Here is a 55873-nt window from a genome sequence, read left to right as displayed (position 1 = left end):
CCAGATCGGCCGCCCGGGACGGGGAGACCGGCAGGAGCGGGAGGCCCGCCGTGAGCGGGAGCAGGTCGGGGGCGTCGGCCACCAGCGCCTCCCCCGCGTCGACCACCACCAGCTCCCCGTCGACCACCGCGCGCAGCTCCTCCGGCAGCGTGACCTGGTCCGGGTCGAGATCCGCCAGGGCCGTGTACAGGGCGTGCAGCTGGGCGCCCGTCACCGGCCGGTCCGGGTCCGCGAGACGGGCCAGGAGCTCCGCCGCGCCGCCCGGCTCGTCGAGGAGCGCCGCCACCGACGTACGGACGCCGAGGGCGCGCAGCACCTGCTCGTCCTCGAAGCCGGTCGCGTCGGCGGGGTCGTACAGACCGACGAGCAGCGGGTCCCCGCCGGCCGCCCGCAGGCCGGCCGGGCGGCGCCCGCCGATCACCGGGTGGTCCCGCAGCCACCAGGCCGTGTAGGAGCGGACCGTCTCCGTCGTGCCGTCCGGCAGGAGGACCCGTACGGGCTGGGTCAGGGCGTCCCGGAGCGGCGGCCGCGCCAGCAGGGCCAGCGCCCGCGGCCAGGCGTCGTCGTCGACCAGGTCCAGGTCGCGTACCGCCACGATCTCCGTCGCCACCGGCGGCACCACGGCCTCCGGCAGCCGGTCCAGGACGTCCTCGCACCACACGTCGACCGCGTCCAGGAGCCCCGCGTCGTCCGGCTCCGGATAGTCGCCCTCACGGGGCTCCAGGTCGTCCGGGTCGAGGACCAGGTCGGCGGCGCGGACCAGCGCGAAGTTCGCCAGGACACCGCAGGCGGCGAGCGGGCCCTCGCCCCAGCGGGCCGCCAGTTCGGCGTCCACGCGGGCGAGTTCGCCCTCCCGCATCACCGCGTCGAACGCCGAGCCGGGCACCACGAGCTCACCCGCCGGGGCGAGCTCGCCCTCCTCGTCGGGAAGGGCCAGCGCGGCCAGCCACGGCTCGTCGCCGGGCTCCAGGTCCGCGTCCCGCACGAGACCCAGCACCGTCTCGACGAGCTCGTCCGGCTCCAGCGCAGGCTCGTCCAGGTTCCAGAACTCGTCGGCCTCCAGCGAGGCCGCGACCGCCTCCCGGATCTGCGGGGTCGTCAGAACGGCCCGGGGCGTCGCCGGGAGCGCCCCCAGCTTCTCCAGGAGCGGGTGCGCCGCCTCCGGATGCGCCACCTTCAGACCCAGCCGGGACAGCTCCGCCGGGGTGCCCGCCTGCGGCAGGAGGACCTGCCGGGGGCCGATCACCGTACGCCCCGAGTCCAGCGGCACCGGCAGCCCGGTGAGCCGGTCCGGGTCCACGCCGGCGAGGGAGTCGTACAGCCGCCGCCACCAGCCCGGCGCCCGCTCCACACCCGCCAGCCGGTCCACCGCCTCCGTCAGCGGCACCCGGCCGACCCCGAGCGTCCGCAGCTCGGGGCGGCGCTCCAGGCCCGCCGGGAGCAGCCCCGGGAACACCTCGGCGAGGACCGCGACCGTCTCCGCGCCCGCGCCCTCGACGACCTCCGCCTCGATCGGGCGGAGCGCCGGGACGTCCTCGGAGGCGACGGCGGGGGCGAGGAACGCGACCCGCGGCAGCCGGTCGAGGATCGCCTCCCGCAGCGCCCCGTCGAGCGGACCCTTGCCGAGCGGGCCCGGTACGAGGTCGAGCGCACCGCTCGTCACCGGCCGCCAGTCGGCGAGGAGTTCGGCGTACGCCTCGGCCGCGCGCTGCACCAGGAAGTCCGTCAGCGGCCCCGGCGCCGGGTGCCGGCGGGTCGGGTCCAGCGGCAGGGAGGCGATCAGCAGCGCGGGGATGCCGAGCGGCTCGTCGGTCGGCGTCGGCGCGTGCACGACGGGCGCGGTGCGCGGGTAGCGCGGGGCGCCGGCGCCGTCCACCGGCACGGCCCAGGTGACCGACCAGTGCGGGCGCAGCCGCTCCTCGACCGGGCGGTCCGCGAGCAGCTCCGCTCCGAGAGGACCCGTACGGGTGACGGTCCGCCAGCGGTTCGGCGCCTCCGCGGCCGAATCCTCGACGTGGACGTACCCGTCCGCCTCGGAACGGGTCAGCGTGCGGACCCCCTCCGGCGTCTCCACCACGATCTCGGAGAGACCCGGAAGAGTGAGCAGCAAAGCGTCGTCGACGGAGGCGAGGAGCCGCTCGGCGAGGCCGTGCGCGGCGGCGTCGCGCAGCGGGAGGACGACGACCGTGTCGTACCCGTCCGGCGCGGTGCCCTCGGCGGGCAGCGGCAGCCTCAGGAGGGGTACGTGGCCGTCCCTGCGGCGCAGTTCGTCGCCGAGGCCCGGGCTGTGGCGGGCCACGTCCGCGGCGAGCTCGCGGGCCTCCGCGAGGGACCAGCGGACGCCGCCGTGCCGGCCGAGGACGGCGGGCTCGTCGGAGACGGCGAGGACGGCGGCGAAACCGACGCCGAACCGGCCCACGGCGGACGTGGTGTCCTGCTCGGACCGCTTGGCGGAGGCCCGCAGCGTCGAGAGCGACTCGACGCCCGTCGCGTCCAGCGGGGCGCCGGTGTTGGCGGCGGCGAGCACGGCGGGGCTGTCCGCGTCGGCGGGGTGCAGGGTGAGACGCAGCCGGCCGGTGGTGCGGGCGCGGGCGGCGGCGTCGGCGGCGTTCTGCGCCAGCTCGACGACGAGGCGGTCGCGGTAGCCGCCGAGGGCCAGGTCCTCCTCGGCGTTCGCGTCCTCCCGGAAACGGGAGGGGGAGGCGGCCCACGAATCCAGGACGCCTCTGCGGAGCCGGGCGGTGCCGAAGGGGTCGCTGCCGTCGGTCGTCGTCCGGACGGTGACGCTCACGTGAGACTCCACTCTGCTGGGCCGTTCCTTCGGTACCGCGCCGAAGTTACCGCGCCGGCCCGGGTTCCCTCCGACCAGCACCCCGCCGCCGGGCCCTCGTCCGCGCTTCCGCCTGCGGCGACCTGGGGTTTCGGGGTCGGCGGGGGTACGGCGTGCGCCGGTACGCCACCGTGTGGGCAGGCGTTCCGCGGGGGCGATGGGGGTCCCCCCTGCTCGAGCGAAGCCGAGAGCTTGGGGGAGGGTGGGCACACCCACGGTGCGGCCGCACATGTGCGGGGCGTTCAGGCGCGGGGACCTAGGCGCGGTGCGGGGCGCCGTTCCGTTGTGCCCACCCGTTCCTCCCCCAAGGACTTCGTCCAGGGGGGACCCCCAAGCGGAACGTATGCCCACAACGGGGGCGGCGGGGCGCAGCCCGGCGGGTGGGCGCCCGCCCGACGAAACGGCGGGGCGCCGCAGGCTAGGAGTGGCCCAGGTCTTCCGAGGCCGCGTCGGGTTCCGTGACCGAGCCGGAGTCCGTCGGCGGGCGCAGCGGGAAGGGGTCGACGGCGGTCGAGTCGAGGACCGGCTCCGCCGGACGCGGCGGGGTCGGCATGACGGCCGCCTCCGAGTGCCCGCCGCAGCCGTACGCGAGGGAGACCACGCGCCCGTCCGCCGGGGCCAGTTCGTTGGCGCACAGGCCGAAGGACTGGCCGAGGGAGCCGGCCAGCGGCACCAGGAAGGCGCAGGACTGGCAGGTGGCGGGGGCCGCCTGGGCCATGGGGGTGCGGGGGCCGAAGGACTCGTCCCAGCGGTCGGCGGCGAGCCGGAGGCCGTACCGGGAGAGGACCCGGGCCCGGCCCATGCCGAGCTCGTCCGCGACCGCCGCGATCGCGCCGCGCGTCGGCGCGCGCTCGGTGATCTCGGCGTCCTCCGCGTCGAGGTGGTCCGCGAGGTCGGAGGAGACCGCGGAGTTCGGCGGCGGCGCGTCCTCGCCCGTGTAGCCGGGCTCCAGGCGCGGGTCGTCCTGCTCGGTGGGCAGGAGGTCGCCGGGACCGAGGTCGCCGGGGCGCAGCCGCTCGCTCCACGGCACCCATTCGGGCGCGAGGAGGGCGTCGGAGCCGGGCAGCAGGACGGTTTCGTCAAGCGTGACGTTCTTGGCCCGGGAGGCGCGCGTGACGGTGACCGCCCAGCGCCAGCCGCGGTAGCCGGGCTCCTTGCACTCGAAGAAGTGCGTGACGACCCGGTCGCCCTCCGCGACGACGCCGGAGTGCTCGCCGACGACGCCGGGGGCGGCGGCCTCCTCGGCGGCCTCCCGCGCGAGGTCCACGGCCTCGGCGCAGAGGCGGTCGGGGGCCGGGGTACGCGTGGCTCGCGGGGTACGCGGGGCACGGTCTCGCGTCGTCGCAGCACTCACTGGTATCGCTTCTCTCCTACGCCGTCTCACGGGTGCGCCGGCCGAGGTTCGGGAGCGAGGCTCCGGGAGCGGGGCGGGCGGAGCGGACCTGAGGGCCGCATCGACGTCCGCACCCGACCGGTCTCACGCGTCTCGGGCACACCTATCGTCATCCATTCTGCGGGATGCCGAAGGGGCGCGCGGCCGAGAGGAACCGCCGGTGGCGCGCTACGCACGCTACCCCGTTCGCGGGCCTGGGCCCACCTGCGCGCCCCAAGTGACCCGGATCGGGCCCCGGAGCGCCCGCCGGGACCGCCCCCTCCCGGCGTGTCCCGCCCCACCCGCGGCGACGCGGGACCCCGAAGCCGCACGGCCCTGCGGGCCACCGCCCGGGACCGTACGACACGGCGGTCCGCCGCCCCGGAGGCGTACGTCACGGCGGTCCGACACCCCGGCGGCCCGGCGACTCGGTTCGGGCGGGGCGTCGGTGGGGCACTATGAGGTGGTGGCAGCCGCACGGTCCTCTGGTCGATCCCACGATCGCCCCGGGCCGCTCCGCCGAGCGGGCCGGGCGACGGGGCGTGCTCTGCATCTGCCGTTCACGGGGACGGCGCGCGGAATCCGGCGGGCGACCCACGCCCACGGCGCGGGCGAGTCGGGGCTCGGCAAGCTGATCGAGCTGCACGCGGTGAACGGCGCCGGGGACGTGATGATCACCGTGGCGCTCGCGTCGACTGTGTTCTTCTCCGTGCCGACCGACGAGGCCCGCGGGCGGGTCGCGCTCTACCTCGCCATCACCATGGCCCCCTTCACGCTCCTCGCGCCCGTCATCGGCCCGCTCCTCGACCGGCTGCCGCACGGCCGCCGGGCGGCGATGGCGGCGGCGATGGGCGCCCGCGCGGTGCTGGCCGTGGTGATGTCGGGCCTGGTCGTGACGGGCGGGATCGAGCTGTACCCGGCGGCGCTCGGCGTGCTGGTCGCGTCGAAGGCGTACGGGGTGGTGCGGAGCGCCGTCGTGCCCCGGCTGCTGCCACCCGGCTTCTCCCTGGTGAAGGCGAACTCCCGGGTGACGCTCGCCGGACTGCTCGCCACCGGCGTCGCCGCGCCGATCGGCGCCGGGCTCCAGCTGCTCGGGCCCCGGTGGCCGCTGTTCGGGGCGTGCGCGCTGTTCCTGCTCGGGACGTACTGGGCCCTGCGCATGCCGCACAAGGTGGACTCCGCGAAGGGCGAGCGGCGGGCGCACCTGCTGACGCACGGCGAGAAGAAGCCGAGCCTGCGGACGGTGGGTCCCGCCGTGCTGCACGGCCTCCAGGCGAACGCGGCGCACCGGATGCTGTCCGGGTTCCTGATCTTCTTCCTGGCGTTCCTGCTGCGCGAGCACCCGCTCTCGGGGCAGTCGGCGGCGGTGTCGCTCGGCATCGTGGGCGTGGCGGCGGGGGTGGGGAACGCGTGCGGGACGGCCGTGGGCTCGCTGCTGCGGGACCGGGGACACCGCCCCGAGGTGATCATCGCCACGATGATCACGACGGTGCTGGCGGCGGCCGTCTGCACGGCCGTGTTCTTCGGCGGCGTGATGGTCGCGGTGCTGGGCGCGGTCGCGGGCCTCACGCAGGCGCTGTCGAAGCTGTCGCTGGACGCGCTGATCCAGCGGGACGTGCCGGAGGTCGTACGGACCTCGGCGTTCGCCCGCTCCGAGACGGCGCTCCAGATGGCCTGGGTGGTGGGCGGGGCGCTCGGCATCGCGATGCCGCTGAACGGGACGGCGGGGATGGCGGCGGCGGCCGGCTTCCTGGCGATCGGCGCCCTCCTCGCCGTACGGGGCCTGCTGTCGTCGCGCGGGCCGGGCACCTCCGACCGCCCGGAGCGCGCGAAGGTCGCCTGACCCGAGCCGGAGCGCGAGAAGGTCGCTGACCCGAGCCGCAGTGCGCGAAGGTCGCCCGACCCCGGGCCGCGCCGGGCGGTGGATCGGCCACGGCCGCGCGGCACGCCGTACCCCCGCGTGGCAGCGGCGCGGCGGCCCGATAGCCTTCGGCTCATGACCGTTGCGTTCTTCTCCGGCTCGCGCCGCCGGGCCGCCGTCGCCCTCGGAGCCGCCTCCGCCGGGCTCCTCGTCCTCACCGCCTGCGAAAAGCCGACTCCGATCGCGACCGTCACGGTCGGGACCGAATCGGTCAACTCCGAGGCCGCCTGCTACAACGACGGCGACCCCATCAAGGAGTCCGACATCCAGAAGTGCCTCAACAAGACGGCCGAGAAGTCGATCACCGTCGCCATGGACGACAAGGTCCGCTTCGGCGTCGACCCGGAGATCGCCGACAACGGCTGGACCATCTTCCTCGGCGGCCAGCAGGCCGAGCCGGAGCCGTACAAGAAGACGTACCGGACCATTCCGGCCAGCGCGTTCTTCACCGCCGGCCAGACCGGCGAGACCCCGGACGAGACGCAGGTGACGATCGTCGAGAACACCGGCAAGTCGCTCACCGGCATCTGGCACTTCAAGCTGAAGAAGGAATCCTGATCCTCCGGTGCACCACCGGATCCTGATCGTGACGGCCGTGGCGGCGGAGGCCGACTCCGTCGCCGGCGGTCTCACGACGCCCGCCCACCCGGGCGGGGAACTCCCCGTGCCGGGCGGCCTCGTCCTGCGCCGGTACGCGACGGAGCAGCGCACCGCCGACGTCCTCGTCGGCGGGGTCGGGCCCGCCGCGGCCGCCGCCGCGACCGGGACCGCGCTGACCCGTGCCGCGCTCGCCGGCGAACCGTACGGGCTCGTCGTCTCCGCCGGGATCGCCGGCGGCTTCCCCGGCCGCGCCCCGCTCGGCTCGCTCGTCGTCTCCGACGCGATCGTCGCCGCCGACCTGGGCGCCGACACGCCCGACGGGTACCTGCCCGTCGAGGAGCTGGGCTTCGGCCGCTCCGCCCACCGCGTGCCCGCCGCCCTCACCGGACCCGTCGCCGCCGCCCTCGCCGCGGCCGGGCTCCCGCACACCACCGGCGCCGTGCTGACCGTCTCCACGGTGACCGGCAGCGCCGCCCGCGCCGACGAGCTCGCCGCCCGCCACCCGGGGGCCGCCGCGGAGGCGATGGAGGGCTTCGGGGTCGCCGAGGCCGCCGCCGCGCACGACGCCGCCGTCCTGGAGCTGCGGGCCGTGTCGAACGCCGTCGGGCCCCGCGACCGGGCCGCCTGGCGCGTCGGCGACGCCCTGGCCGCGCTCCGGCGGGCCGTCACCGCCCTCGACACCACCTTCCCGGAGGCACGGCCGTGCAGCTGAAGATCGCCTACTCGCCCTGCCCGAACGACACCTTCGTCTTCGACGCCTGGGCCCACGGCCGCGTCCCCGGCGCTCCGCGCCTCGACGTCACCTTCGCCGACATCGACGTCACCAACGGCTGGGCCGAGAGCGGCACCGACGGCCACGACGTCCTGAAGGTGTCGTACGCCGTCCTGCCGTGGATCCTCGACGAGTACGCGCTGCTGCCCTGCGGCGGGGCGCTCGGCCGCGGCTGCGGCCCCCTCGTCCTGACCCGCGAACCCGGCCTCGACCTGCGCGGCAGGACCGTCGCGGTGCCGAGCGAGCGCTCGACCGCGTACCTGCTCTTCCGGCTGTGGGCGGCCGAGACCGTGCCCGGGGGCGTCGGCGAGGTCGTCGTGATGCCGTTCCACGAGATCATGCCCGCCGTCCGGGACGGCAAGGTCGACGCGGGGCTCGTCATCCACGAGGCCCGCTTCACCTACGCCTCGTACGGGCTCCACCGCCTCGCCGACATGGGCGAGCACTGGGAGTCCACCACCGGTCTGCCGATCCCGCTCGGCGCGATCGTCGCCCGCCGCTCGCTCGGCGCCGAGACCCTGCGGCTGCTCGCCGACTCCGCCCGGCGCTCGGTGCGGATGGCGTGGGACGACCCGGCCGCCTCACGGCCGTACGTCATGGAGCACGCGCAGGAGATGGACCCGAAGGTCGCCGACCAGCACATCGGCCTCTACGTCAACGAGTTCACCGCCGACCTGGGCGAGGCCGGCTACGCGGCGGTGCGGGGGCTCCTCACCCGCGCCGCGGCCGAGGGACTCGTCCCGCCCCTCGGCCCCGACGCGCTGTCGTTCCCGAGCGCCTAGACGTCGAGCTGGTCCGCGACCGCCCGCAGCAGCCCGGCGATCTTCTTGCCGGCCGCCTTGTCGGGGTACCGGCCGCGCTCCAGCATCGGCGTGATGTTCTCCAGGAGCGTCGTCAGGTCCTGCACGATCGACGCCAGCTCGTCAGGCTTGCGGCGCTGCGCCGCCGCCACCGACGGCGTCGGGTCGAGAATCGCCACCGAGAGCGCCTGGTCACCCCGCTGACCCGCGACGACACCGAACTCCACCCGCTGGCCCGGCTTCAGTGCGTCGACTCCGGCAGGGAGCACCGACGAGTGCACGAAGACGTCACCGCCGTCATCGCGGGAGAGAAAGCCGAAGCCCTTCTCGCTGTTGAACCATTTGACCTTGCCAGTCGGCAAAGCACACGCTCCCTCGATCTGTCCCGGACGCTCCAGGGCGCCGGGGAAAATGCCCTGGAACACCTTACCGAGGCTGTCCCCAGCGACAGAGGGCGTTAACCCCGCGCGCGAGCGAGGAAAGCCCCTGTCAGGAGGGACAGAGGCTCACAGGGGCGCGGCAGGGGCTCATACCTCCCTGGCCACTGCTCCCCGGCTCAGGCCACGGGTACCGCGTCGGCTTCGTCTGTGATGACTCCCTCACCCCCACGGAAGACGGAGAGCGTCTGGCTCATCTCCGCCCCTCCCGGCTCGGGGAGTCGGGACCACCCAGATTCACGTAATGGTCGGTGAGCGCCATGACGGACCGTGCGAGCCTCTGAGCGTGCCTCAGAGCCCACGGGGAGAAGGCCGGCACATGCGGGGTCCTGAGACGTCGAGAGGCTTCCTCGATGCCGACCAACGCGCAGACACGGGGCACGTCCCCCTTGGGGTGCCTGTCGGCTGCTGCCGTCACCTCGGGAAGGAGCAGGAAGAGCATCCCCCGAAGCGCCTGGATCAGGCTCTCCACCTCTTCCTCGGACAGGCTCTCCGCGCGCTCTCCCAGTGCCCTCAGGGCTGTCCGGCGCATCGTCTGCGCATCGAGCGGGATCGTCTGCCCCGGGACCTGTTCCGGCGCGCCGTGCGCGATGGCGTTCACGTGTCGACTCCTTGCGGTCGGCCAGGCTCCGGGGCCGTTCACCCGGTCGCCGGAGCGTGTGACCTCTCATGCAATCGACTTGGCGTGATCGCTTACAGGGACGGAACGCCCCAGTTCTGACCGCTTAGCCGTCGATGCCCAGAAACTCGGCCAACGACCGTAGCCCCGGGGGATGGTTGGGGAGCGACCACAGGTCACGGACGATCGCCACAGCCAGCGTGTGGTGCTGCATCCACGTAGGCGCCACCTTCCGCAGGGACTCCAGAGTCTTGACCGCCCCGGCGGCGTCCCCTGTGTCCGTGTGCGCACGGGCCACGTCCAGGAGCAGCCACGTACGCCATGACGGCGGGGTGTCCTTCCTCAGCCGCATTCCCTTGGCCAGAGCCAACGCGTCCTCCGGGTGGCCGTACTGGACAGCCAGACGTACGCGCTCGATACGGACGGACGACGGACTGAACACGCTGACCATGCGGCTGTCGCTGCCCTCAGGGAGCTTGGCGACGCGTGCGGCTTCCTTCTCCGCTCCTTCCATCAGGTCCGCCGCGCGGTCATAGTCACCGCTCCTCGCTGCCGACGTGGCGGCGCTCATCGTCAGTCCACCCCAGACCTTGAGCCCGTCCGCCGTCTCGGTGAGTTCCGCGCTCTTCATGTCGTCCGCAGCCCTCAGGGCGATGGACAGCGCGTCTTCCAGCCTTCCTTGCCGCTGGTACGTCCACGCCGTGGAATTCACGAGCATGGGCAGGAGCAGAGGGTTCGAAGACCGTGCGGCAGCGTCTATGGCCCGTTCAAGACTGATCAGTGCAAGGTCGGTCTTCCCCATGCGCACGGCTACGTGTCCGGCGAGCTGGAGAGCCTTGCCCAGGACCGCGAACCCCTCCCCGCGCTCGTTCTGGTCGGCGGAGGCCGTGACAGAGCTAGCGTCTGAGATCAGGGCGGGCAGAGCGTCCATGACCGCGTCGAACTCAGCCGAGTGATAGCGGGTCCAGCCCTCCGCGATCTGCTCCCTCAGCGTGTCCAGGGAGAAGCCTGAGGCCGGCGGTTGCCGCTCGGGCCCCCAAAGCGCCGGCATGACCGCCCGGCGCATCGCCACGAACTTGGGGCCGTCCGTCTCGCCCTGGGACGAGAGGGCGGGAGGATCCCCCAGGAGCGTCGTCAGCTCCACCCCGAGGCCGTTCGCCAGGGCGTGGAGCGTAGGGAGACGTGCCGAGTGCTTACGCCTCTGTTCGAGCTGCCTGATCACGTCCACGGACACGTGGGAACGTTCCGACAGTTCTTCCTGTGTCAGTCCAGCCAACCGGCGCAGACGGCGCAGGGTCTTGCCCAGGTCTTCGCTCGTCACGCCGCCACCGTACGCCGCCACCTTTCCCGGTCACATGGCGTTCATAGGTTCCTGGATCGAATGAGTGACCTTTCCCCGACCGGTGTCGTTGATCCGATGACAGCACCGCGAGCGAGGGGGAGGGTGATGAGCCGGAAGCTGCCTTTGGGCAAGGGGGAGGCGGCCCGCACCGGTTGCGCCCGCGCGCTCCTCCGGTCGGGGGTCGTGGAAAGGACCGGGGAGATCCTCACACCCGTCGTCCTCGCGGAACGCGTGGGCTGGTGCGCCGACCTCGTGGCCGGGATGGTCGATGCGGTGACTTCCGGGCACTGGAACGCCACCGCCGTGGAGACACTGGCCTCGGGTGTGGACGCGGGCGGCCGAAGGCTGCCGTCGCAAGCGTGGATGGCGCTGCGCCGCCTCGGCTGGGGTGCCGCCCCGATCGGGGGTGTAAAGGTCAACGACCGGATCGTGCGCATGGCGCAGGAGCAGGCCGGGCGCGTGCTCCGTTCGGCGAGGTGGCGCGCCGAGGTGATCTCCGGGATTCTGGCCACCTGGCCCGTCGATCCGGACAGGCGAACGCCTACCGAATGGAAGCAGGCACGGGCCGCGATCCCGGGCGGGGAGGATCTGCCGTCCGGCGTGATCCGTTCCCGTACCCGCCAGATCGCTGCGTACGCGCGCAAGAACGGGCGCCTTCCGGCGAATGTGTTCGAGCTGGAACCGTCGCCGGGTACGGCACGGATGCTTCTCCTCGCCGCGTGCGACGGCCAGCAGGCCACGATCGAGCGCTCCCGGGACGGGCGCCGAGTACTGCTGCGGCTGCAGCTTCCCGTCCGCCCGGACCCGCGTGGCTACGCGGACTGGACATGGGTGGCCTGCCCCCTCGCACTGCCGCCGACGGTCCCCGCGCATGCGGTGCTCCACCTGCCCACGCTGCGCCCCTCGGCCGGGAAGGTGCACGCTGATCTGGCCTACACCCATCCCGTGCCCAAAGCCGAAACAAGCGGTCATACCGTGGCACTCGGGGTGGACTGGGGCCTCAACACCTTGCTCAGCGCAGGCTCCGCCCGGCTCCACCCCGACGGACGGATCACCGCCCTCGGTACCGGAGCGCAGTTCCGCGCCGCCGGGGTGCTGGCCAGGCAGCACCGACTGCGCCGCACCAGCGAGCAACTGCACGCGAAGCTCGGCCACTACGCCCGGCTCGCCGACCCCAGTCTCGACGGGAAGACGCAGGTACTGGCGGAGGAGGCCCGACGTGTGTCACAACGCCGGTCGAACCTCAACGACGCCCTCGCGCGGGCCGCCGCACGCTGGACCGTGGACCAGGCCGTCGCGGCCGGGGCGACGGTCATCTATCTGGAAGACCTGCGGTCCCTGGAAGCCGGTGGCATGGGCCGCACGCTGAACACCCGACTTTCCCAGACCGTACGCGGGCAGATCGCCCAGTGGACGCGACACCTCGCCGCCGAGACCGGCATCGCGGTCGTCACCGTCCCACCACGCGACACCTCCCGGCACTGCCCGCACTGCCTGACCCCGCTCCGCCACCGCAAGGCCCCCGACCGGCCCACCGCACCGGGCTGGAAGTGGGCCCTCTGCCCTCGGCCCGACTGCGGCTGGCAGGGCGACCGCGACCAGGGCGCCTGGCGCCGCATCGCCGCACGCGGACTGGCCCACCAGACCAAGACCGTCACGGACCGCACGACCGGGCGGATGGTGATCCGCACGGTGGTCGATCGGCTGGAAGCCTCGGCTGTCATCACCGCTACCTCGAAGACCAGCCGGCCGGACCGGTCCAAGACCGGCCCCACCCGGCCGCGTACCCACCGCCCCGTGCCCAGGCGACGCGGGATTCCCTCCTCGACCCGGCCTTCGGGCCGTGTCGGCAAGCGTCCGGAGGGACACGTGCCGACGGACCGGCCCCGGCTGCCCCGCGCAGCACACCGGCACCAGGACGTGATCACGACCAGCTCACCCACCGCACGCCGACACCGGCCACGAGGAGCGGCACTGGGTGCGGGATTCCATCTCCACGCCCACGCCTCTCCCCCCAGGTGGACACCACCCGAGCCGGACCTCACGGTTCGCGCGGGTCGCTGGGCCGGTCAGAGACGCTAATGCGCCGGGGGCGGGTGACAAGACGCCGCCGACGTGTTCCTCCGGCCTGGGAACTACCCTGGCCGCATGCTGAGTGAAACCCCCGCAGGAGTGGTGAGCGGTTCCGGGGACGGGCCCGGGCCGGGTGACGGGCTCGTCAAGGCCGGTGTCGTCGTGTTCGCGGTCGGCGCGCTCGCGACGCTGGTCACGGTGGCTCCGCTCTTCCTCGGGACCGAGCCGTTCCCGACCGTCGCCTATCTGGTGTCGATGCTGATGGGCGTCGGGTTCGCGCTCGCCGGCGCCGGGGTGCTCCGGTCGGTCGCCGCGCAGCGGCGGCAGGCGCGCGAGGCGCGGCGCGCCGCTTAGGGCGTGTCTGACAATTGGCGTCGGATCAGGCCGGGTCGTCCGGTGCGTGCGATCGGCGTGCGGCCGGGGCGCCCTTGTAGCGGAGCAACTTGGGCGTTTCGGCCGTGCGGCGAGCGCGCGCGCCGGACGGGCCGGACCCGACGGGAATGGTCAGACACGCCCTAGGAGACGTACGCCTCCCACCAGGCGCGGAAGTCCGTCAGGTCCTCCAGGACCACGTCGGCGCCCGCGGCGCGCAGTTCCCCGGGGGCGTACGGGCCGGTGGCGACGCCGACCGAGAGCGCTCCGGCGGCGACCGCCCCGCGTACGTCGCCGACGTGGTCGCCGACGTACACCGAGGCGCCGTGGGCGCGCAGCGCCTCCGCCTTGCCCTCGGCGAACAGGCCGCCGACGACGACGTCCGGCTCGATGCCGAGGTGCGTGAAGTGCCGCTGCGCGTGCGGGCCGTTCTTGGCGGAGACGACGATCGTCCGGCCGCCCGCCTCCCGCACCGCGTCGAGGGCGTCGCGGGCGCCGGGCATGGGGACGGTCGGTTCGAAGGCGTGGATCCCGTACAGGGCACGGTAGTGGGCGGTCATCTCGGTGACCTGCGCGGCGGGCACCCAGTGGGCCATCTCCTGCTCCAGCGGCGGGCCGAGCCGGCTGATGACGAGGTCGGCGTCGACCTCGACGCCGTACTTCTCCGCGAACGCCAGCCAGGTCTTCCGGATGCCGGGACGGGTGTCGAGCAGGGTCAGATCGAGGTCGAATCCGACCGTGAGCGGGCCCGCGGGCGGAGAGGTCTGGGCGTTCATCGTCATGGGGGACATTGTGCCCGGGTGTTCGAATCCGGCGGCTGCGCGGACGGGGCGGCCGGGGCGCGGGCCTGTCAGGGGCGGTGGCTGCTTGGACCGGGCGGCCGGGGCGCGGGCCCGTCAGGGGCGTGGCGGTGGCTGCTCGGACCAGGTGGCCGGGGCGCGGGCCCGTCAGGGGCGTGGCGGTGGCTGCTCGGAGCGGGCGGCCGGGGCGCCGGCCCGTCAGGGGCGGTGGGCGCGGAGGGTGAGGTAGAGGGCGGAGAGGAGGGCCGCGGCGCGTAGCGTCCACGGCCAGGTCTCGGCCACCGCGGCCCCCATCGCGTCCTGCGCGACCGGTGCGCCCCAGCGGCCCTCCACGCGGCCCCAGAGCCACGCGATGCCGCCCGCCGCGGCGAGGCCGGGGAGGACGAAGACGGCCGTCTTGGTCTGGCCGGGGGTCAGCCGGCGGGAGCCGTACGCGATGAGCCAGCCGACGGCCAGCGCGAGCAGCCAGCCGAAGGCGGCGCCGGCGATCAGGAGCAGGGCGGCCAGGAGCAGGAAGGGGTGGGCGAGGCGGCGGCGGGCGTCGGGTTCCGGGGCCGGTTCGGCCGAGGGTTCGGGCTCCTGCGGGCGGCGGCGCCGGAGCAGGCGGGTGAGGAGGGCCAGACGGCCGGGGGGCGGCGGGAGCGCGGAGTCCGGGGCCTCGGGCTCGGGGGCCTCGGGGTCGGGCGGGCGGAAGAGCTCGGGCGCCTCGATGCCGCCGACGAAGCCGGGCGCGATCGTGTCCCCGTCGTCCGTCCCGCCGGGGAAGCCGGGCGCGATCCCGTCCGCGTCGTCCGGGCCTCCGGAGAAGCCGGGCGCGATCGCGTCCCCGCGGTCCGTCCCGCCCTGCCACCAGCCGCGGGGCGCCGGTACGGCGGCGGTCGGGGCGGCGGACGGCTGTTTCCCGGACCGCGGCTTCCCGGACGGCTGCTCTCCGGACTGCTGCTCCCCGGACGGCGCGGTCTCCGCCGTGGCGGCCCGTGCCGACCACCACGGCGCCGCCCGCCGCACCACCTCGTCCGGCGTGCCGAGGTCGCCGAGGATGCCCCGGACGGCGCCGGGCGACTCCTCGCCGGTGCCGGCGCGGCGGCGGTCGATCTCGTCTCGGAGGCCCGCGACGAGGGCGCTGCGCTCGCCGGGCGGGAGGTGCCGCTGGTGGGCGAGATCGCCGACCTCGCTCAGGTAGTCGAAGACCATCCGGTCGCTCTCGATGCCCACGCCGCCCCTCCACCGTCCGGCCGAACGCCGTCCCGGTCCTGACGGTAGCGCCTGTGCAGCGGATAACGTGGTGCGGATGGGGATCGGCGAGCTGGACCGGGAGGCGCACGTGCCCGAGGGACGTCCGAGTGGGACCGCGGCGGGTCCGCGCACGCTGGCCGAGGCGCTGCGGGCGCGCGGGGACGACGGTCTCGCGGCGCTGCTGCGGGCCCGCCCCGACCTGCTGGGGCCGGTGCCGAACGATCTGACGCAGCTGGCGACCCGGGCCGGGACCCGGGCGTCCGTGGTGCGGGCCCTTGAGCGGCTCGACCGGTTCTCGCTCCAGGTGGCCCAGACGCTGGCGGTGGCGCCGGACCCGGCACCGTACCCGGTCGTGTTCGGTCTGCTCGGTGGCGGGGACGTGCCGGAGGTGGCGGAGGCGCTGCCCCGCGCGGTGGCGCTGCTGCGCGAGCAGGCGCTGGTGTGGGGCGAGGACGAGCGGCTGCGGCTGGTGCGGACGGCGCGCGAGCTGCTGTCGCCGTCGCCGCAGCACCCCTCCCCCACCGGGCTCGGGCCGACGGTCGCCGAGGCGACGGCGGGGATGTCTCCGGGGCGGCTCCAGGAGATCGTGGCGGCGGCCGGGCTGCCGTCCACGCACGACCCGGTGTCGGCGGTCGCCTCGCTGACGGGTCTTTTCACCGACCGGGAGCGGATGGGCGCGCTGCTCGACACGGCGCCGCCGGAGGCGCTCGCGGTGCTCGACCGGCTGGTGTGGGGTCCGCCGTACGGCGAGGTGACGGCGCGGCCGACGCCGCCGGTGGGCTGGCTGCGGGACCGCGGGCTGCTGCTGCCGGTGTCGCCGCGGACGGTGGTGCTGCCGCGCGAGGTGGCGCTGCACCTGCGGGGCGGGCGGGCGCACCGGGCGCCGGAGCCGCGGGCTCCGGAGCTGGTGGTGGCGCGGGAGTACGGTCCCCAGGTGGTGGACGGCGCCGCCGCCGGGCAGGCGTACGCGGCGCTCGCGACGGTCGAGGAGCTGCTGAAGTCGTGGGACCACGGCGGCCCGGCGGTGCTGCGGGCCGGCGGTCTGTCGGTGCGGGACCTGAAGCGGACGGCGGCGGCGCTCGACGTGCCGGAGCCGGTGGCGGCGTTCTGGCTGGAGCTGGCGTACGGGGCGGGGCTGCTGGCCTCGGACGGCGAGGCGGACGAGCGGTACGCGCCGACGCCCGCGTACGACGACTGGCTGGACCAGCCGCCGGCCGAGCGCTGGGTCCGGCTGGTCACCGCCTGGCTGGCGGCGACCCGCACCCCGGGGCTCGTCGGCGGGCAGGACGCGAAGGGCCGGACGCTGTCCGCGCTCGGACCCGACCTGGACCGGGCGGCGGCGCCCGAGGTGCGGCACCGGGTCCTCGGGCTGCTCGCGACGCTCGCGCCGGGCGCGGCGGCCGAGCCGGAGAGTCTGCTGGCCCGGCTGCGCTGGGAGCGGCCGGCGCGGGGCACCTCCGGGTCGGCGTCCCGTACGGCCGGGGCGCAGGCCCCCGCGCCGGGTCCGGCCGCGGAGCCCGGTGCCGCGGGTCCGTGGGCCTCGGAGGTCCGGCCCGCCGCGCCCGCGCAGCCCGCGGACGGCTCCCGTCACCCCGCCGACCTGCGGGAACGTCTCGCCCGCTGGGTTCTGGGCGATGCCGAGCTCCTCGGGATCACCGGGCGTGGCGCGCTCTCGACGGCCGCCCGGGCGCTGCTCAACCTGCCGCTCGCGAAGGCCGCGGGGCCGGCCGCCGAGGGGGGCGGGGTGGAGCCGGAGGTGGCCGCCGAGCGGGCGGCGGAGCTGCTCGAACCGCTGCTCCCGCAGGCCGTCGACCATGTGCTGCTCCAGGCCGACCTGACGGCCGTCGCGCCCGGCCCGCTGCTGCGGCCGCTGGCCGACGCGCTCGCGGTCCTCGCGGACGTGGAGTCGAAGGGTGGTGCGACGGTGTACCGGTTCACGCCCGGTTCGGTGCGGCGGGCGCTCGACACCGGCCGCTCCGCGTCCGATCTGCACGCCTTCCTCGCCGCGCACGCCCGTACGCCGGTGCCGCAGCCGCTCGCGTACCTGATCGACGACGTGGCGCGCAGGCACGGGCATCTGCGGATCGGGGCGGCGTCCGCGTACGTGCGCTGCGACGACGACGCGCTGCTCGGCGAGATCCTGGCGGACCGGCGCTCTGCCGGGCTGCGGCTGCGGCGGCTGGCGCCGACGGTCCTCGCCGCGCAGACGGACCCGGCGTCGCTGCTCGAAGGGCTGCGGTCGATGGGGTACGCGCCGGCGGCGGAGTCGGCGGAGGGCGACGTCCTGATCGCCCGCGCCGACGCGCACCGCACCCCGCCCCGTACGCCGCCGGCGCCGGTCCCGGACGGCCCGCTGGCGCCGGACGCCACGCTGCTGACGGCGGCGGTGCGGGCGATCCGGGCGGGCGACCGGGCGGCGACGGCGGTCCGCAGGGAGCCGGCGGTCCCGGTGACGGCGGGCGGCCTGCCCCGTACCTCGGCGGCCGAGACGCTGGCGACGGTGCAGGCGGCGGCGATGACCGGCTCGGCCGTGTGGATCGGCTATGTGAACGCTGAGGGCGCGGCGAGCCAGCGGGTCATCGCCCCCGTGCGGGTCGAGGGCGGTTTCGTCACCGGCTACGACCACACGGCCGACGAGGTCCGCACCTATCCGCTGCACCGCATCACGGGCGTGGCGGAGCTGGCGGACGAGGAGGTCTAGGGCCTCGGCCCGACCAGGAAGGACGAGGGTCTAGCCTCTGGGCGCGACCAGGGCGGCCGGGTCGACCTCCAGCGGGAACGGCTTCTCCGGTGGATTTCAGTGTGGCAGGCCCCGCCGACAACGGGCGGGCGTCGTGCAGACTGGATGTTTGGCCGCGCGGAAGGGAACCCACACACGTGAACGGTCCACTCATCGTCCAGAGCGACAAGACGCTGCTCCTGGAGGTCGACCACGAGCGCGCCGAGGCGTGCCGGCGGGCCATCGCGCCCTTCGCCGAGCTGGAGCGGGCGCCGGAGCACATCCACACGTACCGGGTGACGCCGCTCGGGCTGTGGAACGCGCGGGCCGCCGGGCACGACGCGGAGCAGGTCGTGGACGCGCTGGTGGAGTACTCGCGGTACCCGGTGCCGCACGCGCTGCTGGTGGACATCGCCGAGACGATGGGCCGGTACGGGCGGCTGACGCTGTCCAAGCACCCCGCCCACGGTCTGGTGCTGACGACCACGGACCGGCCGGTGCTTGAGGAGATCCTGCGGTCGAAGCGGGTGCAGCCGCTGGTGGGGGCGCGGATCGACGCGGACACGGTGGTGGTGCACCCGTCCGAGCGGGGGCAGATCAAGCAGACGCTGCTGAAGCTGGGCTGGCCGGCCGAGGACCTCGCCGGGTACGTCGACGGCGAGGCGCACGCGATCGACCTGGCGGAGGACGGCTGGAGCCTGCGGCCGTACCAGCGGCACGCCGTCGAGGGGTTCTGGCACGGCGGCTCCGGGGTCGTCGTGCTGCCCTGCGGCGCGGGGAAGACGCTGGTCGGCGCGGGGGCGATGGCGAAGGCGCGGGCGACGACGCTGATCCTCGTCACGAACACCGTCTCCGCCCGGCAGTGGAAGAACGAGCTGGTGCGGCGGACCTCGCTGACCGAGGACGAGATCGGCGAGTACAGCGGGACGAAGAAGGAGATCCGGCCCGTCACCATCGCCACGTACCAGGTGCTGACGACCAAGCGGAAGGGCGTCTACCCGCACCTGGAGCTCTTCGACTCCCGTGACTGGGGCCTGATCGTCTACGACGAGGTGCATCTGCTGCCGGCGCCGGTCTTCAAGTTCACCGCCGACCTCCAGGCCCGCCGCCGGCTCGGTCTGACCGCGACGCTGGTGCGCGAGGACGGCAAGGAGGCGGACGTCTTCTCGCTGATCGGGCCGAAGCGGTTCGACGCGCCGTGGAAGGAGATCGAGGCGCAGGGGTACATCGCGCCCGCCGACTGCGTCGAGGTGCGGGTGAACCTCACCGACTCGGAGCGGCTCGCGTACGCGACGGCGGAGGCGGAGGAGAAGTACCGCTTCTGCGCGACGACGGCGACGAAGCGGCGGGTGACCGAGGCGCTGGTGCGGCGGTTCGCCGGGCAGCAGATCCTCGTCATCGGCCAGTACATCGACCAGCTCGACGAACTGGGCGCGCACCTCGACGCGCCGGTCATCAAGGGCGAGACGTCGAACAAGGAGCGGGAGCGGCTCTTCGACGCGTTCCGCAACGGCGAGATCAACGTCCTCGTCGTCTCCAAGGTCGCGAACTTCTCCATCGACCTGCCGGAGGCGACCGTCGCCATCCAGGTCTCCGGGACGTTCGGCTCTCGCCAGGAGGAGGCCCAGCGCCTCGGCCGGGTGCTGCGTCCGAAGGCCGACGGGCACCAGGCGCACTTCTACTCGGTCGTCGCCCGCGACACCATCGACCAGGACTTCGCCGCCCACCGTCAGCGCTTCCTCGCCGAGCAGGGCTACGCGTACCGGATCGTCGACGCGGACGAGCTGCTGGCGCCGTAGGGGACGGGCGGCCGGCGGCTCAGGGGACGGGCCGGCCGGGCGCCTTAGGGGACGGGCTGCCGGGGGCACGGAACGGGACGGGGGTTCCTGACGCCGGCCTCCTCGGGGCCGTGGTCGCCGAGGAGGGCGACGCTCACGGCCGCGCCGCCGAAGGCACGGACCGCGCGGAAGGCCGTCGCCGCGAGGCGGCGCGGGCGGGGTCGGGGGACGGTGGTCACCAGGGTGAAGGTCGTCGCGGTCATGACTCCATTCTGGAATCCGGACATTCCGAACACATCGGCCTGGGGGTGGAACCCTCGTCCCCCTTACGGCGGATCCCTCCCGGGTCCCTCCCCCTACGGGAAAACGATTCGCGCCCGCCCCGGGCCGGGGTCTAGAATCACCGGCTTCCCCGCCTCCCGGACGCCCGCGTCCCCGAGGAGCGCGCCGCCGTCCGGTCGGAAACCGGCGGCCACATCGCCCTGTCCGTGTGTCCGTCCGCATGCCCGACCGGAGGCTTCACCGTGTCCGCAGCTGTGCCCACCGACGACCCGCTCGTACGCGAGCGGTCCCACCTCTCCGCCTCCCGTGCCGCCCTGCGCGCGATGCGCGAGGAGGTGGAGGCGCTGGACATCAAGGACGTCACGGCGAACTGGGTCAACTCGATCGTCCTGGAACGCCAGATCGAGGACCGCATCAAGGCGCTCGCGGACCTCGCCCACACCCCGCTCTTCTTCGGCCGGCTCGACTACCTGCCGCCCGCCCAGCAGGGGCAGCGCTTCTACATCGGCCGCCGGCACGTCCACGACGCGCACGGCGACCCCATGGTCATCGACTGGCGCGCGCCGGTCTCGCAGCCGTACTACCAGGCGTCGAAGAAGGACCCGCGGGACGTGGGGCTGCGGCGCCGCTTCGGCTACACGGGCGGCGAGCTCACCGCGTACGAGGACGAGCACCTCTCCGACCCGTCCGAGCTGGAGAGGACGAGCCGGCTGCTCCAGGCGGAGATCGAGCGGCCGCGCGTGGGCCCCATGCGGGACATCGTGGCGACGATCCAGCCCGAGCAGGACGAGATCGTCCGCTCCGGCCTGTCCGGCACGCTGTGCGTGCAGGGCGGCCCCGGCACCGGCAAGACCGCCGTCGGCCTGCACCGTGTGGCCTACCTGCTGTACGCCCACCGGGAGCGCCTCGCCCGCACCGGCACGCTCGTCATCGGCCCGAACCGCTCCTTCCTCCAGTACATCGAGCAGGTGCTGCCCGCCCTCGGCGAGCTGGAGGTCCGGCAGGCGACCGTGGACGACCTCGTGGCGCACGTGGAGGTGCGGGGCACGGACGAGGCGGCGACGGCGGTCGTGAAGGGCGACGCGCGGATGGCGGAGGTGCTGCGGCGGGCCGTCCGCTCGCACGTGACGCTGCCGGCGGAGCCGCTGATGGTGGTCCGCGGCTCGCGCCGCTGGCGTGTCCCCGCGTACGAACTGGAGGAGATCGTCCGCGAACTGACGGAGCGTGACATCCGGTACGGGGCGGCCCGCGAGGCGCTGCCGCAGCGGATCGCGCACGCCGTCCTGGTGCGGATGGAGCAGGCCGGCGAGGCGCCCGACGACCGGGTGCAGAACGCGGTGGCCAGGAACGCGGCCGTCAAGGCGGTCGTGAAGGAGTGCTGGCCGCCGGTCGACCCGGCGAAGCTGGTGCTGCGGCTGCTGAGCGACCCGGAGTTCCTGGCGGAGCACGCCGCCGGGGTGCTGGACGACGAGGAGCAGAAGCTGCTGCTGTGGGCGAAGCCCGCGCGGAGCGTGAAGACCGCGAAGTGGTCGGCGGCGGACGCGGTGCTGATCGACGAGGCGACGGACCTGGTGGAGCGGACCCACTCGCTCGGGCACGTGGTCCTCGACGAGGCGCAGGACCTGTCCCCCATGCAGTACCGGGCGGTGGGCCGCCGGTGCACGACCGGTTCCGCGACGGTCCTCGGCGACCTGGCGCAGGGCACCACGCCGTGGGCCACGCGGAGCTGGCAGAGCGCGCTCGCGCACCTCGGCAAGCCGGAGGCGCGGGTCGAGGAGCTGACCGCCGGCTTCCGCGTGCCGAGCGAGGTCATCGCGTACGCGTCCCGGCTGCTGCCGCACATGGCGCCGGGGCTCGCGCCGGTGGAGTCGGTACGGGAGAACCCGGGCGCCTTCGAGATCCGCGAGGCGGCCGGGCCCTCCGAGCCGGCGGTGGTGACGGCCTGCGCGGACGCGCTCGGGCACGAGGGCTCGATCGGCCTGATCGCCGCCGACGCCCGGATCGCGCCGCTGGCCGAGGCGCTGGAGGCGGCCGGGATGCCGTACCTCTCCCCCGGCGAGGAGACGACCGCCGAGTCCCGCCTCACCCTCGTCCCGGCCTCGCTGGCGAAGGGCCTGGAGTACGACTACGTGGTCCTCGACGAACCGTCGGCCGTCGTCGACGGCGAACCGGACGAGCGCACGGGCCTGCGCCGCCTCTACGTGGCCCTCACCCGCGCCGTCTCCGGCCTCACGATCGTCCACACGGCCCCGCTGCCGGCGCAGCTGGACCCGGTGGCGGCGCGGGTCTGAGCCGGGGGCCCGGTCAGTCGGCGTCGATGCCCCGGGCGGCGAAGATCTCCGCCGCGCCGTCCACCGCGAGCACACCGTCCTCCACGAAGGTGACCTCGCGGAGGTTCGGCAGCAGGTCGAGGTCGTCGAGCGACCGCACGTCGAAGAGGTCGTCCTCGCCGTCCCAGGCCGGGGCGCAGTGGTGGAAGACGTCCGTCCCCGCGTCGAAGCACAGCTCCTCGACGGTGGCGAGCAGCTCGGCCGGGATCTCCAGCGCCTCGAAGTACTCCCGGGACTCCGGCAGCACCTCCTCGGCGAGGCCGTTCTCCAGAACGTGGGAGGCGGCGTCGCGGATGCCCCGCTCGGCCAGCCGCGCGTGCACGTCGTAGACCGGGAGGAGCGTCCCCGCCCGGTACATCAGCTCCTCGATGACGAGCAGCTTGAGGTTGAAGTCGTGGAACCGAGTCATGGACCCAGGGGTACCACGGCGGTACGACAGCCCTGACGGCGCCTCGGACGTCGAGGGGCGGAGGAAGCCCCGGGGACGGCGCGAGCCGGGCGCCGCCGTCAGCGGAACTCGGGCAGCGCCTCCGTCCAGGCCCTGCGGGCGACGGCGGCGAGGACCGGGTTGGGGGTCGGGGCGGTGCCGGGGCCGCCCGTGTCGCCGTAGTAGTGGTCGGTGACCAGGCCCCAGCAGAGGGCCCAGCCCCGGCCGCGTGCCCAGGTGGCGTCGTCGACGCGGGAGGCGGCGCGGAAGAGGGGGCGGGTGGCCGGGGTGAGGAGGGTCCAGGCGGGCAGGAGGTCGGCGGCGGGGTCGCCGGTGCCGAGCCCGCCGAAGTCGATGACGGCGCTGAGGCGGCCGTCGCGGGTGAGCAGGTTCCCCGGCAGCAGGTCCCCGTGGAGCCAGACCGGCGGGCGGTCCCAGGCGGGGAGGGCCAGGGTCCGCTCCCAGGCGTCGAGCGCGGCCCGCTCGTCGAGGAGCCCGGCGGCGGCGAGTCCGGCGACGGCGGGCGGCAGGGCGCCCTCCTCCCACTCCGTGACGGCGCCGCCGCGGAAGGAGCGGGGGCCGCCGGTGGCGTCGGCCGCGCGCAGCGCGACGCCGAAGCGTCCCAACTGCTGGGCGGCGTGGGCGAGATCGGTGACGGGCGCGGTCCAAGCGTCGGCGCCGTCCAGCCAGGCGTATACCCCCCACGCCTGCCCGAAGCCCTCGCCGGGGACGCCGGCCCCCAGGGGCAGCGGCACCGGCAGCGGGAGCGCGGGGGCGAGCCGGGGCAGCCACCGCTGCTCCTTCTCGGCCTGCCCGGCGGCCCACCGGGCCTTCGGCAGCCGCACGACGAGGTCGTCCCCGAGCCGGAACATCGCGTTGTCGGTCCCGGCCGACACCACCCGCCGCACACCGAGCCCCGCCCACCGCGGAAACTGCGCGGCGACCAGCCGCCGTACGAGTGCTTCGTCGATCACGTCCGCCATGGGAGGGGAGCCTAGCGAGCGGGCCAGGCACTCACACGGGACTTTCTCGCGCCTCCGGACACCCCTAGACCGGGAGCGACCACGCCGGCCCCTCCCGGTCACCGAGCCAGACCCGTTGTCCGTCCGGGGCGATGGTCAGGCCGAACGCGGACAGGTGCGGCGCTCCTCGCTCCTGCCAGGTGCTCACGGCCTCCTCGACGGCGTCCCACAAGCGCAGCGGCCCCCGCTCGGTCACGGTCCACCCGCCGTCGCCGTCCGGCCGGGTCCGTGCGTGCGAGCCGGTGGCGACGTCGAGCAGGATCTGTTCCTCGCCGAGGCCGAGCCGTTCGGCGGAGGGCGCGGCGAGCTGGGCGACGAACCGCCCCGTCCAGTCGTCCAGCACGGTCGGGTCGATGAGGCTCGGCCGGCGGACACCGGGAAGGAACTCGACCGGTCCGTGGGAAGGCTGCGTGTGGGACCGCGCCATCATGAACGAGGTGTACCCGGGCAGGAATCTTCCCGAGGCACCGCCCTCGCCGTCGGCGGTCAGCCGGACCAGCCCATGGCCGAACCCCCACCCGGCGAGCGTGAGGAGCAGCGTTCCGCCGGCCCGGACCTGTCGGAGCAGGCCGTACGGCACGTGCCGCATCGAGCAGAACGCGATCACGACGTCGTACGGCGCCGCCTCCAGGTGACCCCGGAGCCCGTCTCCCGTGACGACCGCCGCCCCCGTCCCGTACCCGGCCTCGGTGAGTGCTCTCCTCGCCCGCTCGGCGGCGTCCGGGTCGGTCTCGATCGCCGTGGTGTTCCCCGCTCCGGCGATCTCGGAGACGAGCGCTGTGGAGTACCCCGTTCCGGCGCCGACGATCAGCACCCGGCTCCCCGCCGTGATCCCGGCCCGCTCGATCATCCACAGTACGGAGCCGGGCAGCGTCGAGGACGACGTCGGCGTACCTCCGGCGACGGCTCCGACGGCGTCCTCGGCGAGCACGCCGTCCAGTTGCGTCACCCATGTCTCGTCGCGGTACGCGAGCTCCAGCCATGCGGCGGCCGACGTCCGGTCCCGCCGCACCGGCGTCCATTCCGTCACGCCCGGCGGCGGGCTGGGCCGGTAGACCGCTTCCCCGAGGAACACCTCACGGGGGACGGTCTCGGCAGCGCGTCGCACGTCGGCGTGGGTCACCCTCCCTTTCGAGACGAGCTTCTCGACCAGACGGTGCCTCATGCGGACGGCATCGGCGTTCATTCGGAAGCACCCTTCTGCAGGACGTCGGCGAGCGCGCCGGCGATGGCACCGTTCGACTCCTCGCCGACGAAGGCCCATTGGCCGTTCGGATTACACTCCAGGAACCACCATCGGCCCTCGCCGTCGAGCGCGAAGTCGAATGCCCCGAAGACGAGCCCGAAGGTGTGAAGGTAGGAGCGGACGGCGTCGGCGACGGGCGGCGGTACGGAGACGGGCGAGCAGCGGATCATCCGCTGGTCCTGCCTCCAGTCGACGTGGTCGCCGTCGGTGTCGATCCGGGTGGCGAACAGGTCGTCGCCCACGGCCGCGAGACGGATGTCGGCGACCTTGGGGACGCGCGCCTGGAACAGGTGGGGGCACAGTGCGACCGAGGCATCGAGTTCGTCGGCATGGACGGGGCTCACCCAGACCGTGCGGTTGCGCCCGTCCGCACCTGGCAGGTGCACCCCGTGCAGGGGCTTGTAGACCACCTGACCGTGTCCCCTCGCGAACGCTCTCGCGTCCTCGACCCGATTGGTGATCAGCGTGGGGGCGACGAGGAACCCGAGGCGGCCCGCCACAGCGAGTTGGGCTGGCTTGGAGTCGGCTGCCCGGTTCCGTACCGGATGGTTGACGTGGAGCGTGTCGGGCAGCACGGTCAGGACCCCCGCGTATCCGGCACGGGCCTGCTCGATGCCGAAGCGCCGCTCGGGGGTCTCCGCCTGTCGGGGATCGCCGTACGGGGTCGGGCGGCGCCAGTACGCGGACCGCACCCTCGCGAGGTCGACGTCCCGGCTGGCGGTGGTCAGCTCGCCGGCGAAGCCGCCGGCACCGAACCGCGCAGTCAACCGCGCGGGTTGCGGGAAATCGGTCGCCGGGTCGAGCCGCACGACCGGGACATCCCGCTCGTGCAGCTCACCCACCACCAGGTCCGCCGTGACGTCGCCGAGTGCGGTGATGACGAGAACCGATGGCCTGTCCATGGTCAGTCCGGTACGTGGTCTTCGAGGGCGTCCGAGTCCGACGGCGGGGGCGGCTGCGCGCCGCCGCCGTCGGATCCCGTCGCCGTCGGGGACGCGGTGGACTGGTTGGTGCCGTGCCCGCTCATGTCGACGGCCCGCCCTTCCGCATCGAAGTACAGCGTCGTCTGCGTGACGGGGTCGATCTCCGTGCGGGCGAAGGGCCAGGTCACAGTGTGGGGATAGGGCGCCAGGCGGGTCGCGCCCCAGGGCCGTGCGTACTCCCGGGGGGCGTGGTCGCGACTCGGACGCGACGCATCCGCTTCGACCCGCCGCATGAACCTCTCCCAGCCCCCGGCCGCCCTGACGCGCAGATCGCGACTGGGGGCGCCGGGAGGCGACTCCATCGTGGCCATGTTCTCTCTCCTTCGCTGGCGGATCGATCTGGCGGGAGCGTCAACACCCCTCGTCCATAAGGGGTCTGACCGTTTCCGCGTCCTGAACGTACGGTCGGCTCGGACGCGATAGAACTGACTGGCAGTACGTGTGGGAGACGGACCTGCGAGGAGAGATGGTCATGTCGGCGAAACCGCCCACACCCCGACACACGGCGGCCGGAGCCGTGACCGGCTTCGTGCTCCGCCTCGCCCGCGAGAGCATTCCTCGCACGCAGGCCGCGATGGCGGATGAGCTGGGGGTCGACCTCGGCACGGTGCAGGGATGGGAGTCGGGCCGCCGGCCGCTCGCGCACATGAAGGCCGGGGCGCTGTTGCGGCTGCGTCAACGTCTGGGATTCCTCGGAGCGGACACCGGTGTGCTCGCTCTGCTGGATCCGGCGATGGACGCCGACCAGATCATCAAGGCGGCTCTGGAACCCGCGGGTGACGGCGGACCGCACCCGCTCGCGACCTGGGTGCACACGCGGGAGACGGCGCACATGGTGGCGTGGTCCGTGACAGGCGTGGCACCGCCCGCACTTCGCGCTCGCGTCCCCCTGTCCGGGCGGGGGCCGGCCGCCTCCGCTCCCCTGTTGGGAGCCACGGACCGGAGGCGGTTGTTCGACCATCTGCGGGAGGTCGCCGACGCCGCCCGGAAGCCGGGCGGGGGTGGTTTGCTCCATCGGCAGGCTCTGTACCTGGCTTCCTACGACCGAGGTCCGGAGGCCACCTCCTGGACGGCGCACCACCTGCACGCCCGCCGGGATGTCCTTGCCCGGCGCGGGTGGTCGGAGACGTGGGCCGAAGCCCGTTCGACCGCGACCGCCCTGGCCCGCCTGGGCGATCCCCAGCCACTGCTGGACTTCATCGAACGGTCGCTGGCCGGCGACGACACCGCAGAGGCCGCGAACCTCAACTACTGGGCGTACTGGCTGGGAGGCGTACGGCTTCCGCAGGCCGACGACGGATTCATGCGCGAGCGCGGCCCTGCTTCCTGGGACCCGGTCACGCTGCTGCGCGGGCTCACCCACGGGATGCATGACGCGCCCGGGTACGTCGATCTCTACGTGCACACCCTGTGGGCACTGCTGACCGCGCATCCATGGCTGCCCCAGGCGTCACACGGACTGGCGGACGAGCTGGCGGATCGTACCGGACGGCTTCTGGACGGCGGAGCCGCTTCGTCGAGGGCACGTCGTGAACTCCAGGCCATGCATTACGTTTTGCTTGATCGCACGTGACACGGGAGGTCATCGCATGGCTGATGAGAAGACGCACGCCGCGGGCACGGCCGGCTTCCTCTTCGAGATGGGTGTGCTCAAGAACGCCAAGCGGACCGGCTGGTGGTTCACCGGCAACAACAACCCCGAGTCCATCGCCGAGCACTCCTTCCGCGTCGGGATCATCGGAGCCGTGCTGGCGATGATGGAAGGAGTGGATCCCGCGCGGGTCGCGCTGATGTGCCTCTTCCACGACACCCAGGAGACCCGGATCGGGGACATCCCGCACATCGGCCGCCGGTACCTCGACGCCGCCGCGAACGAGACGGTCACGGCGGACCAGGTGTCCGCGGCGCACCCCACGGTGCGGGACGGGGTGCAGCGCGTCGTGGCCGAGTACGAGGCCAAGGAGACCCCTGAGGCACTCGTCGCCCGCGACGCGGACAAGCTGGAGTGCCTCGTACAGGCGGTGGAGTACCGCGCGCAGGGCAACTCTCTGGTCCAGGACTGGATCGACACCTCGCTGAACAGCCTCAAGACGCCGTCCGCCCGGGCTCTCGCCGACGCCGCCCTGGTCATGTCCCCGCTGGAGTGGCGGCGGACCTACCTCGGCTGAGGCGGTTCGCCGCCGCGGGCCGCCCGGCGCGGGGCGGGCGGCCCGGCACCCGCTACGCGTCGACCGCCTCGCGCCAGGTGTGGACCGCCGTCGCGTCGACGGGAGCCGTCCAGCCGTGGGGGCGGGCGGCGCCGCCGATGTGGAAGGCGGTGAGGCCGGCGGCGCGCAGGCGCGGGAGGTGGTCGAGGCGGAGGCCGCCGCCGACCAGGATCTGGGGCTCGTAGCCGGGTTCGCCGGTGCGGGCGGCCTCGGTTTCGAGGACCGGGAGGCCGGTGTCGACGCCGGCGGCGGAGCCCGCGGTGAGGTAGGTGTCGAGGCCGGGGAGGTCGGCGAGGCGCTTGCGGAGGCCGTCGCGGTCGGCGGCGCGGTCGATGGCGCGGTGGAAGGTCCAGCGGGCGCCGTCGAGGACCGCGAGGAGCCGTTCGACGGCGACGAGGTCGGGTTCGCCGTCGGCGGTGAGGAAGCCGAGGACGAACTCGTCCGCGCCGGCCGAGCGGAGCTCCGACGCCCGGGCCACCAGGGCCTCGACGTCGCCCGCCGCGAAGCCGTCCGCCAGGCGGAGCATCACGCGGAGCGGGATGTCGACCGCGCGGCGGATGGCGGTGAAGGTGGCCGTCGACGGGGTGAGGCCGTCCGCCGCCATGTCGGTGACGAGTTCGAGGCGGTCGGCGCCCCCGGTCTGGGCGGCGACCGCGTCCTGCTCGTCGAGGGCGATCACCTCCAGGACAGCACGGTTGCTCATTGCGCCCATTCCTCCATGAATGACGGCTACAGGTCTAGTCCAATGACCAGACTAGCCGTGCGAGTGGCCTCCCGCATCGTGCTCGGTGGTCTCCGGGGCCGGTGCGGAGGAGGCCGGGGCGGCGCCCCGGGCCTTGTCCGGGGTGCCCGCCTTCACCGTGAAGGCCGCCGTGCGGACCGTGCCCTCGTGCTGGAAGTCGAGGAAGAGGCGGTACGTGCCGGTGCTCGGCGCGGTCGCGGTGAAGGAGACGTCGGGGCCGGGGCCGCCCTCGTTGGGGTGCACGTGCAGGTAGGCGAGGTCGCCCTGGCGGAGGGCGACCAGGTGACCGTACGCGCCGAGGTAGGGCTCCAGGTCGGTGACCGGCTCGCCGTCCTTGGTGACGGTGAGGCGCAGCTCACCGGCCTTGCCGGGGTCGAGGGTGCCGCCGAGGCGGACCTGGTAGCCGTCGACGGTGGCGGTCGGCGCGGCGGCGGGGAGCGGCTTCGGGGCGGCGGCGCCGGGGACGGCGAGGTCGACGCCGAGGGTGAGGGCCTTGGCGCCCTTCGCGGCGGGCTTGAAGTCGGCGAACGCCTTGTAGCCGCCGGCGGCGGGGAGGTCGGCCTCGACGGTCCAGGTGCCGTCGGCCGCCTTCTCGGGGTGGAGGTGGCGGAAGACCGTCAGGTCGCGCGAGGCGACGATGAAGTGGAGCTCCTTGCCGTGCTCGGTGGTGAAGGCGGTGACCTTCTTTCCGGCGGCGTCCTCGATGGCGAACTTCAGGGTGCTGCGGCCGGTCGGCGGGGTGGGGGTCTCCAGGGCGAGGGTGTAGCCGCCGTCGGAGACCTGGAGGCCGCCGGGGAGCGCGGCGCCCGCCTGGGCGGAGCCCTCGGCGTGGCCTTCGTGTCCGCCGGCCGTGGGGGCGGGCGTCTCGGTGTGGCCCTCGTGTCCGCCGGCCGTGGGGGCGGGCGTCTTGGCGTGGCCCTCGTGTCCGCCGGCTGTGGGGGGCGGGGTGGCGGACGCGTGTCCGTCGGCCGTGGGGGTCGGGGTGGCGGCGGCGTGTTCGCCGTGGCCGGTCTGCTTCGGCTCGTCCACCGGACCGACGCCCTTCCCGACGCCGTAGGCGGTGCCGAAGGTCGCGGCGAGCGCGGCGGCGAAGGCGGTGATCTTCACTCCGGTGTTCATGGCGGCTCTCTCCCTTTGCTCGTCGTTCCTCTTGCTCTCTGCACTTCACCATACCCCTGGGGGGTATCAAGTCAAGCCGGGCCGACACTTGCGCCCGATACCACCGGGGGGTATACATGGATCCACGCCGCCGATACCCCCCGAGGGTATCCGGATCACTGAACGCACGATGGAGGACGACATGGGTTCCTGCTGCACCCCCGACAACAGCTGCTCGACCGGCACCACCACCGCGGTCGCCGTCGCCGACGCCACCAGCACCGTCTACGCCGTCTCCGGCATGACCTGCGGCCACTGCAGGACCGCGATCACCACCTCCGTGAGCGCGCTGGAGGGCGTCCTCTCCGTGGACGTCGACGTCGACGGCGGCCTGGTGACCGTCACCTCGGACGGCGCGCCCGACGACGCCGCCATCGCCGCGGCGGTGGACGACGCGGGCTACGAGCTGACCGGCCGCGCCTGACCGGACCGCGCCTGACCCGCGGCACCTGACCGATCCGGCCGCCGGGGCCCGCCCCGTACCCCCGCCCGGGCCCCGGCCCCCGTGCACAGGAAAGAAAGAGGGAGCAGTTTCATGACCACGACGACCCCCGGCACCGCCCAGGTCGAGCTCGCCATCGGCGGCATGACCTGCGCCTCGTGCGCGGCCCGGATCGAGAAGAAGCTCAACCGCATGGACGGGGTCGAGGCCACCGTCAACTACGCGACCGAGAAGGCGAAGGTCACCTTCGCCGCCGACATCCCGGTCGCCGAGCTGATCGCCACCGTCGAGGCGACCGGCTACACCGCCGAGGAGCCCGCGCCGCCGAAGTCCGACGCCGGGTCCGGCGACGGCGGCCCCTCCGACGAGGAGAAGGCCGACGAGGAGCTGCGGCCGCTGAGGCAGCGGCTGATCACCGCGGTCGCGCTCGCCGTCCCCGTCATCGCGATGGCGATGATCCCGGCGCTCCAGATCGAGTACTGGCAGTGGCTGAGCCTCACGCTCGCCGCGCCGGTCGTCGTCTACGCCGCCTGGCCCTTCCACAAGGCCGCCTGGACCAACGCCCGGCACGGCGCGGCGACCATGGACACGCTGATCTCGGTCGGCACGATCGCCGCCTTCGCCTGGTCGCTGTGGGCGCTGTTCTTCGGCACCGCCGGTACGCCGGGGATGACGCACCCCTTCGAGTTCACCATCGCCCGCACCGACGGCGCCGGGAACATCTACCTGGAGGCCGCCGCCGGCGTCACCGCCTTCATCCTGGCCGGCCGCTACTTCGAGGCCCGCTCCAAGCGGAAGGCCGGAGCCGCGCTCAAGGCGCTGATGCAGCTGGGCGCCAAGGAAGTCACCGTCATCAAGAACGGGCGCGAGATCACCGTGCCCACCGCCGAACTCCAGGTCGGGGACCGCTTCCTGGTCCGCCCGGGCGAGAAGATCGCCACCGACGGCACCGTCGTCGAGGGCTCCTCCGCCGTCGACGCCTCCATGCTCACCGGCGAGTCCGTGCCGGTCGAGGTCTCCGCCGGCGACGCCGTCACCGGCGCCACCCTGAACGCCGGCGGCCGGCTCGTCGTCGAGGCCACCCGCGTCGGCGCCGACACCCAGCTCGCCCGCATGGCGAAGCTCGTCGAGGACGCGCAGAACGGCAAGGCCGCCGCCCAGCGGCTCGCCGACCGGATCTCGGCCGTCTTCGTCCCGATCGTCATCGCGCTCGCGCTCGGCACCCTCGGCTTCTGGCTCGGCACCGGCCAGGGCCTGACCGCCGCCTTCACCGCCGCCGTCGCCGTCCTGATCATCGCCTGCCCGTGCGCCCTGGGCCTGGCCACCCCGACCGCCCTCATGGTCGGCACCGGCCGCGGCGCGCAGCTCGGCATCCTGATCAAGGGCCCCGAGGTCCTGGAGACCACCCGCAAGGTCGACACCATCGTCCTGGACAAGACCGGCACCGTCACCACCGGCCGGATGACCCTCCTGAAGGTGCACACCGCCGCCGGTACGGACGAGACCGACGTCCTGCGTCTGGCCGGCGCCCTGGAGCACTCCTCCGAGCACCCGATCGCCCAGGCCGTCGCCACCGGCGCCGCCGCGAGGGTCGGCACCCTGCCCACCCCCGAGGACTTCGCCAACATCCCCGGCCTCGGCGTCCAGGGCGTCGTGGACGGGCACGCCGTCCTCGTCGGCCGCGAGAAGCTCCTGGAGGAGTGGGCGATGTCCCTCCCGGCGAGCCTCAAGGCCGCGAAGGACGCGGCGGAGAAGGCCGGGAAGACGGCCATCGCGGTCGCCTGGGACGGGGAGGCCCGCGCGGTCCTGGAGGTCGCCGACGCGATCAAGGAGACCAGCGCGGAGGCGATCCGCCGGCTCCGGGGCCTGGGGCTCACCCCGATCCTGCTGACCGGCGACAACAAGGCGGTCGCGGAGGCCGTCGCCGCCGAGGTCGGCATCGGCGAGGTCATCGCCGAGGTCATGCCGCAGGACAAGGTCGACGTCGTCAAGAAGCTCCAGGCCGAGGGCCGTTCGGTCGCCATGGTCGGCGACGGCGTCAACGACGCCGCCGCGCTCGCCCAGGCCGACCTGGGTCTGGCGATGGGCACCGGCACGGACGCGGCGATCGAGGCCGGCGACCTGACCCTCGTACGGGGCGACCTGCGGGCCGCGGCGGACGCCATCCGGCTCTCCCGCAGGACGCTCGGCACCATCCGGTCCAACCTCTTCTGGGCCTTCGCCTACAACGTGGCCGCCCTGCCGCTCGCCGCGGCCGGACTGCTCAACCCGATGATCGCCGGCGCCGCGATGGCCTTTTCCTCGGTCTTCGTGGTCGGCAACAGCCTCCGGCTGCGCGGCTTCCAGGCCGCGGACAAGTGACCCGGAACCCCTGACCCGGAACCCCCATCCCGGACCCCCTGACCCGGACCCCCTGACCCGACAGGAGCCCGCCGTGGCCGGTTACGTGCAGCACAAGGAAGACATCATCAGAAGGCTCCGGCGGATCGAGGGACAGGTCCGGGGGGTGCAGCGGATGGTCGACGAGGACGTCTATTGCATCGACGTCCTGACCCAGGTCTCCGCGATCAACGCGGCCCTCCAGTCCTGCGCGGTCGCCCTCCTCGACGAGCACCTGAGCTGCTGCGTCACCGAGGCCATCGCGGCCGGCGGGGACCAGGCGAAGGTCAAGGTCGGCGAGGCGTCCAAGGCGATCGCCCGGCTGATCCGGACCTGACGGAGTGCGCCACCGCCCCCGCGCGAGGGGCCCGCGACCGCGGGCCGCCGCACGGGGGCGGCGGCCGTGTCCGGGGCCGTCACGAACCCGCCATCCTACCCCTAGGGGGTATACCTCGGGCGGGTGTGCGACCCGTACGATGAGCCGCCCGCGAGGGGAGGGGATGCACGTGCGCCGGCTGGGAGAGCTGGAGGCGGAGATCATGGACCGGCTGTGGGCCTGGCAGCGGCCCGCCACCGTCCGCGAGATCGTCGACGACATCAACCGCGGCCGCCGGGTCGCCTACACCACCGTCATGACCGTGGCCGACATCCTGCACCGCAAGGGCTGGCTCCGCCGCGAGAAGGCCGGCCGGGCCTGGCTCTACGAACCCGTCCGCAGCCGCGAGGAGTACACCGCCGGGCTGATGAGCGACGCCCTCGGCGACAGCCAGGACCGCCCCGCCGCCCTCCTCCGCTTCGTCGAGGCCATCTCCGACGAGGACGCCGAAGCCCTCGACGCGGCCCTCCGCACCGCCCGCGGAGCGCTCGACGCGGAACCGGGCACCGGACCGGGGGGCCGCGCGTGAACCACCACGCCCTCGTCCCCCTCGGGCTCGCCCTGCTCTCCGGACTCGTCGTGCCCTGGCTCCTCCTCCGGGCCCGCTGGGCCCAGCAGGTGCCCCGGCTCGCCGTCACCGTCTGGGCCGCCTGCGGCGCCGTCTTCGCGGTGGCGAGCGCCCTGCTCCCGGCGCAGCTGCTGCTGCCGAACGAGTCCAGCCACCGCCTCACCGACATGGTCCTGACGCTGCGCCTCCCGGCCCCCGGCGCCCTGCTCGCGCTGCGCGGCCGGGAGCTGGCCGCGCTCCTGGTGGCCACCGCCGTCCTCGCCGTACCGGCCACCGCCTTCGCCCGCGGCCTGCTGAAGGCCCGCCGGGCCCGCCGGGCGCACGGGGACGTCCTGCGGATGATCGGCCGGTACGACCCCGAGCTGCGCGCCACCGTCCTCGACCACGCCCGGCCCGCCGTCTACTGCCTGCCCGGCCGCAGCCGGCGGGTCGTCGTCTCCTCCGGGGCGGTCGCCACGCTCACCCCCGCGCAGCTCGCCGCCGCCCTGGCCCACGAGCGGGCCCACATCGCGGGCCGGCACCACCTCCTGGTCGCCGCCGCCGAGGCGTTCGGCCGGGTCTTCCGGCGGCTGCCGCTCGCCCGGCACGGCTCCACGGCGGTCCCGCTGCTCCTGGAGATGGCCGCCGACGACCGGGCCCTGCGCCGCTGCACCCGGGACGCGCTCGCCACCGCGCTCTACGCCCTCGCGTCGGGCCGCGCGCCGCGCGCCGCCTTCGCCGCCGGCGGGCCGTCGGCCGCCCTCCGGATGCGCCGGATCCTCACCCCGCACCGCGCGGGACACCCCGTGCTGCGCGGGCTCCTGACGATCGGCGCGGCGACGTGCGCGATGGCTCCGCTCGTCGTCGCCTGCTGTTCCTTCCCGGTCTAATGTCCGGACCAACTCGCTTATTTACTAAGCGAATTCGTAGATTTCGCATCGGTCACGCGGCCCGGAATCGCTCGCTATTGTGGGTACGTTGGAGCTCCGGCTCACCACGGCGCTCGGCACGGCGAAGGGTACAGATCCAATGCAGCTCGCTGGCGTCCGTACGGCAGCGGCCGGCGACGCGACGACGATATCCCGGCTGCTCGCCGACGCGATCCGGAGCAGCTACTCCGGAATGCTGGAGGAAATCCCGCTGCGCCGGCTGATCTCGACACAATGCGCGCTGCCGCGGATACGCGCGGAAATAGAAATTCCGGGGGGTGCTCCCGGCTGGCTCGGCTGGCTGGTCGCGGAGAGCGAGGAGGGCCGGCTCGTCGGCGCCGCCGCGTGCGGGGTGCCGGTGCCGGGCGAGGGCGAGCTGTACGCGCTGGCGGTCGAGGAGGGCGCGCGCCGCCGGGGGATCGGTACGGCCCTGCTCGCGGCGGCCACCGACCGGACCCGCGGCTACGAGGCGCGGGAGCAGCGGGTGCAGCTGCCGGTGGAGGCGGACCCGGCGCTGCCGTTCTACCGGGAGCGGGGCTTCGCGTCGCTGGGTCCGGCGCGCTGGGGCCGCGCGCTCTGAGCCGCCGTCCCCGAGGCCGCCTCCCGCGTGCGGTCCGTCGGGGTGTGGTCCGTCGGGGTGTGGCAGATCCACGCCATCGCGTGTTCACGCAGCCCGATCCGGTGGATCGGGGCTCCTCCGCAGGTCAGGATGGTCGCAGCGGCGCGGTCCCGGCGGCACGGGCGCCTCGCCCAGGACGGCATGGACCGAGCGAGCCCCTGGAGGAGCGATGCACACCCCGAGCGGCACTTCCCTGCCCGCCGTGCCCGCAGCGCTCGCGCCGGTCCTGCCGTCCCGATACGAGCACGAGCGGGAGCGGGAGCGGACGCCCGCCGCGGGCGCGGGAGTACGGATCGCCTCCGACGCGCTGCCGGGTCTGGAGTCCGTCGCCGCGATGGACGAGGGCTCGGTCTGGCTGCACGACGCCCTGCTCGGCCCGCACAGCGCGGACATCGTCCGGTACCTCGGCCTCGCCCGCTCCACCGGCGGACCCGTCCTGGACCTCGGCTCCGGCGCGGGGCGGCTCGCCGTCCCGTTCGCCCGGCACGGCTTCGCCGTGGAGGCCGTGGACCGGGACGCCTCCGCGCTGGAGCGCCTCGACGCCTGGGCCCGCCGGATCGGCCCCCAGGTGGCCGGCCTGGTGGTGACGCACCGCGCGGACCTCACCGAGCTGCGCCTGCACGGGAGTTACCGGCTCGCGCTGCTGGCCGGGGCGATGGTCTCGGCGGTCCCGCCGGCCCGGCGCCCGGGGCTGCTGCGGGAGGTCGCGGCCCATCTGGAGACGGGCGGGGCGCTGGCGCTCGACTACACCGCGCACCGGTGGCCGGGTCTGGTGGCGGAGCCGCGCAGGACCTGGGCGTTCCAGGTGCCGCGGTTCGACGGGATCGACGAGTGGGTGGTGGCCCGGCAGGACTTCGACCTGGGGTCGATGAGCGAGCGGGTCACCTACTACTCGGCCAGGACCGGCAAGCTCTCCTCGGAGCGGACGGTGCTGACCACCGACAAGTGGATCGTGGACCAGGACCGGCTGGCGGCCGAACTGCACTCGGCGGGGCTGCACATCGAGGGCCGGCGGCGGCAGCGGATCGACGACCGCACGGAGTCGGTGCTGCTGGTGTGCCGCGCGGACGACTGACCGCCCGGCGACCGGCCCGCCGCCTGTCGGGGTGGACCGGCAAGAGGTACGATGCCCGCAAACGTTTGAGCGGACCAGATGGGCGAGAGGGCAGTCGTGGAAGAGCTGACGGGCCGCGAGGCGGTGATCCAGCGCCTGCGGGACGTGGGCCTGCGCGTCACCGGGCCGCGCCTGGAGGTCCTCTCGGTGCTCGCCGCCGGCGGCCACCTCGACGTCGAGGCGATCACCTCGACCGCCCGCGAGCGCCTCGGCACCCTCACCAGCCAGGCCGTCTACGAGATGCTGCGGCACTTCCAGGAGACCGGCCTGGTCGCCAAGTTCGACCGGCCCGGCCTGCCCGCCGTCTTCGAGATCTCCGGCCCCCGCCACCAGCACGCCCTGTGCGTGCGGTGCGGCCGCGTGGAGAACGTGACGGCGCCCGCGCCCGCGCCGCCGCGCGGCAGCCTGCCCGGCTGGCGGACCGCCGAGACCGAGCTCGTCTTCAAGGGGCTGTGCCCCGACTGCGCGGAGGAAGCGGAGGAATCCGCCTGATCACGCCCGGACCGCTCCGCCCCTGAACCTCGTGCGGAACGTTCGAATGTGTGGCAGGGTCGGCCGGGGCGTTTTTCAACGGGATCCGCGCGATCCGAGGGGAGTCTGCTGCCGCCGTGTCCAAGAACGCCGCCGGAGCACGTACAGGAGGCGAGCAGGCACTCGCCCTCTACCAGGCGCTCCGCGCCGCCCCGGGCACCCCGCTCGCCGAGGCGGCCCGCGAGCTCCAGCTCACCGACGCCGAACGGGAGCGCGCACACGCCGAGTTGACCGACCTCGGACTGGTCGACACCACCGCGCCCGCGCCCCAGGTCATCGCCCCCGACGTGGCCCTGCTCGGACTGCTGCGGCACGAGCGGGACCGGCTGGAGAGCAGGCTCGCCGAGACCAGCCGCGCGCACACCGCCCTGGAGACCCTCGCAGGACCGTTCCTGCGGGCCAGGACCGAGCCCGGCTCCGAGGTCGAGGTCGAGATCGTCGACGACCCGGCCCGGATCGCCCGCGAGCTGGCCGACCTGACGAAGACCGTCCGCGGCTCCGTCCACACCATGGCCACCGGCTCCGTCCGCCGCGAGGAGATGGCGCAGGAGCTCGACCGCGACCGGGAGCGGGTCGCCCGCGGGATCCGCGTCCAGGCCATGTACAGCCACCGGGTCGGCCAGGTCCCGGAGATGGACCAGCACCTCGCCGCCCGCACCGCGCTCGGCGCCGAGATCCGGCTCTCCCCCGTCGTCCCCATGAACATGGTCCTCGCCGACGAACACTTCGCCCTGCTCCCGACCGACCCCCGCGACCCCGCGTCCCCCGCGATCCTCGCCCGCGGCCCCGGTCTCGTCCGCGCCTACCGCGCCCTGTACGCGTACTGCTGGCGCGCCGCCACCCCGTACGGCCACCAGGAACCCGACGCGCACGGCGGCGACGGGCTGACCGAACAGCAGCGGGCCGCGCTGCGGATGCTCGCCTCGGGCATCAAGGACGAGCAGGTGGCCCGGAACCTCGGGGTGTCGCTGCGCACGGTCAGCCGGCTGATCTCCGAGGTCATGCACGAACTCGGCGCGGCCAGCCGCTTCGAGGCGGGCGTGAAGGCCGCCCGCCTCGGCCTGCTGGACGGCGAGAACGGCCCCGAGGACCCCGGAGGGGCGGGGCGCAGCGCGTAGCCTGACGGTCCGGAACGGACGAAATCGCGACGACGAGGGGGTGGTTCGCCATGGTCACGACGGACGGCGGCACGGGGGACGGCGGGACCGGGCTGCTGGTGACGCTCTATCAGGAGCTGCGCCGTCGCGGGGTGTCGAACTACACGGAGGTCGCCGCCGGCTTAGGACTCTCGCCCGCGGAGTACGAGCGATGTCGGGCCGAACTGCTCTCCCTCGGTCTCATCGTCCCCACCACCAGCCGGCACGCCACCGCCGCCGACCTGCGCAACGCCGACTGGCGCCCCGAGGAGGACGCGGTCGCCTCGGTGGACCCGGAGATCGCCCTGCTGCGCATCCTGGACCGGGAGCGGGCCCGGCTGCGCGAACACCTCGCCGAGGCGGACCAGGCGTACGGCACCCTGGAGACACTGGCCGGGGCCTTCCTGCGGCCCGGCACCCTGGCCGGCTCCGAGATCGCCGTCGAGGCGATCACCGACTACCGGCGCATCCAGCAGGCCCTGGAGGACATCGTCGACGTCACCCAGGAGGCGTCGTGCTCGATGTACCCCACGGGCCCGGCCCGGCAGGTCCCCGAGCGGATCTTCGAGCGGGACGCGCGCAAGCTCGCGCAGGGCGTCCGGATCCGCGCGATCTACCGCACCCAGGACGCCGTACGGCCGGAGGCCGCGGCGGTGCTCAAGCGCCGCGCCGAGCTCGGCGTCGAGGTGCGGATCGCCCCCGAACTCCCCATGACCATGGTCCTCGTGGACCAGCAGTACGCGATGGTGCCGCTGCACCCCGAGGAGCCCGGCCGGGGCGCGATCCTGGCCCGCGGCCCGCTGCTCGTCGGCTCCTGCCTGAGCCTGTACGAGCACTGCTGGCACACGGCCACCCCGTACGGCGACGACGTGGCCCCCGAGCGGGGCGGCGACGGCCTCTCGGAGCAGCAGCGGGCGGCGCTCCAGATGCTCGCGGACGGCATGAAGGACGAGAAGATCGCCCGGAACCTCGGGGTCTCGCTGCGCACGGTGAGCCGCATGCTCTCCGAACTCATGCAGGAATTGGGGGCGTCGAGCCGATTCGAGGCGGGCGTGCGCGCGGTGCGGCTCGGCTGGCTCGACTGACCCCTCCCGGAATTCCCCCGGACGCGCGAAAGCCCCGTGATCGTGGCAGGGCGATCACGGGGCTTTCCGGAATTCCGTACCGGGCGGTTCAGTTCACCGGCGGGGCGGGGGTCGCGGTGGCCGTGTTGTGCGGCCAGTCGACGGTGACGCCGGCGTGCTGGACCGGGGTTTCCGGGGCGCTGTCGGGGGAGACCGCGTAGGCCGCGCCGCCCGCGACGGCGAGACACGCCGTGAGGGCGACCAGGAACTGGCGGACGGCCTTCTGCATTCCGGAGTTCTGCTCGACGGACATGATTCCTCCAGGATTCGTCGATCACGCGAAGGGACTGATTCCCGTCCTCCGGGGGCCCGTGCCGCCGGGCTCTCCCTGAGAACAACTCCATTCTGTCGACGGCCTGTTGGTGAATCCAGAGTTCTTCCATGCGTGGACCCGCCATGGCGTGAGTGCGTCAATCGGCCGCCGAATCAACGGAATTGGCCGGTCCGTAGCGCCCCTAACCTTTGGTCGAACCAAAAGAGATGTTAGACTCGTGCCACGGCCTTCTCGTTCCTCCAGGAGAGAGGGGCCGCCGGGGCAGGGGCGTGCCGCCGCCCTTGCCCCACCCGTGACCCCGCCGCCCGCCGCGCCGGGACCGGCTCCCGTACCGCCAGCGCGTCCTCGTACACCTCGATCGTCCGCGCCGCCGCGCCCCGCCAGCTCATCCCCCGCGCGTGCCCGGCCGCCGCCACCCCCATCGTCGCCCGCGCCCGCGGGTTCACCGCCAGCCACAGCAGCCGGCGGGCGTACTCCACCGGGTCGTGGCCCCGCACGAGCAGCCCGGTCACCCCCTCCCACACCGCCGTCGGCAGCCCGCCCACCGCCGAGGCCAGCACCGGCGTCCCGCACGCCTGCGCCTCCGCCGCCACCAGGCCGAAGGACTCGCTCCGGGACGGCACCACCAGCACGTCCGCCGCCCGGAACCACTCCGCGAGCCGGGCCTGCGGCACCGGCGGACAGGGCCGCAGCACGTCCGTCACGCCCAGCTCCGCCGCCAGCCGGCCCACCGCCCCCTGCTCCCCCGCGCCCGAGTGCCCGCCGATCACCGGCACGAGCAGCCGCTCCCGCAGCCCAGGCGCCATCCGCAGCAGCTCCGCCACCGCCCGCACCAGCACGTCAGGGCCCTTCAGCGGCTGTATCCGGCCCGCGTACAGCGGCACGAACGCGTCCGCCGGCAGCCCGAGCCGGGCCCGCGCCGCCGCCCGCCCCGCGTCGTGCCCCGGCCCGGGAGCGAAGGTCCGCAGGTCCACCCCGGGGCGGACGACCTCCGTGCGGGCCGGGTCCGCCCCGTACAGGCTCCGCAGCGCCGCGGCCTCGTCCGCCGTGTTGGCGATCAGCCGCTCGGCCTCGGCCGCGAGGCGCCGCTCGCCGAGGATCCGGACCGGCGGCTCGGGGGTGTCGCCCGCGCCGAGGTGCGCGTTCTTCACCAGCGCCAGGGTGTGCGCGGTGTGCACCAGCGGGGCGTCCCAGCCGAGGGCCGCGATCCGGCCGGCCTGCCCGGAGAGCCAGTAGTGCGAGTGCACCACGTCGTACGACCGCCCCTCCCGGAACAGGCCGAGCGCGAAGGGCAGCACCAGATCGGGCACCGCCTCCTTCGCCACCGCCCGGCGCGGGCCCGCCACCACCTGCCGGACCCGCACCCCGGGCGCGAGGTCGGTGAGCCGGGGCTCGCCGGCGCCCTGGCAGCGGGTGAACAGGTCGACGTCCACGCCGAGTTCGGCCAGGGCGCGGGAGAGTTCGACCATGTAGACGTTCATGCCGCCGGCGTCCCCCGTCCCGGGCTGGTGGAGCGGGGAGGTGTGGACGCTGAGCATGGCGACGCGCAGGGACACGAGGGGCTCCTGGGAGGTGGGGAGCCGCGTGCCCCCGCGCGTGTCGCGCCGGGAGCACGCGGCGGGAGGGTGGTGTTCGACCGCTCGGGTTGCCGAGAAGTACGGGTGCGGGCGGCGGAGGGCTCAGAAGCCGAAGACCGGGCCCGAGGGCGGGGCGAGCCGGGTGCCCGGCAGCGGCGGGATCAGCGCGTGCCAGTCCACCGCCCGCCCGGTCTCCACCCGCAGCGCCGCCGCGAGCCGGTCCGCGCCCTCCGGCATCACCGGCCGCGCCCACGCCGTCAGCGCCGACGCCACCGCCAACTGCGCGGCCAGCGCGGGCAGATGACGGCACGCGGTGGTGGGCCGGCACCGCTCGTGCGCGTTGACGTGACCGAAGTCGGCCGCCGAGCGGACCATCTCGTCCAGGACGGCGACCGCCCGGCGCGGGTCGAAGGCGTCGGGGCCGTACGCCTCCCGCAGGTCGTCCACCGCCCGGTGCAGCCGCCGCTCCAGGACCTCCCAGCCGGTGCCGCCGGGCAGCGCCTGCGGGGCGAGCCCGTCGCACTCCTCGCGGACCGCCGCGAAGAGCCGGGACAGCCAGCTGTTCCAGTTCTCGTCCAGCTCCCGGCGGGCCGCCGCGAGCCGGTCCCGGCGGAAGACGGTCCTGCGGCCCAGCGGGCGGGCCTGGAGGACGTGCCGGCGCAGGGTGTCGGAGCCGTACTCGGTGAGCAGGTCCAGCGCCCACACGTTCCCCTCCCGCACCCCCTCCTCGATCACGAAGGACTCGTTCACGTTGAAGTCCTGCGGCAGCTTCACGCCCTGCGCGAGCAGCAGCACCGGCAGCAGCACCGCGTGGCAGAAGGAGTGCCCGAAGCCGCAGAAGTGGATGGCGCGGGCCGGCAGCGGCGCCTTCGCGTCGTGGCCGAAGAGGTGCATGGCCGCCGCCTCGAAGCAGCCGTCGATCCGGTGCTCGGGGAAGCCCTCCACCGGCACCTCCAGACCCCACTCCGCCGGGTGTCCGACCGCGATGTCCGGCAGCCCGTCCTCCACCAGCGACTCGCACAGCGCGGCGAGGCGCGGCGGCAGCCCGGCCGCCGCCCAGTAGTCGGCGAGGGTGTCCCGGAACGGTTCCAGCGGGATGTAGAGGCGCCGGCAGCGGCGGGCCACCGCCGGGGCGTCGCAGACCGCGCAGCGCGCCCCGATGAGGTCGCCGCCGTCGTTGGGCCGGGCGCACTCGTGGCACATCCCGCCGTCGCTCGCCGCCCCGCAGTGCGGGCAGGAACCGGTGGCGTGCGCCCCGTACAGCCAGCGGTCGCACGGCTCGCAGTACGGCAGCAGGCGGGTCCGCGGGGCGATGACGCCGTCCGCGTACAGCTTCGCGAAGAGCTCCCGCACCCAGCGCCCGTACCCCCGGTCGCGGCGGGGCCGCACGATGTGGTCGAACTCGACGCCCGAGCGCAGCCAGTCGGCGGTGATCGCGGCCCGGTACCCCTCCGCGACCTCCTCCGGCTTCCGGCCGAGCTGCCGCGCCCGCACCTCGACGGAGCTCGCGTGGTCGGCGGTGCCGGTGGTGAACCGGACGGGCTCGCCCTCGGCCCGCAGGTATCGGGTCAGGACGTCGGCGGCCACGTACGGCCCCGCGAGGTGGCCGATGTGGAGCTCGCCGTGGGTGGCGGGCGGGGTCGCGGTGATCCAGACGGGGGTGCTCACGGAAGCCTCCTGAGCGTCGACACGAAGGGTGATTCGGGGGCCCCGAGTCAGCGGGGCTCGAAGTGGAAGGAGCGGATGAAGCAGTCGCGGGGCTGCTCGACGGCGTAGACGACGCACTCGAAGAGCGCCTGCATGGTGAGCTTGTCGTCGGCGGCGGACCCGGTCGGGTCGATGCCGTCCCACTCCGCGAAGCGCGGGTCGGCGGTCGAGAAGTCGGGCGGGAAGAGGGAGAAGACCCGCACCCCGGACGGCCGCAGCCGGCGGGCCAGGATGTCCGCGAACCCGGCCTGCGCGCTCTTCGCCGCCCAGAACGCCTCGTGCGCCCCGCCGGCGGCGGTCGCGGAGGCGCCCCCCACGTCCCGCACGGCCACCATGTTCACGATGTCGGGCCGCTGCGAGCCGCGCAGCAGCGGCAGGAAGTGCTTGACCATGAGGACGGTGCCGCCGGCCGTGGACTCGATGGTCTCCACGATCTCGGCGTCGCTCGTCGCCTCCAGGTCCATGCCGTCGAGCCAGCGGGCGCCGTTGTTGACCAACAGGTCGACGTGGCGGGTGTGTTCGCCGACCCGGGCGGCGAACTCCCGTATCTCGGCGGGCCTGCTGAGGTCGCAGCCGAAGGCGTGGATGCGGTCCCGGGCCGAGCCGAGCACTTCGGTACGGGTCCGCTCCGCCGCCTCCACCGTGCGCGCCGACACATAGACCTCCGCGCCGAGATGGGCGAAGCCGACGGCGAGCGCGCGGCCGAAGGAGCGGGACGCGCCGGTCACGACGACACGCAGATTCTCGAATGTCATGTGTGTCTGCTCTCCCCACGGATACGGCATGCGGCCTGCGGCGTTCCGATGGCCGGTCCGATTCAGCGTGGCAGAGGTCGGGAGCGCCGGGCGCGCCGAACGGGCTGCGCGTTCACGCCGTTGCGTGGACGCGCCACGGCAGCGGGCAGGCGCGCAGCACGGTCGCCCGCTTGTGGTGCACGCTGACCCGGTCGGGGCGGGCCGAGACGGTGACGGTGCCGCCCGGGGTCCGTACGGGCCCTTCGGCCGGGGGCACGACGGTCCCGTCGAGCGCGCCCGCCGCGGCCAGCGCCGCCGCGCCCGTGAGCGCGAGTCGGGGGTGCCAGCCGCCGACGGTGAGCGCGCGGACGGAGAGCCCGTGGGGCGTGGCCTCGACGGCGGCGATCTTCGGCAGGGCGGAGTCCGGCGGGTGCCCGAGCAGCCGGGCGGCCTCCGCGCGGAGCGCGAGCAGGTGGGCGCGGGCGGGCGGGCGGACGTGCCGGGCGTCGACGAAGACGTAGGGGTTCCCGTACGAGACGAGGCTGGCCTCCACGCCGAGCAGCCGGTCCCGGGGCCGGCCGGTCGGGAGGGTGCCGGGGGCGTCGGGCGGGCGGAGGAAGTGCAGGGTGTACGCGTCGGTGCGCGGCTCCGGCTCGCACAGGACGGTGTCGCCGGTGGTGAGCGCGCGGACGGTCACCGGGCCCGGGCGGCGCTCGGCGACGACGCAGGCGAGCAGCGAGTGCCCGCAGCCGGCCCGGAAGTCGAACCGGCCGCCGGGGAGGGCCTGGACGAAGCGGTAGCGGAGGCCGCCGCGCCCGTCGTCCCCGTAGAAGGCGATCTTCCGGGGCCCGGCGGGCAGGCGTGCCAGGTCCCGGGCGACGCCCAGCACGTCTCCGGGCAGGCCGTCGGCGCGGACGACGAGCGTGGGGCCGGGGGCGTCGTGGGCGCGGACGACGAGGGAGGTGCCGGCCCGTGGGTGCCCCGCCGGCACGTCACGCCGCCGCGCAGTCCGCCGGGACCCGCATCGCGCGGACGACGTCGGTCCACAGCTCGTGGACGGCGAGGGCCCACAGCGCCTGGGCGTCGGCGCGGTTGGGGCGTTCCAGCTGGCGGGCCAGGAGGCGGGCGACGCGGTCGGCGCGGACCTTGCCGCCGAGGACGAGGCGGGCCGGGGAGAGGAGTTCGCGGACCGTGTCGAGCAGGGGCCCGCCGGGGGCGATCATCGCCTCCACGGGGAGCGTGAAGGGCTGCTTGGGCCGGCGCAGGACGGGCGCGGGGAGGAGTTCGGCGCCCGCCTCGTACAGGGCCCGCTTCCGGGTGCGGGCGGCGGCCGGGAGGGAGCGCGCGTGGGTGACGACGGCGGGCTGGCAGAAGGGGAGGCGGGTCTCGACGGCCCAGGCCATCGCGAGGTGGTCGACGCGCCGCAGGTGGTACGCGGGGAGCCGCCAGCGCGTTTCGAGGGCGGTCGTCGCGGTGACCCGGTCGGCGCCGACGGCCTCGGCGGAGCGCAGCTCCTGCTCGATGCGGTCGGCGGCGGAGCCGGTGTCGGCGATGTGGGCGCGGTAGTTGGCGGTGTAGAGGTGTTCGCGCAGCAGCCGGGGCGCGGCGGAGAGCGCGTCGGTGTAGGCGGCGGCCCAGTCGGTGCCGGGCGGGGCGGCGAGTGCGGCGGCCATCCGGTCGTATCCGCCGAAGAGTTCGTCCGCTCCGTCGCCGGTGAGGGCGACGGTGAAGCCGTTCTGCCGGACGGCGCGGAAGAGCGCGTAGGTGGAGAGGGTGATGGGGTCGGCGTTGGGCTGGCCGAGGTGGCGGACGGTGCGGGTGAGGAGGGAGGGGAGCTCGTCGGGGTCGAGGGCGATCTCGTGGTGGACGGTGCGGGCCCTGCGGGCGACGGAGCGGGCGTGGGCGGCCTCGGAGCCGGGCCAGTTGCCGCGGTAGGTGAGGTGGAAGGTGTGCAGCGGCGGCGCGTCGGTCTCGCGGGCGTGCTCGGCGGCGAGGGCGGTGACGAGTCCGGAGTCGAGGCCGCCGCTGGTGACGGCGCAGACGGGGACGTCGGCGTCGGCGAGCCGGCGGACCTCGCGGCGCAGCACGTCCTGGGTGTCGCCGAGGGGGGTGGCGCGGTGGGGGCCGCGGCGGCGGACGACGGGGGCGGTGCCGGGCCGGACGACGGCGGTGGCGCCGGGCGGGAGGACGCTGACGCCGTCGAGGGCGGTGCCGGTGGTGAAGGAGGTGCGGGTGGCGAGGACGGTGTCGAGGGAGTCCTCGCGCGGGGAGAACCGTACGCCGCCGAAGGCGAGGAGCGCGGGGATCTCGGAGGCGAAGCGGGTGGAGCCGTCCTCGGGGTCGTGGTGGAGGTGGAGCGGCTTCATGCCCATGTCGTCGACGGCGAGGACGAGTTGCTCGCGGCCGGGGCGGAGGTCGAGGACGGCGACGGCGAACATGCCGTCGAGGTGCTCGGCGAAGGCGGGCCCGTACTCGGCGTAGAGGGCGGGCAGGAGGGTGCCGTCGCAGCGGTCGGGAAAGCGGTGGCCGCGGGCGGCGAGGGAGCGGCGGAGCTCGGCGTGGTTGTAGATCTCGCCGTTGAGGACGGCGAGGATCCCGGGGAGGTGGGGCAGTCGGTAGGGCTGCCGGCCGCCGCGCGGGTCCGTGACGGCGAGCCGGTCGCAGCCGAGGGACCAGCCGGGGCCGCTGAGCACCCGGTGTTCGTCGGGGCCGCCGTGGCGCTGGCGGGCCGAGGCCGATGCGAGCGCGGCCGGGTCGGGGCGGTCCGCCCCGGCGGCGAGGGAGCCGAGAATCCTGCACATGCCGGTCGCCTCCGTGTCGTCCGTGGTCCTGCGTGACGGTGATGCGAATCGATCGTTGATTTGAATCTACCAACTTTTTGAATGGCGCGTAAGTGCCATGTCCTGTTCACGCCACGGGATGGCCTTGCGACGCCCCCTCGCCCCCAACAGGCTTGCGCCATGGAGGACTTCGCGACCGACCCACCGACCGTCCGCGGCGCGCCGGAATCACTCCTCGTGGTGGCCGCGCACCCGGACGACATCGAGTTCTGCGTCAGCGGCACCGTCATGCAGTGGATCGAACGCGGCACCCGCGTCACCTACTGCATCGTCACCGACGGCGACGCGGGCGGATACGACCCGCTGCTCCCCCGCCAGGCGATGGCGGACCTGCGCCGCGCCGAACAGGTCCACTCGGCGAAGCTGAGCGGCGTCGCCGACGTCCGCTTCCTCGGCTACCCCGACAGCTTCGTCGAACCCGGCGTCGAGCTGCGCCGCGACCTGTGCCGGGTGATCCGCGAGGTGCGGCCGCAGCGGGCCGTCATCCCCTCCCCCGAGATCAACTGGGCCCGGGTCGCCGACCTCCACCCCGACCACCGGGCCGTCGGCGACGCGTGCCTCCGCGCGGTCTACCCCGAGGCCCGCAACCCCTTCGCGCACCCCTCGCTCCTCAAGGAGGAGGGCCTGGAGCCGTGGACCGTCCACGAGCTGTGGCTGATGACGGGCCCGACACCGAACCAGTACGTCGACGTCACGCCCGTCTTCGACCGCAAGGTCGAGGCGCTCCGCATCCACACCTCGCAGACCGCCCACTTCGACGACCTCGCGGGCCTCCTGCGCACCTGGCTCTCCGAACACGCCACCGCCGCGGGCCTCCCCCCGGGCCGCATGGCGGAAGCCTTCCAGGTCGTCCACATCGACTGAGGCCGGCGCGCGTCGGGCTCAGACGTGGAGCTCCGGGGGGAACCCGGTCCAGCGCAGGGGCCTGGGGAGGTGGGAGGTGTCGTTGAAGAGGGCGAGGGACGGGGGGCGGCCGGGGGCGTAACGGATCACCGTCAGGGCCGCGTTCGCGTGGTTGAGGCCGACCCACCGCCACGCCGGCGCGTCGAGGGCGGCCCGGACGAGCCAGCCGACGAGGAAGTTGTGCGTCACGACCAGTTCGTGGCGCGGCTCGTCCCCCTCGACCGGGCCCGTGAAGCGCGCGACCGCCTCGGCCGCAAGCTCCGCGCCCCGCGCCCGGTCCTCGGCCGGGAACTGCTCCAGGAACCCGAGCAGCCCGTCGGCCGCGTCCGCCGGCAGCTCCTCGCGGGACGGGTGGTACGGAACATAGTCGCCGGCCGCGTCGGAGACCCGTACCGGAACGCCGTCGAGCTGCGCGCCGACCAGCCGCGCGGTCTCCGCCGCCCGGGCGAGCGGTCCGTGGTGCACCGCCATCAGCGGGGCGTCCCTGAGCCGCTCCCCGAGCAGGACGGCCTGGCGCCGGCCCGCCTCCGTCAGCCCGCTCTCGTCGGGCGTGGCCTCGCCGTGCCGGGTGAGGTAGAGGTAGCGGGCGGCGGTACCGGGCATGGGCGTGCACCTTCTCTGTCGACTACGGGTCGCGTACGGGGTCCTGTACGGGCCGCGTACGGGGTCCTGTACGGGTCCTCCGGGGGACGCCGGACCTCCCGCAGCCGGTTGCACGGGGCGCCCCCGCAACCGCCCCGTGCCTGCAACCGGGCGTGCGGGCGGCGGCCGTACGGGTGGACTCGCCCCGGCGCCCGGGGGAAGCCGGCCCTCCGCGCGCCCGCCGGTGCTGATCTGGCAGCGCCCGTACCCTCCCCCGTACTCCGAGAAGGCGCCCCCCATGCCACCACGCACCCTCCGCCGCCGGATCCTCGCCACCGCCGCGCTCCTCGCCGCGGCCGCGCTCGCGCCCGCCGCCCTCCCGGCGACGGCGGCCCCCGCGCCCGCGCCCGTACGGCACGGCGACCACCGCTGCCCGGAGCACGACCGGCTGCCCGCCGCGCTCACCGCGCGGCTCGACTCCACCGTCGAGAAGGTGCGCCGGGAGGCCGGGATCCCCGGGCTCGTCGTCGGCGTCTGGATGCCGGGCAAGGGCTGCTACGTGCGGGCCACCGGCGTCGCGGACAAGCGGACCGGCGAACCGATGTCCGCCGACATGTACATCCGGATCGGCAGCGAGACGAAGACCTTCACCGTCACGGCGCTGCTCCGGCTCGTCGACGAGGGGAAGGTCCGGCTCGACGACCCGATCGACACGTACGTGCGCGGCGTCCCGAACGGCCGCCGCATCACGCTGCGGCACCTCGCCGAGATGCGCAGCGGCCTCTTCCCGTACACCTCCGACCCGGACTTCGTCCGCGACCTGCTGAGCGCGCCGAAGCGGCCGTTCACCCCGTGGGAGGTGCTGTCGTACGGCTACCGGCACGCCAACACCTCCGAGCCCGGCACGACCTTCCAGTACTCGAACTCCAATCTGGTCCTGCTGGGCCTGGTCGTCGAGAAGGTCACCGGCCGCTGGCTCGCGGACGTCCTCCACGAGGACGTGGTGCGCCCGGCCGGGCTGCGGCACACCTTCCTGCCGAAGGGCGCCGAGTTCCCCGAACCGCACCCGCGCGGCTACACCGACCAGACGCTGGACGGAAGCACCGCCGACGCGACGAACTGGAACCCCAGCTGGGCGTGGTCGGCCGGCGGCATGATCTCGAACCTCGACGACCTGCGCCGCTGGGCGCCGGTCGTCGCGACCGGGGAGCTCCTCAGCCCCGCCACGCAGGCGCAGCGCATGAAGACCCTCCCGACCGGCTTCCCCGGCACCAGCTACGGCCTCGGCATCCTCGACACCAACGGGTGGATCGGGCACAACGGATCCCTGCCCGGGTACGAGACGGTCACCGTGTACCTCCCGTCGCAGAAGGCCACCCTGGTGCTGATGCTGAACACGGACTCCCTCAGCGACGGCCAGGAGCCGTCCACCCTGGTGGCCCGCGCGGTCACCGGGGTGATCACCCCGGAGAACGTCTACGCGGGCTCGGTGACCCCGCGCGGCTGAGACCGGCCGAAGGGCCGCCGGGGGAACCGGTTCCTCCGGCGGCCCGCCGGGTACGGGCCGTGCATGCCGAAGGGTTGGGGATGGTGGCTCCTCGCGGCTTTCGCCGTGTGGACGTTCTTCGCGTTGCAGTGGACGGACCTCGGGTGCGACTACCCGGAGGCGTACCTGGCGGTCGTCCGGTTCGGGACGCCCGAGGGCCTGGAGTTCCTGCCGGCCTGCGCGGGATAGGCACCCGTGCCTACGATCGGGACATGAGCGCTGACGGTTCCCGCTGGTCCCTCTGCTCCCGGAACTCGTTCCTGTCGATCGGGTCGGTCGGGTCGACGCTGTCGATCGGCTCGGTCGGCTCGTTCCTGTCGATCGGCTCGGTCGGCTCGGCCGCGTCGATCCTCTCCGTGGGCTCGTGGGCCAGCCTCGGCTCCCTCCTGTCGGCGGAGTCCCAGTGGTCGGCCCTCTCCTGGCGCTCCCGCTGCGGCGCGATGGCCGCCGGCACCGCCCTCGGCACGACCGCGCTGCTCCTGCTCACGCGCCGGCGCTGACGCTGACGCTGACGCCGCGCGCTAGGCGGCCGGCGCCGTCTCGCCCCGGGACTCGATCTTGGTCCTGAGGGTGGTGAGGAGTTCGCGGAGGAGGGCGACGGAGGTTTCGTCGGTGAGGTTGCCGGCCTCGTCGAAGCGCTCGTGGGCGCGGAAGACGTGGACCTCGGGCTTGACCACGACGTCGCTGCCGGTGCAGACGAAGACCTGGCGGAGGGCGAGCTGGGAGCGGACCGTGCCGAAGTTGGTCGGGGCGGCGCCGAGGAGGGCAATGGGCTTGCGGTGGAGGGGGACGGTCTCCCCGCCGGTCGGGTTGGTGGAGATCCAGTCGAGGGCGTTCTTCAGGACGCCGGGGATCGAGTAGTTGAACTCCGGGGTGGCGATGAGGAGTCCGTCGGCCTCGGCGGCGCGGCGGCGGAGTTCCGTGACGGCGGCCGGGCGGCGGTCGGGGTGGTCGAGGTCCCCGTCGTAGGGCGGGATGTCGCGCAGCCCTTCGTAGATCTCGATGTCGAGGCCGCCGGGGTTGTGCTTGCGGGCGGCGTGCAGCAGGAGCGTGTTGTACGAGTCGGCGCGGAGCGAGCCGGAGATCGCGAGCACGGTGGCGGTCATGGAATCCCCCTGGGTGACGAACGGTCGGCGGGCCGCGGCGGATCACCGGGCCTCGAACGACCCCGAACGTAAACCGAACGGTTCAGGCTGTCAACCGAACGGTTCAGAGCAGCAACCAAACCGTTCAGTCTTGACAGTGAACCGAACGGTGTAGTTCGCTGCGGGCATGACGACAGCAGCAGCCATCGCCGCCGAGCGCGCCGTCGCCCGCGTCGCCCGCCCCTTCCACACCGTCGAGGGCGCCGGCTTCCCGGTCCGGCGCGCCTTCCCGACGGAGGAACTCCCCGAGCTCGACCCCTTCCTGATGCTCGACCAGGTCGGGCCCACCGTCCTCGGACCCGGCGAGGCCGTCGGCGCGCCCGCGCACCCGCACCGGGGCTTCGAGACGATCGAGTACGTCCTGGAGGGCGAGGTCGCCAACGCCGACTCGTACGGCGAGAAGGCCGTCGTCCGGGCCGGCGGCGTCCAGTGGCTCACCGCCGGGTCCGGGATCGTCCACGAGTCGCTGCCCACACCGGAGTTCCTCGCCTCGGGCGGCCCCCAGCACATGCTCCAGATCTGGGTGAACCTGCCCGCCGCGCTCAAGTCCCTCCCGCCGCACGCCCAGTACGCCTCGGCCGTCGAGCTCCCCGTCGCCGCCACCCCCGACGGCTCCGCCGAGATCACCGTCCTCGCCGGCACCACGCACGGCGTCACCGGGCCCTTCGCCACCCACACACCCGTCCTCGTCGCCCGCGCCCGCATCGCACCGGAGGGGCGGGCCGAGTTCACCGCCCCCGCGGGACACAACGCGATGGTGTACGTCCTCCGGGGCCGCGCCGTCGCGGGCGAGGGCACCGCCCTGCCCGACGGACACCTCGGCGTGTACGCCCGCGACGGCCGGGAGCGCTTCTCCGTCGCCACGGCGGAGGAAGGCGCCGAGGTGCTGGTCCTCGCCGGGGAACCGATCGGCGAACCCGTCGCCCGCAGCGGGCCGTTCGTGATGAACACCGAGGCCGAGCTGCGACAGGCGGAGGCCGACCACCGGGCCGGCCGGATGGGCCGGATCCCTACGGACCGGATCCCCACGGACCGGATCCCCACGGACGACGCCTCATGACCGCCGAAACCGCGGGTACGGCCGGTGCCGCGGGTACGGCCGGTGCCGCGGGTACGGCCGGTGCCGGGGGTACGGCCGGTGCCGCCGAAACCGCTGGTGCCGCCGCAGCGGCCGGGGCCGCTGGAACGGCCCGTACCGCCGGAACGGCCGGTGCCGGAACAGCCGGTGCCGCCGGAACGGCCAGTACCGCCGCCACGGACGGTCCCGCCGCCGCAGCGCCTCCGGCACCGGCCCCGGCCCCCGCCCCGGCGCGTGGTCGGGGCGGGGCGGCGGTGCTCGCCGCCCTCGCCGCGCCCGCCGCCGCCGGGGTCTCCGGGCCCGCGCTCGTCGTGCCCGAGGCCGCCGCCTCGCTCGGGGTGTCGGTCGCCGCCGCCACCTGGCTCCTGACCGTGTTCGGGATCGGCATGGCCGCCGGCACGCCGCTGCTCACCGCCGCCGGCCGGCGGAGCGGACCCGGCGGGACGCTGCGGGTCGCGGCGGGACTCGTCGTCGCCGGCGCGGTGGTCGCCCTCTTCGTCCCCGGCTTCACCGCCGCCCTGGCCGGGCGGGCGCTGCTCGCCGCGGGAGCCGCCGGCTTCAACGTGGCGGCCTTCCAGCTCGCCGCCGCCCGCGACCCCAGCGGCCGCTCCGCCGGGCTCGTCGCCATCGGCAGCGCGGTCGGCGGCACCGCCGGCCTCTTCGGCGGCCCGGCGATCGCGGCGGCGGCCGACTGGCGGGGCGCCCTGGTCCTCCCGCTGCTGAGCCTGGCCGTCCTGGGCCTGGTCCGGGGCGCGGGGGCGGGGAAGGACACGTCGGGGGCGGAGGCGCCCCCGGGGTCCCCGGCGGCCGTGCTGCGGTCCCACCGCTTCCTCGCCGCCGCCGCGCTCATGCTGCTGCTCTCCACCATCAACTTCGGCCTCATGTACGCCGGTCCCCGGCGGGCCGGCGAACTGGCCGGGTGGGGCGCCGTGCAGACGGGGGCGTACGCCGCCCTCGCCTCGCTCGCCGGGGCGCTGCTGTCCTGGGCGCTCGTCCGCGCCCGCGCCCCGTGGTGGGTGCTGGCCGGCGGGGGCGCCCTCGCCGTCGCGCTCGCCGCGGGCGGGCCCTGGGCCTGGGTCGTCCTGCTCGCGGTCGGGGTCAGCTCGCTCTCCACGGCCGGCGGCCAGGGACTGCTCACCGGCCGCTCGGCGGAGGGGCTGCCCCGGGGGCTGCGCGACACCGCGATCGGCCTGTTCAACTTCGCGTTCCTGGTGGGCGTGGCCGCCGGACCGGCGCTCGCCTCCTCCCTCCTCTGACCTCCGCTCCTGAAACTCCGACCTCCACTCCGCGAAGGAGCCGTCATGTCCTACCCCGACCCCCGCTGGTTCGGCGACGAGGGCGAGATCAGCGCCCGCTTCCGGCCCGCCGACACCCCGCCCGACTTCGTCTCCACGGGCGCCGCGCCCGCCGCGTACCACTACCTCTCCACCACCCTCTCCACCCAGGGCGAGTACGGCCTCTACCGGGTGGACATGGGGCCGGAGTCGGCCGGGCCCTCCACCCACTTCCACAAGGCGATGTCGGAGGCGTTCTTCGTGCTCTCCGGGACGATCCGGCTCTTCGACGGGGAGCGGTGGGTGGACGCCCGCTCCGGCGACCACCTCTACGTCCCCGTCGGCGGCCTGCACGCCTTCCGGAACGAGTCCTCCGAGCCGGTGTCGATGCTGATGCTGTTCGCGCCCGGCGCGCCCCGCGAGGAGTACTTCGAGCGGATCGGCGACCTGGCCGGGATGAGCGAGGAGGACCGGGCCGCCTTCCTCGTGAAGCACGACAGCTTCTTCGTCTGACCCACCCAGACAGGAACGAACAGGAACGGACAGGAAACGGAACCGGCCTTTGCAGACCGAACCGTTCAGTTCATATACTGGGATCCCGCTCCCCCCACCCCGAGGACGTACCGCCATGGCCGCCAGCAAGGACGACGTCGACGCGTACGGGATCCCCGTCATCCCGGACCCCGCCGACGCGGCCTCCCGCAAGCGGCAGGCGATCATCAACGCCGCGCTGACCGAGTTCCTCGCGGAGGGGTACTCGGCGGCGTCGATGGACGCGATCACTGCCCGGTCCGGGGTGTCGAAGGCGACCATCTACAAGCACTTCGGCAGCAAGGAGCGGCTGTTCCTCGCCGTCATCGGCGGGGTCCTGCCGAAGACGTACGCGGACCTGGAGCCGACCAACTCGACCATCGCCGCCGCGCCCGACCTGCGCTCCGCGCTGGTGCGCCTGACGACGGACTGGGCGCGGATCCTGCTGCGGCCGGACATCATGTCGCTGCGGCGGCTCGTCATCGGCGAGATCGACCGCTTCCCGCAGCTGGGCCAGCTCTGGTACCGGGTCAGCTACGACATGAACAACGGGCCGCTGATCGAGGCGTTCACCGAGCTGAACGCCCGGGGCGCCCTCGACGCGCCGGACCCGAAGCTGGCGGTGCAGCAGCTGGTCGCGGCGACGGTCGGGGTGCCTCAGCTCGTGCGGACCTTCTCGCCCGAGGCGGAGATCGAGGAGGCCGAGCTGGAGCGGATGATCAGCTCGGGAGTGGACCTGTTCCTGGCGCGGTACGCCACCGGCGCCTGAGGACCGCCCAGGTCAGCAGCGCCGCCGCCCACGCGCCCGTGGTGAGCAGCTGGGTACGGCTCGCCGGGTCGCCGAGCATGAACAGGAGCACGGCCCCGATGCCCGCGAGCGCGCCGACCGACGCGGCCGACGGGCCGCGCAGCCGCAGGTGGGAGCCGGCGATCAGGGCCCAGACGATCAGGATCGCCGCTCCGATCGAGTTCAGCAGGAACGGGAAGACCGTGCGCGGCCACAGCAGGCTCAGCACCACGGAGACGAAGCCGAAGGCGGCGGAGGCGAGGACGGCGGCGTACGGGACGCCGGCCCGGACCCGGCCGAGGACCGGCGGCGCGTCGCCCCGCCCGACGAGGGCGTACAGCATCCGCGACGAGCCGTAGATGTTGGCGTTCATCGCGGACAGCAGGGCGATCAGCACGACCGCGCTCATCACGTCGGCGGCGCCCGGCACGCCGATCCGCTCCATGACGGCCGTGTACGGGCCCTCGGCGACACCCGGCGCGTTCCACGGGACGAGCGCCACGATGACGGCCATCGAACCGAGGTAGCAGACCGCCACCCGCCACATCACGGCGCGGACACCGGCCCGGACGGCGCGGGCCGGGTCCTCGCACTCGGCGGCGGCGATCGTGACGGTCTCCAGGCCGCCGAAGGCGAAGACCGCGGCGACCATGCCGACCGCGACGCCGTGCCAGCCGTGCGGCAGGAACCCGCCGTCGCCGGTCAGATGCGCGGCCCCCGGCGAGGCGAAGCCGCCGACCAGACCGGCGAGCGCGGCCCCGCCCAGCAGCAGGAAGCCGGCGATGGCCGCGATCTTCAGCCCCGCGAACCAGAACTCCAGCTCGCCGAAGCGCCGCACCCCCACCAGGTTCGTGACGGTGAACAGGCTCACGAAGACCGCGACCCACGCCCACGGCGGCACGCCCGGCACCCAGCCGTGCGCGATCCGCGCCGCCCCGATCGCCTCGGCGGCGACGCTCACGACGAGCAGCGCCCAGTACATCCACCCGGCGAGCAGCCCCGCCCAGCCGCCGAACGCCCTCCGCGCGTGCTCCGCGAACGACCCGGTCACCGGCCGCTCGGCGGACAGGTCGCCGAGCATCCGCATCACCAGGACGGTGAGCGCCCCGGCGACGGCGTACGAGACGAGGATCCCCGGCCCTGCCGCCGCGATCCCCACCCCCGACCCCACGAAGAGCCCGGCGCCGATGGCACCGCCCAGCGCGATCATCGCCAGATGTCTCCGGCGCAGCCCGCGCGCCAGCATCCGTCCCGTCATGTTGCTCCCCCGATCTCCAGGACGACCAGCGGGGATCTTGACCCGGCCGGACCCGACGGGGCAATCCGGAACCGGCCGGTGAGACGCCGTCACACCACCAGACCCACCGCCAGGGCCGCGATCAGCGCGCTCGACACCAGGCCCGTGAGCAGGCGGGCGCGGGGGCCCGTCAGGGTGTGGCCGAGGACGGTGCCGGTGGTGGAGAGGAGGAGCTGCCAGCTCGCCGAGGCGGCGAACGCGGCGGCCACGAAGACGGCCGCCTCCGCCGCACCGGTCGTGGTGTGGCCGCCCAGGACGAGGGCCGTGAAGTACAGGACCGTCATCGGGTTGAGGATCGTGATGCCGAGGAAGGTCCAGAAGGCGCGGTGCGGA

General features: G+C 74.4%; 54 protein-coding genes (2 of these 54 cut by a window edge). 29 read left to right on the top strand and 25 right to left on the bottom strand.

What is annotated here, in order from left to right:
- Both ACIGHB_RS28575 and ACIGHB_RS28570 read right to left on the bottom strand, forming a co-directional pair.
- A protein-coding gene (locus tag ACIGHB_RS28575) for a sacsin N-terminal ATP-binding-like domain-containing protein (RefSeq protein WP_399916883.1) crosses the window boundary here: on the bottom strand, nucleotides 1-2803 show its 5' portion. 332 nt of this gene lie to the left of the window's left edge; only the first 2803 of its 3135 coding nucleotides appear in the window; the start codon lies at nucleotides 2801-2803; its stop codon lies beyond the left edge, outside the window.
- A 445-nt stretch (nucleotides 2804-3248) separates the two neighbouring features.
- Nucleotides 3249-4184, bottom strand: coding sequence for a DUF3027 domain-containing protein (locus ACIGHB_RS28570; protein ID WP_360314877.1), 936 nt, complete (start codon nucleotides 4182-4184; stop codon nucleotides 3249-3251).
- A 484-nt stretch (nucleotides 4185-4668) separates the two neighbouring features.
- Here ACIGHB_RS28570 and ACIGHB_RS28565 point away from each other — a divergent pair, with 484 nt between their 5' ends.
- From ACIGHB_RS28565 to ACIGHB_RS28550, 4 genes are all read left to right on the top strand, one after another.
- Nucleotides 4669-6045, top strand: coding sequence for an MFS transporter (locus ACIGHB_RS28565; protein ID WP_360314875.1), 1377 nt, complete (start codon nucleotides 4669-4671; stop codon nucleotides 6043-6045).
- A 153-nt stretch (nucleotides 6046-6198) separates the two neighbouring features.
- The gene (locus ACIGHB_RS28560) at nucleotides 6199-6681 is read left to right on the top strand and encodes a DUF2771 domain-containing protein (protein WP_360314873.1); all 483 of its coding nucleotides are present in this window, start codon (nucleotides 6199-6201) and stop codon (nucleotides 6679-6681) included.
- 7 nt (nucleotides 6682-6688) lie between these two features.
- The gene (locus ACIGHB_RS28555) at nucleotides 6689-7435 is read left to right on the top strand and encodes a futalosine hydrolase (RefSeq protein ID WP_399916880.1); all 747 of its coding nucleotides are present in this window, start codon (nucleotides 6689-6691) and stop codon (nucleotides 7433-7435) included.
- Nucleotides 7426-8277 carry a 1,4-dihydroxy-6-naphthoate synthase gene (locus ACIGHB_RS28550; RefSeq protein ID WP_360314869.1) on the top strand — a complete coding sequence of 284 codons (852 nt, stop codon included), beginning with the start codon at nucleotides 7426-7428 and terminating at the stop codon, nucleotides 8275-8277. Before ACIGHB_RS28555 ends, ACIGHB_RS28550 begins: the two co-directional genes overlap by 10 nt.
- On the opposite strand, the gene ACIGHB_RS28545 is transcribed toward ACIGHB_RS28550, so the two are convergent.
- From ACIGHB_RS28545 to ACIGHB_RS28535, 3 genes are all read right to left on the bottom strand, one after another.
- Nucleotides 8274-8657, bottom strand: a complete 384-nt coding sequence (locus tag ACIGHB_RS28545) for a cold-shock protein (protein WP_360315203.1) — start codon at nucleotides 8655-8657, stop codon at nucleotides 8274-8276. The two genes, ACIGHB_RS28550 and ACIGHB_RS28545, sit on opposite strands and share 4 nt — an antisense overlap.
- Before the next feature lie 268 nt (nucleotides 8658-8925).
- Nucleotides 8926-9333 (bottom strand): DUF6415 family natural product biosynthesis protein, encoded by a 408-nt coding sequence (locus ACIGHB_RS28540; RefSeq protein WP_399916878.1) that lies wholly within the window; start codon nucleotides 9331-9333, stop codon nucleotides 8926-8928.
- A 124-nt stretch (nucleotides 9334-9457) separates the two neighbouring features.
- Nucleotides 9458-10672, bottom strand: coding sequence for a helix-turn-helix domain-containing protein (locus ACIGHB_RS28535; RefSeq protein ID WP_399916876.1), 1215 nt, complete (start codon nucleotides 10670-10672; stop codon nucleotides 9458-9460).
- A 126-nt stretch (nucleotides 10673-10798) separates the two neighbouring features.
- Between ACIGHB_RS28535 and ACIGHB_RS28530 the strand changes: the two genes are divergently transcribed.
- Nucleotides 10799-12775, top strand: a complete 1977-nt coding sequence (locus ACIGHB_RS28530; RefSeq protein WP_399916874.1) for a zinc ribbon domain-containing protein — start codon at nucleotides 10799-10801, stop codon at nucleotides 12773-12775.
- Between the two features lie 66 nt (nucleotides 12776-12841).
- Nucleotides 12842-13120 (top strand): hypothetical protein, encoded by a 279-nt coding sequence (locus tag ACIGHB_RS28525; protein WP_360315205.1) that lies wholly within the window; start codon nucleotides 12842-12844, stop codon nucleotides 13118-13120.
- Nucleotides 13121-13281: 161 nt separating this feature from the next.
- Here the strand turns inward: ACIGHB_RS28525 and ACIGHB_RS28520 are convergent, their stop codons facing one another.
- Nucleotides 13282-13929 (bottom strand): HAD family hydrolase, encoded by a 648-nt coding sequence (locus tag ACIGHB_RS28520; protein ID WP_360315207.1) that lies wholly within the window; start codon nucleotides 13927-13929, stop codon nucleotides 13282-13284.
- 207 nt (nucleotides 13930-14136) lie between these two features.
- Entirely contained in the window at nucleotides 14137-15153 is a 1017-nt protein-coding gene (locus ACIGHB_RS28515; RefSeq protein ID WP_399916871.1) for a hypothetical protein, read from the bottom strand.
- Between the two features lie 76 nt (nucleotides 15154-15229).
- Between ACIGHB_RS28515 and ACIGHB_RS28510 the strand changes: the two genes are divergently transcribed.
- On the top strand, nucleotides 15230-17875 hold the full coding sequence (locus tag ACIGHB_RS28510) for a helicase-associated domain-containing protein (RefSeq protein ID WP_399916869.1): 2646 nt from the start codon (nucleotides 15230-15232) through the stop codon (nucleotides 17873-17875).
- Between the two features lie 176 nt (nucleotides 17876-18051).
- Nucleotides 18052-19692, top strand: coding sequence for a DNA repair helicase XPB (locus tag ACIGHB_RS28505; protein WP_360315213.1), 1641 nt, complete (start codon nucleotides 18052-18054; stop codon nucleotides 19690-19692).
- A gap of 44 nt (nucleotides 19693-19736) precedes the next feature.
- Here the strand turns inward: ACIGHB_RS28505 and ACIGHB_RS28500 are convergent, their stop codons facing one another.
- Nucleotides 19737-19934: a hypothetical protein gene (locus ACIGHB_RS28500; RefSeq protein WP_360315215.1), complete on the bottom strand. Its 198-nt coding sequence runs from the start codon at nucleotides 19932-19934 to the stop codon at nucleotides 19737-19739.
- Between the two features lie 261 nt (nucleotides 19935-20195).
- On the opposite strand from ACIGHB_RS28500, the gene ACIGHB_RS28495 reads away from it, so the two are divergent.
- The gene (locus ACIGHB_RS28495; protein WP_399916867.1) at nucleotides 20196-22244 is read left to right on the top strand and encodes a HelD family protein; all 2049 of its coding nucleotides are present in this window, start codon (nucleotides 20196-20198) and stop codon (nucleotides 22242-22244) included.
- A gap of 13 nt (nucleotides 22245-22257) precedes the next feature.
- Here ACIGHB_RS28495 and ACIGHB_RS28490 read toward each other — a convergent pair whose 3' ends face one another.
- From ACIGHB_RS28490 to tgmA, 5 genes are all read right to left on the bottom strand, one after another.
- A complete protein-coding gene (locus tag ACIGHB_RS28490; RefSeq protein ID WP_360315219.1) occupies nucleotides 22258-22692 on the bottom strand; it encodes a DUF6892 domain-containing protein in 435 nt (144 codons plus the stop codon).
- A gap of 98 nt (nucleotides 22693-22790) precedes the next feature.
- On the bottom strand, nucleotides 22791-23693 hold the full coding sequence (locus ACIGHB_RS28485) for an aminoglycoside phosphotransferase family protein (protein ID WP_399916864.1): 903 nt from the start codon (nucleotides 23691-23693) through the stop codon (nucleotides 22791-22793).
- Nucleotides 23694-23757: 64 nt separating this feature from the next.
- Nucleotides 23758-24918: an ATP-grasp peptide maturase system methyltransferase gene (gene tgmC / locus ACIGHB_RS28480; protein WP_399916862.1), complete on the bottom strand. Its 1161-nt coding sequence runs from the start codon at nucleotides 24916-24918 to the stop codon at nucleotides 23758-23760.
- Nucleotides 24915-25880, bottom strand: a complete 966-nt coding sequence (tgmB, locus tag ACIGHB_RS28475) for an ATP-grasp ribosomal peptide maturase (protein WP_399916860.1) — start codon at nucleotides 25878-25880, stop codon at nucleotides 24915-24917. The genes tgmC and tgmB overlap by 4 nt, the downstream gene beginning before the upstream one ends.
- A 2-nt stretch (nucleotides 25881-25882) precedes the next feature.
- Complete coding sequence (gene tgmA / locus ACIGHB_RS28470; RefSeq protein ID WP_399916918.1) at nucleotides 25883-26194, bottom strand: putative ATP-grasp-modified RiPP; 312 nt, start codon at nucleotides 26192-26194, stop codon at nucleotides 25883-25885.
- A 284-nt stretch (nucleotides 26195-26478) separates the two neighbouring features.
- Between tgmA and ACIGHB_RS28465 the strand changes: the two genes are divergently transcribed.
- On the top strand, nucleotides 26479-27534 hold the full coding sequence (locus ACIGHB_RS28465) for a helix-turn-helix domain-containing protein (RefSeq protein ID WP_399916858.1): 1056 nt from the start codon (nucleotides 26479-26481) through the stop codon (nucleotides 27532-27534).
- A gap of 16 nt (nucleotides 27535-27550) precedes the next feature.
- The gene (locus tag ACIGHB_RS28460) at nucleotides 27551-28129 is read left to right on the top strand and encodes an HD family hydrolase (protein WP_399916856.1); all 579 of its coding nucleotides are present in this window, start codon (nucleotides 27551-27553) and stop codon (nucleotides 28127-28129) included.
- Nucleotides 28130-28181: 52 nt separating this feature from the next.
- Here ACIGHB_RS28460 and ACIGHB_RS28455 read toward each other — a convergent pair whose 3' ends face one another.
- Together ACIGHB_RS28455 and ACIGHB_RS28450 are read right to left on the bottom strand one after the other, a co-directional pair.
- Nucleotides 28182-28871 (bottom strand): copper homeostasis protein CutC, encoded by a 690-nt coding sequence (locus ACIGHB_RS28455; RefSeq protein ID WP_360315223.1) that lies wholly within the window; start codon nucleotides 28869-28871, stop codon nucleotides 28182-28184.
- Between the two features lie 51 nt (nucleotides 28872-28922).
- Nucleotides 28923-30029 (bottom strand): hypothetical protein, encoded by a 1107-nt coding sequence (locus ACIGHB_RS28450; RefSeq protein WP_399916853.1) that lies wholly within the window; start codon nucleotides 30027-30029, stop codon nucleotides 28923-28925.
- Between the two features lie 181 nt (nucleotides 30030-30210).
- Here ACIGHB_RS28450 and ACIGHB_RS28445 point away from each other — a divergent pair, with 181 nt between their 5' ends.
- The 10 genes from ACIGHB_RS28445 (at nucleotide 30211) to ACIGHB_RS28400 (ending at nucleotide 39226) form a co-directional block, all read left to right on the top strand.
- Nucleotides 30211-30492: a cation transporter gene (locus ACIGHB_RS28445; protein ID WP_399916851.1), complete on the top strand. Its 282-nt coding sequence runs from the start codon at nucleotides 30211-30213 to the stop codon at nucleotides 30490-30492.
- A 111-nt stretch (nucleotides 30493-30603) separates the two neighbouring features.
- A complete protein-coding gene (locus tag ACIGHB_RS28440) occupies nucleotides 30604-32871 on the top strand; it encodes a heavy metal translocating P-type ATPase (RefSeq protein WP_399916849.1) in 2268 nt (755 codons plus the stop codon).
- 73 nt (nucleotides 32872-32944) lie between these two features.
- Nucleotides 32945-33226, top strand: coding sequence for a metal-sensitive transcriptional regulator (locus ACIGHB_RS28435; RefSeq protein WP_031010474.1), 282 nt, complete (start codon nucleotides 32945-32947; stop codon nucleotides 33224-33226).
- Nucleotides 33227-33395: 169 nt separating this feature from the next.
- Nucleotides 33396-33794: a BlaI/MecI/CopY family transcriptional regulator gene (locus ACIGHB_RS28430; RefSeq protein WP_360315231.1), complete on the top strand. Its 399-nt coding sequence runs from the start codon at nucleotides 33396-33398 to the stop codon at nucleotides 33792-33794.
- A complete protein-coding gene (locus tag ACIGHB_RS28425; RefSeq protein ID WP_360315233.1) occupies nucleotides 33791-34702 on the top strand; it encodes a M56 family metallopeptidase in 912 nt (303 codons plus the stop codon). Before ACIGHB_RS28430 ends, ACIGHB_RS28425 begins: the two co-directional genes overlap by 4 nt.
- 139 nt (nucleotides 34703-34841) lie before the next feature.
- Entirely contained in the window at nucleotides 34842-35321 is a 480-nt protein-coding gene (locus ACIGHB_RS28420; RefSeq protein WP_399916846.1) for a GNAT family N-acetyltransferase, read from the top strand.
- A gap of 208 nt (nucleotides 35322-35529) precedes the next feature.
- Entirely contained in the window at nucleotides 35530-36435 is a 906-nt protein-coding gene (locus ACIGHB_RS28415; protein WP_399916844.1) for an SAM-dependent methyltransferase, read from the top strand.
- A 96-nt stretch (nucleotides 36436-36531) separates the two neighbouring features.
- Nucleotides 36532-36966, top strand: coding sequence for a Fur family transcriptional regulator (locus tag ACIGHB_RS28410; RefSeq protein ID WP_399916842.1), 435 nt, complete (start codon nucleotides 36532-36534; stop codon nucleotides 36964-36966).
- A 116-nt stretch (nucleotides 36967-37082) separates the two neighbouring features.
- Nucleotides 37083-38123, top strand: a complete 1041-nt coding sequence (locus tag ACIGHB_RS28405) for a response regulator transcription factor (protein WP_399916840.1) — start codon at nucleotides 37083-37085, stop codon at nucleotides 38121-38123.
- A 50-nt stretch (nucleotides 38124-38173) separates the two neighbouring features.
- Nucleotides 38174-39226, top strand: coding sequence for a helix-turn-helix domain-containing protein (locus ACIGHB_RS28400; RefSeq protein WP_360315243.1), 1053 nt, complete (start codon nucleotides 38174-38176; stop codon nucleotides 39224-39226).
- A gap of 88 nt (nucleotides 39227-39314) precedes the next feature.
- Here the strand turns inward: ACIGHB_RS28400 and ACIGHB_RS28395 are convergent, their stop codons facing one another.
- The 6 genes from ACIGHB_RS28395 to asnB all read right to left on the bottom strand — a co-directional run bounded on the left by ACIGHB_RS28395 (nucleotide 39315) and on the right by asnB (nucleotide 46358).
- Nucleotides 39315-39518, bottom strand: coding sequence for a hypothetical protein (locus ACIGHB_RS28395; protein ID WP_399916838.1), 204 nt, complete (start codon nucleotides 39516-39518; stop codon nucleotides 39315-39317).
- A 230-nt stretch (nucleotides 39519-39748) separates the two neighbouring features.
- A complete protein-coding gene (gene mshA / locus ACIGHB_RS28390) occupies nucleotides 39749-41095 on the bottom strand; it encodes a D-inositol-3-phosphate glycosyltransferase (RefSeq protein WP_399916836.1) in 1347 nt (448 codons plus the stop codon).
- Nucleotides 41096-41218: 123 nt separating this feature from the next.
- On the bottom strand, nucleotides 41219-42784 hold the full coding sequence (locus ACIGHB_RS28385) for a class I tRNA ligase family protein (protein WP_360315247.1): 1566 nt from the start codon (nucleotides 42782-42784) through the stop codon (nucleotides 41219-41221).
- A gap of 47 nt (nucleotides 42785-42831) precedes the next feature.
- Nucleotides 42832-43578 (bottom strand): SDR family oxidoreductase, encoded by a 747-nt coding sequence (locus ACIGHB_RS28380; RefSeq protein ID WP_399916834.1) that lies wholly within the window; start codon nucleotides 43576-43578, stop codon nucleotides 42832-42834.
- Nucleotides 43579-43690: 112 nt separating this feature from the next.
- Nucleotides 43691-44548, bottom strand: coding sequence for a hypothetical protein (locus tag ACIGHB_RS28375; protein WP_399916832.1), 858 nt, complete (start codon nucleotides 44546-44548; stop codon nucleotides 43691-43693).
- 1 nt (nucleotide 44549) lies between these two features.
- The gene (gene asnB, locus ACIGHB_RS28370) at nucleotides 44550-46358 is read right to left on the bottom strand and encodes an asparagine synthase (glutamine-hydrolyzing) (protein WP_399916829.1); all 1809 of its coding nucleotides are present in this window, start codon (nucleotides 46356-46358) and stop codon (nucleotides 44550-44552) included.
- Between the two features lie 159 nt (nucleotides 46359-46517).
- On the opposite strand from asnB, the gene ACIGHB_RS28365 reads away from it, so the two are divergent.
- Entirely contained in the window at nucleotides 46518-47261 is a 744-nt protein-coding gene (locus ACIGHB_RS28365) for a PIG-L deacetylase family protein (protein WP_360315255.1), read from the top strand.
- Nucleotides 47262-47279: 18 nt separating this feature from the next.
- Here ACIGHB_RS28365 and ACIGHB_RS28360 read toward each other — a convergent pair whose 3' ends face one another.
- Nucleotides 47280-47903 carry a histidine phosphatase family protein gene (locus ACIGHB_RS28360; protein ID WP_399916827.1) on the bottom strand — a complete coding sequence of 208 codons (624 nt, stop codon included), beginning with the start codon at nucleotides 47901-47903 and terminating at the stop codon, nucleotides 47280-47282.
- A 277-nt stretch (nucleotides 47904-48180) separates the two neighbouring features.
- Here ACIGHB_RS28360 and ACIGHB_RS28355 point away from each other — a divergent pair, with 277 nt between their 5' ends.
- The 3 genes from ACIGHB_RS28355 (at nucleotide 48181) to ACIGHB_RS28345 (ending at nucleotide 49928) form a co-directional block, all read left to right on the top strand.
- Complete coding sequence (locus tag ACIGHB_RS28355) at nucleotides 48181-49389, top strand: serine hydrolase domain-containing protein (protein WP_399916825.1); 1209 nt, start codon at nucleotides 48181-48183, stop codon at nucleotides 49387-49389.
- 63 nt (nucleotides 49390-49452) lie between these two features.
- A complete protein-coding gene (locus tag ACIGHB_RS28350) occupies nucleotides 49453-49617 on the top strand; it encodes a hypothetical protein (RefSeq protein WP_360315261.1) in 165 nt (54 codons plus the stop codon).
- A gap of 23 nt (nucleotides 49618-49640) precedes the next feature.
- Nucleotides 49641-49928, top strand: coding sequence for a hypothetical protein (locus ACIGHB_RS28345; RefSeq protein ID WP_360315263.1), 288 nt, complete (start codon nucleotides 49641-49643; stop codon nucleotides 49926-49928).
- A gap of 21 nt (nucleotides 49929-49949) precedes the next feature.
- Here ACIGHB_RS28345 and ACIGHB_RS28340 read toward each other — a convergent pair whose 3' ends face one another.
- Nucleotides 49950-50534 carry an NADPH-dependent FMN reductase gene (locus tag ACIGHB_RS28340; protein ID WP_399916822.1) on the bottom strand — a complete coding sequence of 195 codons (585 nt, stop codon included), beginning with the start codon at nucleotides 50532-50534 and terminating at the stop codon, nucleotides 49950-49952.
- Between the two features lie 166 nt (nucleotides 50535-50700).
- Here ACIGHB_RS28340 and ACIGHB_RS28335 point away from each other — a divergent pair, with 166 nt between their 5' ends.
- The 4 genes from ACIGHB_RS28335 (at nucleotide 50701) to ACIGHB_RS28320 (ending at nucleotide 54225) form a co-directional block, all read left to right on the top strand.
- The gene (locus ACIGHB_RS28335) at nucleotides 50701-51633 is read left to right on the top strand and encodes a pirin family protein (RefSeq protein ID WP_399916820.1); all 933 of its coding nucleotides are present in this window, start codon (nucleotides 50701-50703) and stop codon (nucleotides 51631-51633) included.
- 272 nt (nucleotides 51634-51905) lie between these two features.
- Nucleotides 51906-52907, top strand: a complete 1002-nt coding sequence (locus ACIGHB_RS28330) for an MFS transporter (RefSeq protein WP_399916818.1) — start codon at nucleotides 51906-51908, stop codon at nucleotides 52905-52907.
- Nucleotides 52908-52952: 45 nt separating this feature from the next.
- Entirely contained in the window at nucleotides 52953-53438 is a 486-nt protein-coding gene (locus tag ACIGHB_RS28325; protein ID WP_360315271.1) for a cupin domain-containing protein, read from the top strand.
- 115 nt (nucleotides 53439-53553) lie between these two features.
- Complete coding sequence (locus ACIGHB_RS28320; protein ID WP_399916816.1) at nucleotides 53554-54225, top strand: TetR/AcrR family transcriptional regulator; 672 nt, start codon at nucleotides 53554-53556, stop codon at nucleotides 54223-54225.
- Here the strand turns inward: ACIGHB_RS28320 and ACIGHB_RS28315 are convergent.
- Both ACIGHB_RS28315 and ACIGHB_RS28310 read right to left on the bottom strand, forming a co-directional pair.
- Nucleotides 54176-55501: an amino acid permease gene (locus tag ACIGHB_RS28315; protein WP_360315275.1), complete on the bottom strand. Its 1326-nt coding sequence runs from the start codon at nucleotides 55499-55501 to the stop codon at nucleotides 54176-54178. The two genes, ACIGHB_RS28320 and ACIGHB_RS28315, sit on opposite strands and share 50 nt — an antisense overlap.
- An 89-nt stretch (nucleotides 55502-55590) precedes the next feature.
- Nucleotides 55591-55873, bottom strand: partial view of a LysE family transporter gene (locus tag ACIGHB_RS28310; protein ID WP_360315277.1) — the 3' portion only. 329 nt of this gene lie beyond the right edge of the window; only the last 283 of its 612 coding nucleotides appear in the window; its start codon lies off the right edge, out of view — the gene reads right to left on this strand; its stop codon occupies nucleotides 55591-55593.

Source organism: Streptomyces sp. NPDC085460 (assembly GCF_044541975.1).
GTDB lineage: Bacteria > Actinomycetota > Actinomycetes > Streptomycetales > Streptomycetaceae > Streptomyces.
Note: the sequence above shows the minus strand (reverse complement) of the source record. Positions and strands in the feature narration are given on the sequence as shown.

What these genes read in the sequence shown, in the direction of transcription:
- ACIGHB_RS28320 (WP_399916816.1), top strand. Translation starts at nt 53,554, where the DNA reads ATGGCCGCCAGCAAGGACGACGTCGACGCGTACGGGATCCCCGTCATC.
- ACIGHB_RS28560 (WP_360314873.1), top strand. Translation starts at nt 6,199, where the DNA reads ATGACCGTTGCGTTCTTCTCCGGCTCGCGCCGCCGGGCCGCCGTCGCC.
- ACIGHB_RS28350 (WP_360315261.1), top strand. Translation starts at nt 49,453, where the DNA reads ATGCCGAAGGGTTGGGGATGGTGGCTCCTCGCGGCTTTCGCCGTGTGG.
- ACIGHB_RS28340 (WP_399916822.1), bottom strand. Translation starts at nt 50,534, where the DNA reads ATGACCGCCACCGTGCTCGCGATCTCCGGCTCGCTCCGCGCCGACTCG.
- ACIGHB_RS28420 (WP_399916846.1), top strand. Translation starts at nt 34,842, where the DNA reads ATGCAGCTCGCTGGCGTCCGTACGGCAGCGGCCGGCGACGCGACGACG.
- tgmC (WP_399916862.1), bottom strand. Translation starts at nt 24,918, where the DNA reads ATGAACGCCGATGCCGTCCGCATGAGGCACCGTCTGGTCGAGAAGCTC.
- ACIGHB_RS28360 (WP_399916827.1), bottom strand. Translation starts at nt 47,903, where the DNA reads ATGCCCGGTACCGCCGCCCGCTACCTCTACCTCACCCGGCACGGCGAG.
- ACIGHB_RS28450 (WP_399916853.1), bottom strand. Translation starts at nt 30,029, where the DNA reads ATGAACACCGGAGTGAAGATCACCGCCTTCGCCGCCGCGCTCGCCGCG.
- tgmA (WP_399916918.1), bottom strand. Translation starts at nt 26,194, where the DNA reads ATGCGGCGGGTCGAAGCGGATGCGTCGCGTCCGAGTCGCGACCACGCC.
- ACIGHB_RS28400 (WP_360315243.1), top strand. Translation starts at nt 38,174, where the DNA reads ATGGTCACGACGGACGGCGGCACGGGGGACGGCGGGACCGGGCTGCTG.
- ACIGHB_RS28490 (WP_360315219.1), bottom strand. Translation starts at nt 22,692, where the DNA reads ATGACTCGGTTCCACGACTTCAACCTCAAGCTGCTCGTCATCGAGGAG.
- ACIGHB_RS28365 (WP_360315255.1), top strand. Translation starts at nt 46,518, where the DNA reads ATGGAGGACTTCGCGACCGACCCACCGACCGTCCGCGGCGCGCCGGAA.
- ACIGHB_RS28525 (WP_360315205.1), top strand. Translation starts at nt 12,842, where the DNA reads ATGCTGAGTGAAACCCCCGCAGGAGTGGTGAGCGGTTCCGGGGACGGG.
- ACIGHB_RS28415 (WP_399916844.1), top strand. Translation starts at nt 35,530, where the DNA reads ATGCACACCCCGAGCGGCACTTCCCTGCCCGCCGTGCCCGCAGCGCTC.
- ACIGHB_RS28335 (WP_399916820.1), top strand. Translation starts at nt 50,701, where the DNA reads ATGACGACAGCAGCAGCCATCGCCGCCGAGCGCGCCGTCGCCCGCGTC.
- ACIGHB_RS28440 (WP_399916849.1), top strand. Translation starts at nt 30,604, where the DNA reads ATGACCACGACGACCCCCGGCACCGCCCAGGTCGAGCTCGCCATCGGC.
- ACIGHB_RS28355 (WP_399916825.1), top strand. Translation starts at nt 48,181, where the DNA reads ATGCCACCACGCACCCTCCGCCGCCGGATCCTCGCCACCGCCGCGCTC.
- ACIGHB_RS28520 (WP_360315207.1), bottom strand. Translation starts at nt 13,929, where the DNA reads ATGTCCCCCATGACGATGAACGCCCAGACCTCTCCGCCCGCGGGCCCG.
- ACIGHB_RS28510 (WP_399916869.1), top strand. Translation starts at nt 15,230, where the DNA reads ATGGGGATCGGCGAGCTGGACCGGGAGGCGCACGTGCCCGAGGGACGT.
- ACIGHB_RS28345 (WP_360315263.1), top strand. Translation starts at nt 49,641, where the DNA reads ATGAGCGCTGACGGTTCCCGCTGGTCCCTCTGCTCCCGGAACTCGTTC.
- ACIGHB_RS28460 (WP_399916856.1), top strand. Translation starts at nt 27,551, where the DNA reads ATGGCTGATGAGAAGACGCACGCCGCGGGCACGGCCGGCTTCCTCTTC.
- ACIGHB_RS28325 (WP_360315271.1), top strand. Translation starts at nt 52,953, where the DNA reads ATGTCCTACCCCGACCCCCGCTGGTTCGGCGACGAGGGCGAGATCAGC.
- ACIGHB_RS28455 (WP_360315223.1), bottom strand. Translation starts at nt 28,871, where the DNA reads ATGAGCAACCGTGCTGTCCTGGAGGTGATCGCCCTCGACGAGCAGGAC.
- tgmB (WP_399916860.1), bottom strand. Translation starts at nt 25,880, where the DNA reads ATGGACAGGCCATCGGTTCTCGTCATCACCGCACTCGGCGACGTCACG.
- ACIGHB_RS28485 (WP_399916864.1), bottom strand. Translation starts at nt 23,693, where the DNA reads ATGGCGGACGTGATCGACGAAGCACTCGTACGGCGGCTGGTCGCCGCG.
- ACIGHB_RS28530 (WP_399916874.1), top strand. Translation starts at nt 10,799, where the DNA reads ATGAGCCGGAAGCTGCCTTTGGGCAAGGGGGAGGCGGCCCGCACCGGT.
- ACIGHB_RS28380 (WP_399916834.1), bottom strand. Translation starts at nt 43,578, where the DNA reads ATGACATTCGAGAATCTGCGTGTCGTCGTGACCGGCGCGTCCCGCTCC.
- ACIGHB_RS28315 (WP_360315275.1), bottom strand. Translation starts at nt 55,501, where the DNA reads ATGACGGGACGGATGCTGGCGCGCGGGCTGCGCCGGAGACATCTGGCG.
- ACIGHB_RS28445 (WP_399916851.1), top strand. Translation starts at nt 30,211, where the DNA reads ATGGGTTCCTGCTGCACCCCCGACAACAGCTGCTCGACCGGCACCACC.
- ACIGHB_RS28500 (WP_360315215.1), bottom strand. Translation starts at nt 19,934, where the DNA reads ATGACCGCGACGACCTTCACCCTGGTGACCACCGTCCCCCGACCCCGC.
- asnB (WP_399916829.1), bottom strand. Translation starts at nt 46,358, where the DNA reads ATGTGCAGGATTCTCGGCTCCCTCGCCGCCGGGGCGGACCGCCCCGAC.
- ACIGHB_RS28395 (WP_399916838.1), bottom strand. Translation starts at nt 39,518, where the DNA reads ATGTCCGTCGAGCAGAACTCCGGAATGCAGAAGGCCGTCCGCCAGTTC.